Origin of the sequence: Mesorhizobium sp. M1A.F.Ca.IN.020.03.2.1, from assembly GCF_004023205.1 — a bacterium.
GTDB lineage: Bacteria > Pseudomonadota > Alphaproteobacteria > Rhizobiales > Rhizobiaceae > Mesorhizobium.
Genome location: NZ_RZSV01000001.1, coordinates 1 through 57671, shown reverse-complemented (window position 1 = coordinate 57671; position 57671 = coordinate 1). Strand labels below are relative to the sequence as shown.

Here is a 57671-nt window from a genome sequence, read left to right as displayed (position 1 = left end):
GATGATGAGCTCGTGGACGCCCGCGGCGCGGGCGGCTGCGACAATGGCCTGCGGGTCCGGCCCGGGATCGAAGCGCGCGATATTGTCGGCAACCGTTCCCGCGAACAGTTCGACGTCTTGCGGAAGGTAGCCTATGTAGCGGCCCAGCCGCTCCGACGACCACTGGTCGAGAGCGGCGCCGTCCAGCTTGATACGGCCCGCCAGCGGTCGCCATGCGCCGACCAGCCCGCGAACCAGACTCGATTTGCCGGAACCGCTTGGTCCTATGATGCCTAGCACCGAGCCGGCATCCAGGCTGAATTCCACACCTTGCACGATGATGCGTTGCGCGCCCGGCGCACCGATCGCGATGCGCTCCACAGTCAACTTCGACCCGGGCACCGGAAGCGCCATCGGTTGAGCGTCCTGCGGCAACCGGGCGAGCAATTTGCTCAGCCTGCTCCAGCTCTGTCGCGCCCCGACGAAGTTGCGCCAATGGGCGATGGCAAGATCGACGGGCGCCAGCGCACGGCCTACAAGGATGGAGCCGGCGATGATGATCCCGGAGGTCGCCTCGCCCTCGATCACAAGCCAGGCGCCCACACCCAGCATCGCCGACTGAAGCATCAGTCGCAACGCACGAGCGAAACTGCCGAAACCGCCAACGATGTCGCTGACACGCTGTTGCAGCGCAAGATGCTCGCGGCTCGCTTCGCGCCAGTGGTCGTGCAGGCGCCTGCCCATGCCCATCGCCTGAAGCACCTCCGCGTTGCGCCGGCTGGCCTCGGCCAAGCTGTTGCGCCTCACGCTGCTTAGAACCGCGGCGCCCATCGGTCTGCGTGTGAGGATCTCCGTGGCGACCGTCAGCGTCACCAGCACCAACGCGCCGCAAGCGGCGGTTGTCCCGAGGGTCGGATGAAGGCTCCAGATGATCGCCAGATAGAAGGGCAGCCAGGGAAGATCGAACAGGGTGCCAGGCCCGGCACTCGACAGAAAAGTACGGATGTTGTCGAGATCGCGTTGCGGCTGCAATCCATCTCCCTGCTGGCCGATGTACAGGGGCAATTTCGAAACGGCGGTGAATACGCGTCCCCCAACCGCTTCGTCCAACTCAGCACCGATCCGGTTCATGATGCGGGCGCGCACGAGGTCGATGACCGCCTGCCCGGCAAACAGAACGCCGGCCAGTATTGCCATGGCGATCAGAGTGGGGACGCTGCGGCTCGGCAGCACCCTGTCGTAGACCTCCAACATGAACATTGCGCCGGTCAGCATGAGGATGTTGCTCACGCCGCTGAAAACTGCAACGCCCGCGAAGGCTGCCTTGCAGGAGCGCAACGCACTGGCCAGTTCGGAGCCGGGCGCCGGTTCCTTGGTCGAGGACGGGGCGCCGGCGTTCGCGAATGCGCCGGGCAAGTCGCTTCTTCGTCTCCGCCTTGCGCTGCGGACGGCTGCCATGAGGAGACCAAGGGCCACGACCGCCACGAAAACCTGGAGGGCGCCCGGACCGGCCAGCAGGGCCTGCAGGTCGTAAAAATAGCGCCAGCCAGCCACGAGGTCCGTCCAGGGTCGCGTCTGCGAAACCCTGGCGAGATCAACAAAGCGTGGCAGAAACTCCGCACCCGCAAGCGCGGCGGCGAGGAGGAGCAGGATTGCAGCGGGAAGTCGGACGATGAGGCGGCGGCGCGGGGCCTTGCTCGACTTCTTGCGGCGCGCAGTTGTGCGGGGGCGCTTTGGCGGCCGCTGCTTCGTCTTGGCATGGAAATTCGCCCGGCGGGGACGCGCTCCAAAGGCCGTCAATGCTGTGCCAAAGATCACGTCAAAATTCCGAAGATATCTGCTGCTCTATTGGCCGACCATGCTGCGCTGGACGGCCGGATTTTGCACTTTGGGAGAGATACCAGAGTCCGGAGCGTAGAACCCCTTGTTGGCCACGACGGAAACCTCGATGACGTCGCCGGCTCTCACTTCCGTGTTTTGATCGGCGACGATGTCGTGGGCGATCTTCTGGTCGCGCCTGAAGATGGAAATCCTCACCGAGCCCTGCAGGTCGTCGAAGGTTCTCTGTTCGCCGTAAGTGAAGATAAAGAGAAGCTTGTCGGCCACGTATCTGATTTGACTTTGGATTTTTCCGAGCTCAACTTGCGCGTCCTGGGTCTGGCCGATCAATTCCATTTCGTGACTTTGGTGCTTCTTTCGCAGCTCGCTTTCAGCGTTCAGCATCGCCTGCTGCGCCTGTTCCTGCTGCAATTCCGTCTGCGCCAGTTCAGCCCGATAGCTGGTATGTGCTCGTTCCGCCGTCAACACATTCGAGTTCGTTATCAAACCCTTTTCCCGCAGAGACCGGGCAGACTGCAGTTCTTGCAGTTGGATGTTCGCGGTCTTTTCACGTTCTTCTCTGGCCGCGGCTAGCATGGCCGCTTCCTTCTTCGCCCGATCCAGCGAGGCCTCCAGGTAGGAAACGTCATCCCGATACGCGGCAAGGCGGGCGTCCAGCTGCTGCTGTTCGGACGCGATGATGCCGTCAATCAATTGCCCGCCAAACTCGACGGGCGAATCGGGAGGAGCGACGAAGGACTTTTCCAGTCGACTTTCCGCCTGAAGCCGGGCAAGACGGACCTTCAGTCGATATTCTTCAAGCGCCAGGTTTGAGCGCGCGCTTCGCAGATCAGCTATTTCCAGGGCCGGCTCCGTGTTGCCCACAGCGCTGGCGCGAAACCCGCCTGCTATGGCGAGTGCATGGCGAACCGTTATTCCGGGTTGAAACGGATAGGATCCAGGGTGGGCCACCGTTCCGGAGATAAAAAATGGCCGGTATTGTCCGATCTCCACTTTCACGAACGGCTGGAGGATCAGCTTCTGCTGCTGAAATGCTTGCTGGATGGCTTGCGAGAGGGCAACGGTGGTCAGGCCGCGCGCTTTGATATCACCCAACATTGGCAGTGAGATCGAGCCCCGATCATCGACCACGACCTCCAGCGGATAGGATTGTTCGCCGATCACGGACACACGCAGGATGTCACCGGTGTCGAAGGTGTATCCATCCGCGCGGGAGGCACTTGCGGTGAGCAGTACAATGGCAACGGCAAGCCCACCGATCATTGCGAGCATGCTGCCGACCGCGGGTTCGAAGTTGGAAATTAGCCGTCGGCACCAGTCCTTCATGCGCAGAGGCTTGGAAGGAAATTGCTGGTCAACACGCATACGCATCGTCGGTACTCCGGTTGTCTAGCCTGCTGCCATCGAGACCCGCCGACATTCGCCGGCGGGCGCGTGACAGGAGGTTCTTCCTATGGTTCGAGAAGTAAGCCTGCATTGCGAACTCCATCGGAGCAGCAAAGGCTGATCAAAATCCGTGCAGCCCGAAGGTTTGCCCGGCGAGGCGGTCGCGAATTCTTGCCTCGTTTGGCCTCGCGGCCGAAGGGGCGGGCTCCAGCACGGATTGATAAATCTGCTCGACGCTTTCGCACATGGCGTCCAGCCCCCAGGACGACAGGTCGGTGCGTTTCGCGCCGTCGGCCAGTTGAGTGCGGTGCTGCTGGTTCTCCAGAAGACCGGCGACAGCCGCCGCCGCGGCGCCCACATCCTCGGCCGGGGTCACAATTCCGTTCACGCCATGGCGGACAACCTCTTCCACGCCGGGCAAATGCGAGACCACGCTGGCTCGACCGCCGGCCAAATACTGCATCATGACGCGAGGCAATCCCTCTCGCATCGAGGTCAGTACGCACACGTCCGCCAGGCTGATCAGTCGTTCGGGCTCGCTATGGTAGCCGATCATGCGAATGTTGTTTGCGAACCGGGATCGTTCAATCGCCGATTCAACGTCCGAACGCGCCGGTCCGTCACCGGCGAGGAGCAGTCGCACGTTTGGAACTCGGTCAACGACTTTGCCGAATGCCTCAATGAACTCGACGTGGCGTTTTCTCGGTTCCAGCGCGGCCAACATCAGAACCACCGGCGGCTTTGGCTCCCCGGCAGCCGTCCCCAGGAGCAGATGCGGATCTTGCGGCCATCGCGCGTTCGCGAAGCGTGCCAGATCGAAGCCGGAATGGACGACATGGTGCTGATCGGGGCTGCCCAGATGATTGGCGATGCAGATGTCGCGCATAGCCTGACTGACATCGATGAAAGCGCGCGTGAACTTCGCGGCCAGGCGTTCGGCGGCCAGGAACACCAGCCTCTGCCCGCGGCCGACATGCACGAAAGGCAAGATGTGGACGCCATGTATGATGCCGGGGATATTGGCTTCCTTGGCGGCGAGGCGGCCGACAATGCCGGCTTTGCTTTGATGGGTGTGCACGATGTCGGGCCGCCAATCACGCATAAGGCGGGTGAGTTGCCTGAAGGCGGAAACGTCGCGGGACGGCGAGATCGGATTGATGAGTTTTTCCAGCGTCACCAGTCGAAGGGCTCCGGCAAGGGATGCCCGTAACCTCGGGTCGTATTCCGCGCCATGAACCAACAGCACTTCATGGCCGTGCCGCGCCTGAGCGAGACAGCAAGCCAACGTGTTCTCCTCGGAGCCGGCTCGAAGCAGTCTGGTGATCACATGGACGATCTTCATTTGCTTGTTCCTCAGGGACATGAAATCCGAAGCGGCGGGAGATCGAGGGGATCGAGCGGGAGTATCGCCGGGCGCCTTCCGCGGCTTTCGGGGCACGGGCCGGGCTCGCCTGTGGTTCGGTGCGATCGCGTAAAAGCTGCACGTCGGGGATGATGCGGGACGGTTGGACCGCCCGATTTGCCTCTCAGAGAGACCGCCAGATATGCCTGAACAACTCTTGGCCGACGGCCTCTATGCCGGCGCTAGCGTCAACGGTCCGGATATCCTTGTCCTTCGCCCGCAGTTCCGCCATCAGCGATAGCCGCGCGTCGAACGCTTCTTTCCTGATGTCCCCGGGCTTTCGCTGTTCGGAGACCGCAAAGTCTGAAACGAGGTGCAAAACGAGGTGTGGGCGGCGTTCCGCCATCTTCTCGTAGAGTCGCTGCTCAAGCCGGGCGAGAACTGACAGGCCTGGGACGGAGAACAGGCGAGCGGGAATGGTCGGCCCGTCCAGATATCCCCTGCCGAGCGCCTGCGGCCACCGGTCGCAAATGACGATCATGCCGCGCGTCGACCATCGATGTGCGCGTTTCACTACAGCGTATCGCTCAAACGCGATCAAAACCGCCCAAAACGCCAACGCGGCAGCGACAAATCCTCCCTTCGACCAAGCCCGGCCGGAGGAATCGTTGCCATCGTTCTGGGCCAGGGACTTGAGGCGCCGTCTATGGGGAGAGACGACGGCCTGCAGTGCCTTGCGAAGCCGCCATCCATTGCCATCGCCAGTTCCGACATAGACTTGGGCACATCCGAATTTCCACCCGAATATCTGCCTCAGCCAGGTAGCCTGAGTGCTCTTGCCCATGCCATCGGGACCTATCAAGGCCACCACGAATCCACCAGCTGCGGGCCGTCTCTTCGGTGGAAAGCGCCCCGGCATCAAGCGGTGGAGGGATCTCAGGGCGAGATAGCAGGTCTTGCGCACCAGATGGACCGCCGCATCGGCGATAGCGGGGCGTCCCGTATAGCCACACATTTCGCGGATCGAACGCCGCAGCCTAGCCAGATCTCCGCGGTGGGCGGTCAAGCCGTCGGCGCTTTGCAGGAACCTGCAGCGCACCGTTCTTGCGCCGTCAAACGTGCAGTCGACGACCTGCAAGCCGTGCTCGTCCGACGTGGACGGCAGGCGCGCAAAGTGCTGCTTCCAACCCTCGTCGAGGGTGATCCATTGCCTCCATGGAAGCGCCGAGGCGCGGAAGGCGAAGCGGGCAATCGCTATTCGAAGCTCGTCTTCGGGAGAGACCACCGGAACCGATACTCCGTCGACGCAAATCGCCTCCCATCGCGTGATCGCCGCATAATCGAAAGCCGGATAGCGCTTGCGAAATTCCCGGCCGACGCGGGCACCGATATGCATGTCGAGATGGAGATAGCGGCCATGCGTGAAGTCAGGCAGGAACCAGTCTTCTCTGCCGGCACAGACATTATCGTAGCAGGAGAGGCTCACGCCGCGCCGGCCGTGCAATTGACAGACGATAGAGCAGAAGAGCGGGTAGTCATGCTTGTCCAAAAGGACATCCAGATCATCCCGGCCGGCAAATCCGTCGTGCACGGACGCGAGATCCTGAATAATTCCGTACCTCACGCCAGCTTCATTGAGTGCTCGAAACAGTTCGCTGGCAATCGGCAGTGCCGGCGCCGTTTCGATCGGCCTGAAAGGAGTGTCTCCGTCAGTTTGATACGGCGCTGCACCTGAGTGGCTGCCCAATGCGCCCGCGCCAACAGTCTTCGCCGACGCTGAAACATTCGCTCCCGGCGCCAACGTTTCCGCCACGATCTCCGCCTTGGCCTCCGTAGCCCAGCGTCGATACTGCTGCGGCTGCAGACGATCCCGAAGGTCTCCGGCCGCGGCCGGAGGGAAGGCTGCCGATTTGGACTTGCGTGGTGTTTGCAAGAGATTTCTCGTGATTGGTCGCGGGCGAGCGTCACCCGCTCGTCGTCGCCGGAAACGTCGTGGAACTGGCGTGCGGTAAGTCCAAGCCCCTCGGTGGGCTGGTGTTCCTGGGATGTCGAACGACCAATCGTCTCAGTGCCGGCCCGCAGGTTCTGACATCACCTTCGCAGGCTACCGCACCGAGGGTGAATTGGGTGCCAACTCATCACTCCCTGCCGAGTATTTCGGCATCTGTGTAACGAAAGCGGTGAGTAAAAACTCACCGGGTAGTTTCAAGACACTATCGACAACTTGTCCCGATCAATAGTGATAGGAGTAGACCGGTTCATGATGTCGAGAAGGATTCTGACCGCTCCGGCGCTTCCGACATGATCAAGAATCCCGAGCTGGTCCGAAAATGGCCCGTCTATGATCCTGATTTTCTGGCCCGGCCTCAACAGGATGTCCGGGTGCAAAATCCCGTCCTCATCGGTTGCCGATATCAAGGATTCAACCACCCCATAAGGCGCCGGTACCGGCATGCCCTTGCTCATGACGAGCTTTCGGACGCCCACGGTCGAGTTGATCGGGTACCAACTCTGCTGATGGACAGCCAGGGAGACGAACAGATAGCAGTCGAAATACGCGCTGGAGACGGTCCTGACCCTGCGGGCGTGCCGGACGGTTCGCCTGCGCTTGGGCAGATAGGTCCGGAAGTTCTGCGATAGCAGGTGCCGCTCGGCAAGGCTCTCGGAATGCTGGTGCGTCTGGACCACGCACCAGCGCGCAGCTTCGCCGCCGTGACTTTTGTCCGCCGAGTCAGGAAAACCGTTGTTGCAGGAGTTAGTGTGCAGCATGACGCAATACTGTGTCTTTCCCTAATTGAGGTAGTAACTGTCCGAGACACTGCTTTCGAGCGACGTGTAACGGCCGTATCTGGGCAGCTTTGGTTCGTCCACCATCGTCAGGGCAATGCCCGCAAGCTTGGACCGATCGCCAAGATGTCGAATTCCTTCGGCAACGGCTTCGCGCGAGGTTTCCCGCCACCTCACGACGAAGACGACCTTGTCGACATGCCTGGCCAGGATCGAGGCATCGGCCGCGGGTCCGACGGGTGGTGCGTCAATGATCACCGTGTCGAATTTTCCCCGAACTTCTTCAAGCAGCGAGCGCATTCGCGCCGAAGCAAGAAGGGCAGGCGGGTTGCGGGTTCTTGCTCCTGCGGGCAGCATGGATATGCCCGAGCGTTCGTCCAGATGGATCGCGTTTGCGGCCTTCACCGGCAAGGTCAGGAGATCGACCAATCCGACCTTGTCAGCCATGCCGAAGAAGGCCGTGGCGGCCGAGAGGCGCAAGTCCGCGTCGATGACCAGAACCCGTTCGCCGTCGGCAGCCGCCGAGCAAGCCAGGCTCAATGCCAGCGTTGTCTTGCCTTCGCCGGGCATCGCCGATGTCACGAGCACCAGGCGCGGCGAACGGTCCAGTTCCGGCGTGGCCTGGATACCGAGGCGAAGCCGCCGCACCGCTTCGCTGTACCTGGAGAGCGGTTTGCGCTCGAGATAGGCCACAGGCTGAGCATGGACGTCTTTCGACCAGCCTGACATCCTTGGCATCGACGCAAGAACCGGAACGGCCAATTCTTCCTCGATCTGCTTCTTTGCCATGAAGCCGGAAGCGAAGAGTTCACGCAGAACGGCGCCGGCGCCCCCGAAGAAGATGCCGAAAACCACACCCAAAGCCGCAAAAAGAGGCCTGTTTGGGAAGCTCGGAGCGCCAGGAACGCTGGCATCGGTGATTACACGCACGCCGCTGTTGAGGAGGGTGGATTTCTCCTCGGTGAGCTTGGCGCGCGACAGGAACGTCTCGAAGAGTTCCTTGTTCGCGGCCGCGATCCTCTCCAGATCGCGTAACTGGACGCCAACCTGACCTTCGATTTCGGAGCGGTTGGATACCGAGTCCAGGGCGCGAGCCAGAGAAGCCTCCCGAGCTTCGGCCGCGTCGACCTCGTTCTTCAGATTGCCGATCAGGCGCTGGACTTCGGCGGCGATCTGTCCCTCGATGTCGCGGCGCTCGGCCTGAGCGGACAAGACCTCGGGATGCCGCTCGCCATACTTCAATTTGAGGTCGGCTTCCCGCCGGGTCACTCCGGAGAGCTGAGCCCTGAGCGCGTTAATCACCACCGACTGCAGCACGTCCGGAATCGACTGGATGTCGCCTCCGGCAGCCTGTACCTTGCTAACTTGCTGATATTGCGAACGTTTCTCGGACAACTCGGCGCGAGCATTGATTAGGGCGACGTTCAACTCGGACAGTTGCTGGTCAGTCAAGCTGCCCGCCTGCGTCGCTACTAGATTGTGATCGATCCGAAACTTCTGGACAGCTTGCTCCGAGCGGCTGAGCTCCGCTCGCAGATAGGCGGCCCGATCGCTGAGCCACGAGGAGGCCTTCTGGACCCCTTCGTAACGGGACCTTATTCGATCTGCCACATAGGCCTGGGCAATCGCGTTCGCGAGCGATGCCGCTTTTTCCGGATCGTAAGCGCCTACATCAAGCTCAATGACGTTGCCAAGCCCGACGCGCGAAACTCCCAGCGCGTTCTGGAGCCATATCAATGCTCCCGGTCCTATCTTGGGGTCTTCCGCCAGCTTTTGGCTGTCGACGACCTGCTGAAGAAGTGACGCAGACCTCAAGACAGCGATCTGACTTTCAATGAATGTTGGATTGTCAGAAAAATCGGAATTGGAGTAATCCTGTGGAGTCATATAGTCGATCGGAGCGTCGAGCAATATCTGAGAGACGCCGGTGTATGTTGTCGGAAGAGTATATGCGGCAGCCATAAACAGTGTGAAAGTGATGACGGCAATTCCGCACACCAGCTTCCACCGACGAAGAAAGAAATCGAAGACTTCCCTGACGTCGAGGGGCAGGAATTCCCGAATCATCCTCGGATTATCAGTTGGACTGGCCATTTCCCGAATCCTCACGATCGACAGCACAACTCCCAGCCCTTCAGCGTCGGCTGAATGGCGTTCATTTCAAAATGGGTCGGGCAGCTAGCCGTTATGCGCTCTCAAACGCATGAATCGTAAGGGTTGGTGTCCCGCCGACATGTCCAAATCGCTCTTCTGCGCCCACTCACCGATCGCGTCACCGGTAAGGCAGAAACATATCAGCTTCGCGGACATCGCCGCCATTACCATTATTGAGTAGTAACTCGGCTAAAGGTCGATCTGGTCTACCCCGTATGCCTCTCCGAGCTTTAAGAAGTCGCCGAGACACCTTCCTCTCGCCCTTCAGGGAGGTCCACTACAACGCTACGATCGTCAAGGATGCTCCTGACGATGAGAGAAGCGGCCGGCCTCGGCAGTTCTGAGGTTGACATGGACACTTATAGCGAAGTCGTTCCGAGTTTTGCAGGTTGGGTGCTCGACGGTCCCGGGGTCATTCTTCTGCTGGCGGCAACCCTGCCGCTGATGCTTCTTCTTAAGGGCCGGCAGCTGGGCTACGGGACCCTTGCCGTCATTATCGGCACTGTCATGTTGCTTTTGTTGGGTATCGAGAATTGGGCGGGAGCGGTCGCCGCTCTTCTCGCCTATTGCGTCCTCGTTTCATTGGCCTTGCTTTCCACCTGGAGGCGTATGAAGCAAATCGAGGACCGCCTCGCATTGGTCGCGTCGGCAATAGACGGCCTGGAAGTCGCCGAGGAGCGGCGACAGACCTACAGCGTCAGGCGTTCGCGCCGGAAGCCGGAAGCCGGAGCAATGGTGCAAACCGTCGCGGTCGGCGCGACGGACAATCCAGAGAACGAGACGCGATATATCCCAGGGCCGCCTTGGCAAGAGCTGCAAGCGCCCGGTCCGCGACCCGAATCCGCGGCTCCGGCGTCAACGCAATCGGCAGGGCGCGATTTTGCCTCATCGACGGGTGGGAGCCCCTGACAAAAGGTTCGAAGACAAGGATCGGGTGTTCCGGCGGCAGGTTCTCGGGCAGCTGTCCGGACCGACAGCGCGGTTCAACTTTTCGCTGCATCCGCAGCGTCGCGCGTAATGACGAGACTCTGCCGGCCTCCCGCCGGGGGTTTGCGATGGTCCAGACGATACTGTCGGGCGCAGTATGCGGGATCGGTGCGGTGGGGCCTGCATTTCGACGGCATGCGGGCACGCCGCGGCATGCTGCTTGGCATCGGTGCGGCACGAGCTGTTGTTCCGAAGTCATCGTGCGCTGCAAGCCAAAGCTGTGCTGCCTGAGCGACTTTAATATACCAAGGGTGTAGGGTTGTACCAAAAGGTGGTAGACTGCGCTGCAATTCGGATGAGGTGACAGATGGAACTTTTTGCCTAGTCGATAGTTGCAGCTTCAGGTTGACCCGGGGGGGTGGATCATGGGCTTGGGCGATTCGGGGAAATGAACTTATCGAAGCAGGTTGGATTGGTGAAAGGACCCACGCTTGCTGACGCAAGCTGGGAAAGGGGAATCTCTGTACTGCCAGGAGCCGTGCGCCGCACCTATGCGGCCAACGCGACTATTGCAGGCGAATACCACACCAAATCCTCTATTCTGATTATGATCGCCGGCTGGGCGGCATTTGCGAAGACATTGCCAAATGGCTCACGTCTCATCGTCGATTTTGCGCTTCCTCGCGAAATTGCGGTGATCGAGTTCGCCGGAAAAGCGGGCGATACGGTGACGGCCCTCTCGGACGTTATCGCGATCGAGCTGGCCGGCCCCGTCCGTACATGTTCTGCGCGTTACCCGCAGTCCATCTGCGAAGCAATCCTGCGGGCTGAGGCGGATCGATATTCAAGGGTTGCGGAACACCTGGCAAGCGTCAGCAGAAGGGGTGCCGTTGAGCGTACGGCCCATTTCCTTCTCGAACTGGCCTGCCGCTCACATCGATCGGCAACGAGCTATCCGGCCCGCTTTGAATGCCCGCTGACCCAGGGCGAACTGGCCGATGCATTGGGACTTTCGGCTGTGCATGTGAGTCGCGTGTTGAAAACGTTGCGACAGACCGCCCTGGCCTCATTCCGTTACGGGGTCATCGAGTTGCACGATCTTCCGGGACTGATCAAAACAGCCGGATTTGATCGGTCCTACATTTCAAGCTGATGCAAGGCGCTCAGGCCTGGCACGGGCAGTTCAGAGCGCGGAAGTGCTGAACTGCCCAAACCGTTAGGGCCAAATCGTCTCCTTCCGGCAGCCTATTCTTCCAGCGCAAGCCCCAATTCGGCGCGCCGTCGCAGCCAAAGACTTGCGCGGTAGCGAGGATCCCGGGTGCGGTCATGGATCGTATCCAGGATGCGCAGAATGCGGGCAGGGCCGAGCTTGTTGCCCCACTCCAGAGGTCCGTGGGGATAGCCGAGCCCCAGCCGTACGGCGGCGTCCACATCCGCCGCCGATGCAATCTTTTGCTCGACGATCTCGCTGCCGATATTGACGATCATCGCGACCACGCGCTGGCAGACCGCGCCGCAACTATCGCTCACCAGGGTCGCCTTGCGGCCGGCGCTTTTGGCAAGCGCGAGGGCGGCGCTCCTAGCCGTATCGGATGTCGCCGCCGACGCGACGAGCGTGACGTGACGGTCCATGCCGAAATAGGGATCGAACCCGACGCATAGTGAAGATGAGAGGCCAAGACGCATCGCGGCGCCGGCGACATCGTGCCCCTCCAACCCTACGAGGATGAGGCCGTCCCGCCCTAGCGCCTGATCCTGGAGACCGCAAACAGTGGCGCCGGCCGACGCGACCAGTTTTTGCATTTCGCCGGTGTCATTGTCGGCCAGAACGGTGACGCGATCCGGAATCCCGGCGGTCTCCGCCGGCTGTGTCGATGCGGGCGGAACGGCTTGCCGGCTGCCGTCGTAGGCATAGAAGCCGCGTCCGGTCTTGCGCCCGAGCAGGCCCGCAGCCACACGCTGCGCCGCGATGACGGAAGGGCGGTAACGCGGATCCTGATAGAACTGGTTGTAGACACTCTCCATCACTGGGTGGGAGACATCGAGCCCGGTGAGGTCCATCAATTCGAAGGGGCCCATCCTGAAGCCGGCGGCGTCGCGCAGGATCGCATCGATCTCGGCGATCGAGGCCACGCCCTCCCGCAGCATGGCCAGGGCCTCGGTGCCGAAGGCGCGGCCGGCGTGATTGACGATAAAGCCGGGCGTGTCGCTGGCGACGACGGGCCGGTGGCCGAAGCGGGCCGCAAGCTCGACCAGCGTGTGCTCCACCTCAGGCGCCGTGTGAGCTCCTGAGACGACCTCGACCAGTTTCATCACGGGCACGGGATTGAAGAAATGGTAGCCGGCAATCCGCTCAGGTCGCTTGGCCGCGGAAGCGATCGCCGTGACGGACAGCGAAGAGGTGTTGGTCGCGATGATGGCGTCCGGCCTGACGATTGTCTCCAGCGCCTCGATGAGCTGACGTTTGGGCTCGAGACGTTCGACAATAGCTTCCACCACCAGATCGGCGCCTGCCAGTCGCCCAAGTGTTTCGGCAGGTTCGATATGGGCGAGCAGCTTCTCGACTACCTCCGAGCTGACTTTGCCGGCGGCTGCCCTGGCGCGCTGACGCGACGCGATTTGCTCGATGGCCGCCGCCGCCTTTCCGGGGGCATCATCGACCATCATCACATCGATGCCTGCCGCCGCCAGGACCTCCGCTATGCCGGAACCCATCACCCCGGCGCCTACGACACCGGCTTTCCCGATCCGACTGGTGGGCTCCCCTCCCGCGCCTGCCAAGTCAGCGCCCCTTGAACGAGGGTCCGCGCTTCTCAAGGAAGGCGGCAATGCCCTCCTGTTTGTCCGCGGTATCGAAAAGCAGCTGGAAGGCTTTGCGTTCCAGCCTCAAGGCGGTTTCCAACGGAGCGTCTTCGCCGTTGACGACCGCCTCCTTGATCTGCTCGACGGCCAGCGGCGGAAGACGGCCGATCCTCTCAGCGATTTGCAGCGCATGCTGCAAGGCCTGGCCCTCATCCGTCAGGGTGCTGACCAAGCCGGCACGCTCGGCATCCTCGGCCGAAAACATGTCGCCGGTGAGAAGGAGCATCAGCGTCTTGTATTTGCCGATTGCCCTGAGCAGGCGCTGGGTGCCGCCGGCGCCCGGCATCAAGCCGAGCTTGACTTCAGGCTGACCAAAAGTGGCTGTCCGTGCGGCGATGATGATGTCGGCGTGCATGGCAAGCTCGCACCCGCCGCCCAGCGCGAAGCCTTCGACCGCGGCAATGACCGGCTTCGGGCACCTGGCGATCGCGTCCCAGTAGCGGTGGGTGCGCTGCAGAAGCATGTCGGCCGAGCCGAGCTTTTCGAACGCTTTTATGTCGGCTCCTGCAGCGAAGTTGCCGCCGCGCCCAGCAATGACGATCGAGCGGATTTCCGTGTCCTCGGAAAAGCTTGCCACGGCGGCGGCCAGCTTCTCCCGCACTTCGAGGTTGAGCGCGTTGCGCACTTGGGGACGATTGATTTCGACCAGCCCCACCTTCTCGACAGGGCGGCTCTCGACGACAACGAGGGAGTCTTTCGCGGAATTCATTTCGTGCTGCGGAATCTAACAGGGAAACTCAATTTCATACCCGAACTATGGTCAGCAGCCGCGAAGCCCGCAAGGACATTGTTTGCTGTGGCCGGTGCGATCGGGGCGGTCCGCAGGCCGGAGCCGGCTTCTCAGCGTCATGCTTTCGCTCGAGCTCCGATGTCCCTTAGCGATGCTCCAGCAAGATGCGCGTCACATGCTCGGCGATGGCCAGGCTCGAGGTCAGCCCGGGGCTTTCGATGCCAAATAGATTGACCAGGCCCGCGATGCCATGCGTCCCGGTATCCTGGATGACGAAATCGCTGTTGGCTTCGCCGGGACCCGAAAGCTTTGGCCTGATACCGCTATACGCCGGCTGCAGGCTGCCGTCGGCCAGTTCCGGCCAGTATTTGCGGATTTCAGCATAGAAGCGGGTGCCGCGTGCGGGGTCGACGCGGTAATCGAGCGCATCGGTCCATTCGACGTCAGGCCCAAAGCGCGCCGTGCCACCGAGGTCGAGCGTCAGATGGACGCCAAGCCCGCCGGGCTCCGGCACGGGATAGATGAGGTGCGAAAAGGGCGCTCGCGTCGCCACTGAAAAATAGTTGCCTTTGGCGTAGCGAAGCCCGGGCAGGAACCGGCGATCGAATCCTGTGATCGAGCCGGCAAGCGCGACAGCGCCGAGCCCCGCCGCGTTCACGAGCCGCGATGTGGCGATCTCGAAATCTTCGCCGCTTCCCGTGCTGGTTGTCTGGAGAACGATGCGGTCGGCTTCGATCCGGCCCGACACGATGCGGGTGTTGAGCGACAGCATCGCACCGCCGCCCTCGGCTTCGCCGAGCAGGGCGAGCATCAGTGCGTGGCTGTCGATGATGCCAGTCGAGGGCGAAAGCAGCGCAGCGGTGCGATGCAGCGCCGGCTCAAGCTTGTGAGCCTCGGCGGCGGAGAGGAAACGCAGGTCATCGACACCGCAGGCCGCGGCATTGGCTCGAATTTTGGCAAGCACCGGCTCCTGCGCATCATCGGTCGCGACGATCAGCTTGCCGCAACGCCGGTGCGGGATCGAGCGCTCGGCGCAGTAGCGATAGAGCATCTCGCGTCCGGCCACGCAGAGCCGCGCCTTGAGCGAGCCTTGCGGATAATAGATGCCGGCATGGATGACTTCCGAATTGCGCGAGCTCGTCTCGGTGCCGATGGCATCCGCCGCTTCGACGATCAGCGTGTCGAAACCTTGCGCGGCAAGGCCGCGCGCGATTGCGAGGCCGACCACGCCGGCACCGGCAATCACGCAGTCAACCCGTTCCATGCCCAGTCCATTCGGTTGCGCGAGCGGCGCCTCACAGCCCTTTCTCAAGGATCATTTGGCTGTTGTCCATTGCTGTCGGGCAATGATGTGCCCGCCGCCGCTTCCGAGACCGACCATGCGCCAGGTTCCCATGGCGCTATCGATCGTGACAGGGCGGCTCTTGCGGCTTGAACCCGCGATGATGCATCACAGCTCAGACACGAGGGCAAATTTCGGACTTCTCGACCAGCGAGATGGTCCTACACTCGCAGACAGGAGCCATCATGGACGCCAGACCGAATTCCCCTGAAGCCCGCGACATCCGCTACCACATGCACGCCTACACCAATGCCCGCAAGCATCAGGAAACGGGACCGCTGGTCATCGAAAAGGGCGACGGCGTCTATGTCGAGGACATTGCCGGCAACCGCTATATCGAGGCGATGGCCGGCCTGTGGAGCGTTGCCGTCGGCTTCTCGGAAAAGCGACTGGTCGAGGCGGCCACGCGGCAGATGTCGAAGCTGCCCTTCTACCACGATTTCGGCTCGAAGGCGCATTCGCCGCTGATCGATCTGGCCGAGAAGCTGGTGCAGATGGCACCGGTGCCGATGAGCAAGGCCTACTTCACCAATTCGGGCTCCGAGGCCAACGACACGGCGATCAAGATGATCTGGTACCGGTCGAACGCGCTCGGCCAGCCGACGCGCAAGAAGATCATCAGCCGCAAGCGCGGCTATCATGGCGTCACCATCGCGTCCGCAAGCCTGACCGGGCTGCCGAACAATCATCTGTCCTTCGACCTGCCGATCGCCAATATCCTGCACACCTCGACGCCGCACCACTGGCGCGATGCCGAGCCCGGCGAAAGCGAGGAGCAGTTTTCCAGCCGTCTGGCCGACGACCTGGAAAAGCTGATCCTCGCAGAGGGGCCGGAAACCATCGCCGCCTTTATCGGCGAGCCGATCATGGGCGCCGGCGGCGTGGTCGTTCCGCCCGCCGGCTATTGGGGAAAAATCCAGGCGGTGCTGTCGAAATACGACATTCTTTTAGTGGCCGACGAGGTCATCTGCGGCTTCGGCCGCACCGGCGAGATGTTCGGTTCGCAGACCTTCGGCATCAAGCCCGACATCATGGTGTTGTCCAAGCAGATCTCGTCGTCCTACCTGCCGATCTCGGCGCTGCTGATCAACGACAAGGTTTTCGAACCGATCGCCGACGAGAGCGATCGCATCGGCACCTTCGGCCACGGCTTCACCGGCGGCGGTCATCCTGTCGCCGCGGCCGTCGCGCTGGAAAACCTCAAGCTGATCGAGGAGCGCGACCTTGTCGGCAATGCGCGCACGGTCGGCGCGCATTTGCAGGCCAGGCTGCGCAAGCTCGGTTCCCATCCACTGGTGGGCGAGGTGCGTGGCGTCGGCCTGATCGCCGCCGTCGAGCTGGTCGCCGACAAGGCGAGCAAGGCGCCATGGGGCAAGCCTGCGGCTCTCGGTGCGCTGGTCAATGGGTTCATGCAGCACAACGGCGTGATCTCGCGCAACATGGGCGATGCGATCGCTTTCTGTCCGCCGCTGATCATTACCGAGGCTCAGGTCGACGCTTTGGTCGACGCCTTCGAACGGTCGCTCGAGGCCGCGCTGCCGCAGGTGCGGCCACGGGACTGACCCATCGATCACTATGGCAGCGCCCGTGTCGGCTCGGTCAGATCGGCATTTCCGAACTGACCTGCTTGCGAGGCATGGTTATTCGGGCTTGTCGTCCGGATGACCGAGTTCGCAGAACCAGCCACCGAGATATTTCACCGACGGCCTCCTTGGGTCGGGAATTGGCGTCTTCGCCTCGACGGCGGCCCGGAACGGCTCGGCGCTGTCCTGCGGGATAAATCCGAGATGATCGGCGCCGCTGTTGTCGACCATCTTCAGCTTGTTGTTGGATAGGCCGAACGAGATGGTGTGGCCGACGCGCGGCGCTGTCAGCGATGCCTCGACCAGGCGCACGCAGTCGGCGAAGGAAAGATACGACCACAGCATGCGCCGGTCGGCCGGCTCGGGGAACGACGAGAAGATGCGCAGGCACACCGTCTCGATGCCGAACTTGTCCCAATAAAGCCGGCTGAGGCTTTCGACGAAATTTTTCGACACGCCATAAAGACTGTCCGGGCGCACCGGCGCGTCGACGCCGATATGCGCCTCGATTTCGTGATAGCCGATGGCATGTACCGAGGAGGCGTAGACGACGCGCTTCACGCCGTGTTTCCGGGCGCCTTCATAGATGTGGTAGGAGCCGCGAATGCTGGAATCGAGGATGGTCTGCCACTCGCATTCGAGCGGCGCGCCGCCGAAATGCACGATCGCATCGCAGTCCTTGGTGGCCGCGATGGTCGCCTCCATGTCGGCAAGATCGAAGACGGCTTCTTCTTCATGAGGCGCAAGATCGCTGAACGGCCCGCGGCCCGCCAGGCGGATCTTGCTTGCCAGCGGCACCAGTCCCTTGCGCAATTGCGAGCCGAGCCGGCCAGCGGCGCCGGTGATCAATATACGTTCGTAGTGCGGCATCGTTTACTCCACTTGCGCGACGGCGGCATTGATCCGCGAGATCGCCTCGGCCAGCACCCCTTCGCCGGTCGCCGTCGAGATGCGGAAATAGGGTGACAGTCCATAGGCGACACCCGGCACCGACGCCACGCGTCCTTCGTTGAGAAGATAGTTGGCCACGGCCGCGTCATCCTCCAGGACGAGGCCCTTGGGCGTCTTGCGGCCGATCAGGCTGGCGCAGCCGATATAGGCGTAGAAGGCGCCCTCCGGCGGCGACAACGTCAGTCCGTTTATCTTCCTGATGCCGTCCACTACCAGGTTGCGGCGCGCCTCGAAGGCCTGCCGGAAGCGCGCGACTTCATCCTGCGGCCCGTTGAGGGCGGCGACGGTCGCGGCTTGTGCGATCGAGCACACCGAGGTGCAGGACTGGCTCTGGATCGTCGACATCGCCTTGATGAGTGGCGCGGGGCCGGCTGCGTAGCCGACGCGCCAGCCGGTCATGGCGTAGGACTTCGAGACGCCGTTGACGATCAGGGTGCGGTCCTTGAGCTCGGGGCAGGCCTTGCCGAAGGAGACGAATTCGCGTCCGTCGAAGAGGATGTGCTCGTAGATCTCGTCGGAAAGGACCAGCACCTGCGGGTGTTTTGCCAGGACCGCGCCCAGCGCCTTGAGATCGGACGCGGAATAGACCGCGCCAGACGGGTTGCCGGGCATGTTGAGGAAAAGCCACTTTGTCCTTGACGTGATTGCCTTTTCCAGCAGCGCCGGCGTCAGCCGGAAACGTGTGGTCTCCGGGCATTCGACGACGACGGGCGTGCCGCCGAGCAGCTTCACCATTTCGGGATAGGAGACGAAATAGGGCGCCGGCAGGATCGCCTCGTCGCCTGGCTCCAGCGTCGCCATCAGGGCGTTGAAGATGATCTGCTTGGCGCCGTTGGCGACGACGATGTCGTCGGCCGTGTAGTCCAGCCCGTTCTCACGGCGGAACTTGCCGGCCACGGCTTCGCGCACTTCGATGGTGCCAGCGGCAGCGGTGTAGAGCGTCTGTCCTGCTTTCGCCGCGAAATGGGCGGCATCGATGATGTGAAGCGGGGTCGGGAAATCGGGTTCGCCCAACCCGAGGTCGATCACGTCCACACCCTTGGCGCGCAGCGCCTTGGCGGCCTGCGAAGCCGCCATGGAAGCCGAAGGCTTCACCGCCGAGAGGCGCGAGGCAACGTAACTCATTGGTCGTTCTCCCAGATGTAACCCTTGGATCGGTCGTTGACCCGCGCGGCGGCACTGCGCTTGGCCGGATCGCCATAGCCGCCGCCGCCCGGCAGTTCGAGGATCAGCCGCCGCCCGGCGGGGACGTGCTGCCAGCCCTTGGGGCGCATCTTTGTGCCGTCGTCGAGCTTGACCACGCCGGCGACGCCGGGCTCGCCGCCATTGCGCCCGCGCGGGGGATGGTTCACTCGGTCGAACATGGCGGAGAAGTCGAACTCGTGGCCGTCGGTCGCGGCGATCTCGATGATCTGACCCAGGCCGCCGCGGAACTCGCCGTCGCCGCCGGAATTCGGCCGCAGCTCTTTGCGCCAGATCACGATCGGACCGGTATGCTCCGTCGCCTCGATCGGCATCGTATGGACACCGGACGGGAAGGCCGTCGCCGACAGCCCATCGAGCTCAGGCCGCGCGCCCATGCCGCCGGAGTTGAACATCAGCACTTCGGCGCGGCGGCCGGACGCGCCGGCGACGGGCCGCGCCGAAATGTGGATGTTCCACAGCGCGCCGGCGCCTTCGGCGAGGATCTTTCCGGGCAACGCCTTGGAGAACGCGCCAAGTACCAGATCGGGCACCATGTGGCCGAAGATGTGCCTCAACGCCACCGGGGCCGGCCGCACGGCATTCAGGATGTTGACCGGCGACGACACGGTGAAGAAGGCGAGCGAGGCGGCATTGTTCGGGATGTCGGGCGCCACCATGCATTTCAGCGCATAGCAGGCATAGGCCTTGCTGTAGATGATCGGGCAGTTGATGCCCCAGCGGCTCATCGGGTCGGTGCCGGTGAAGTCGACCTCGACATGGTCCTCGCGGACCGACACCGTGGCCGCGAGTTTCACCGGCTCGTCGTAGCCGTCGGTCACCAGCTCGTTCGACCAGCTTCCCTTGGGCAGCGCCTCGATGCGTTCCAGCATGGCGTCGCGGGTGCGCGAGAAGATGAAATTGCCTAACCCATCCAGCGAGGTCAGGCCGATCTCCTTCATCATGTCGACGAGGCGCCGGTGCCCGACCTCGTTGCAGGCAGCGAGCGAATAGAAATCGCCGACCACCTGGTTGGGCTCGCGGACATTGGCGCGCAGGATCCTGACCAGATCGAGATTGACCTTGCCCTTTTCCGCGAACTTCATGATCGGGATCTGGATGCCTTCCTCGTAGACCGACTTGCCGTCGGCGCCGAAGCCGCGCCCGCCGACATCGACGACATGTGCCGTGCAGGCGAAGAAGGCGACGAGCTCGCCGTTGAGGAAGGACGGGGACACCATGGTGATGTCGTGCAGGTGGCCGGTGCCCTGCCAGGGATCGTTGGTGACGTAGGTGTCGCCTTCGAACATCTGGTCGCGCGGGATTTCGTGCATGAAATGCAGCACCGCCTCGGCCATGGTGTTGACGTGGCCCGGCGTGCCGGTGACTGCCTGCGCAAGCATCTGGCCGCGCGGGTCGAACACGCCAGCCGACAGGTCGCCGGATTCGCGCACCGAAGTCGAGAAGGCGGTGCGCAGCAGGGTGAGCGCCTGCTCCTCGACCACCGAGATCAATCGGTTCCACATGACCTGCATGCGGATTTCGCCAATATCGCTCATGCCTGGCTGCCTTTGCGGATCAGTAGGATCGCGCCGTCGCTCTGGATGACGGCGTCGAAGCTGGTGGTGACGACGGTGGAAGTTTCGCGCTCGACGATGACCGCGGGGCCCGCGATCCGATCGCCGGGGCGGAGCGAGTCGCGCTCGACGATGCCGTAGCTGCGCGGTGCGCCGCTGACCGGATCGAACACCTCGCGGGTCGTTTTGAGTTCGCTCGTTGTCTTGCCAGTTGTGAGCTCGTGCCTGGCGACGGCGGGACGAACATCCGTCGCCTTGACCGACCAGGTGACGATCTCGATTTCCAGTCCGTCGAGCCCCTCGATGGCGCGGCCGAAGAAGCGCTGGTAATTCTCCTCGAACAACGCCTTGAGTTCTGCAACGGCATCGTCTCCGAACGGCTCGTCTGCCACCGGCACGGGGATTTCCCAGCCCTGGCCGGCATAGCGCATGAAGGCGGTGATTTCGCAGACGATCCTGCCGCTGGCGCCGCCGCGCACAAAACCCTCGGCGGAGGCCTTGAGATCGGCGAGCAGGGCATTCACTTCGGCAGGCTGGAACCGCGACAGGCGCGTCAGCTTCGAGGCCAGGGCCTCGTAGCCGAACGGCGCCTTCAGGAAGCCGATCGCCGAGCCGACGCCGGCGCCGCGCGGAACGATGCACTGGTCGATGCCGAGCTTTTCGCACAGTCTCGCCGCGTGAAGCGGGGCGGCGCCGCCGAAGGCGATCATCAGATTGTCGGATATGTTCTTGCCGTTCTCGACCGCATGGACGCGGGCAGCATTGGCCATGTTCTCGTCCACTACCTCGCAGATTCCGAAGGCCGTCGACATGGCATCGAGCGACAGCCGCTCGCCGACATCGCGCAGAATCGCCTGCTCGGACGCAGTGCTGTCCAGCTTGATCGCCCCGCCGGCGAAATTGTCGGGGTCGAGCTTGCCGAGCACGAGATCGGCATCCGTGATCGCCGGACGCTTGCCGCCGCGCCCGTAGCAGGCCGGCCCCGGCTCCGAGCCGGCACTCTCCGGCCCGGTCTGGATACGGCCCATGGCGTCGACCCAGGCGATGGAACCGCCGCCGGCGCCGATCTCGATCATCTCGATAACCGGGATGGAGATCGGCATGCCCGAGCCCTTCGAGAAGCGGTAGGTGCGCGCCACTTCGAAGGTTCTCGCCGTGCGCGGCGCATAGTCCTCGATCAGGCAGATTTTGGCGGTGGTTCCGCCCATGTCGTAGGAGACGACCTTCTCAAGACCAAAGCGCCTGGCGATGTCTGCGGCGAAGATCGCGCCGCCCGCCGGGCCGGATTCGACCAGCCGGACCGGAAATTCCGAAGCGGTCTCCACCGAGATCAGGCCGCCGCCGGAATGGATCATGAAAACGGGGCAATCGGCGCCCATGTCCTTCAGGCGCGTCTGCAGGCGGGCGAGATAGTCGGCCATCTGCGGCCGCACATAGGCGTTGGCGCAGACCGTGTTGAAGCGTTCGAACTCACGCATCTGCGGCGAGACTTCGGCGCTGATCGAGATCGGGATGCCGAGTTTTCTGGCGAGGATCTCGCGCGCCCGGCGCTCGTGGTCGGGGTTGGCATAGGAATGGATGAAGCCGATCGCCACCGAGCCGAAACCACCCGCCGCAATGCGGTCGGCGATGTCCTCCAGAGCGGCTTCGTCGAGCGGCTGCAGCTCTTGGCCTTCCGCGCCGATGCGGCCCTTGACGGTGAAGCGATCCTCGCGCGGAATCAGCGGCGTCGGCAGTTGCAGGTTCAGATCATACTGCTCGAAGCGGTTTTCCGTTCGCATCTCGATCACGTCGCGGAACCCTTCCGTCGTGACCAGCGCGGTCTTCGCGCCACGGCGCTCAATCAGCGCGTTGGTGGCGAGTGTCGTGCCGTGGATGATGATGCCGATCTCGGACGGCGAAATTCCGGCGTCGCGAATGACGATGGCGATGCCGTCGAGGATCGCCTGCTCGGGAGCCGCATAGTTGGTCAGCACCTTGGTCGAAAACATCGTCCCTCGGACATCAAGGGCGATGTCGGTGAAGGTGCCGCCGATGTCCGCGCCGAGACGGATGTCGTCAGTTCTGGAGGTCATGACTTGGCCTTCTGGGAAGCGAGCGCGGCGTCGCGCATCTGAGAGAGGGTCTGCCGGGGCGTTATCGCTTCGGGCGAGATGGCGATGTCGAGGACGGCGCCGGTCGTCGAGCTAAGCGCCCGCTCGAACGCCGCCGCGAAATCCCCCGTGGATTCGACCCGCTCGGCGTGAAAGCCATAGGCCTTCGCCAGCGCCACGAAGTCGGGATTCTCGAGCGAGGTTCCGGAGACGCGAGCCGGATAGTTGCGCTCCTGATGGGCACGGATGGTGCCGTAGATGTCATTGTTGACGATCAGCACGATCGGCTGCGCGCCGGCCTGCATGGCGGTTCCGAGTTCCTGGCAGTTCATCTGGAAATCGCCGTCACCGGCAAAGCAGACCACGGTGCGTTGCGGGTATGCGACCTTGGCCGCGATCGCGGCCGGCAGGCCATAGCCCATGGCGCCGGATTGCGGCGCAAGCAGGCGCGCTTGCGGTCCAAACTTGAAGAACTTGTTCGGCCACACGGTGAAATTGCCGGCGCCGTTGGCAAGGATGACGTCGGCCGGGAGATTCTCGCGCAGCCAGGTGCTGACCGCGACCATGTCGACCGGGCCGGGCTGCACGGGCGCAGCGAACGTGCCTTCATAGGCCTTGCGTGCCGTCGTGCGCCAGTCGGCCCAAGAACCCTTGATCGGGGTGAGCGCCTTGGCGAAGGCGTTCGGACCGGCATGGATACCGATCGTGGGCACATAGATCTTGCCGATCTCGCGATCGGAGCCGTGCACGTGGATCAGCTTCTGGCGCGGTACGGGAACTTCGAGCAGGGTGTAGCCGTCGGTCGTCATCTCGCCGAAGCGGACATTGACGGCGAGGATCACGTCCGCATCGCGGATCAGGTTTTTCACATGCGGCACCATCCCGACGCCGGCCTCGCCGACAAACACCGGCGAATGGTTGTCGAACTGGTCCTGATACCGGAAGGCTGTCACGACCGGGATATCGGAGGCCTCAGCGAAAGCCTGAAACGCCGCGCGTCCGTCAGCCGTCCAGTTGGTGCCGCCCATCAGCAGCACCGGATTTTCGGCGGCGGCAAGCATCTTCAATGCCGACGCAATTGCCTCCTGTGCCGGCGCCGCTTCGAAGACAGACGCCGGTCCGCCGAGCGGCGCGGCTCCGGTCATGGCCGTCAGCATGTCTTCCGGCAGCGCGACCACTACGGGGCCGGGCCGTCCGGTCAAAGCGGTGGTCCAGGCCCGCGCCACGATTTCGGGAAGACGATTGACGTCATCGATCTCGACCGCCCATTTTGCGACGGTTCCATACACCGCCCGGTAGTCTATTTCCTGGAAGGCTTCGCGGCCTTTCATGTCGGTGCCGACCTGGCCGACGAAGAGGATCATCGGCGAACTGTCCTGCATGGCGGTGTGCACGCCGATGCTGGCATTGGTCACGCCCGGGCCGCGCGTCACAAAGCTAATGCCCGGCGTGCCCGTCAGCTTGCCGTAGGCGGAAGCCATGAAAGCCGCACCGCCCTCATTGCGGCAGAGCACGTAGTCCAGCTTTCCACGCGTGTCGTGCAGCGCGTCGAGAACGGCGAGATAGCTTTCGCCGGGAACGCCGAAGCTCTTGGTCGCGCCAAGCGAGATCAGGCACTCGACAAGAAGGCGACCGCCATTGCGGACCATGCTTCGGCATCCTCTTACGCTGGTGGCAAGCAGACGGAGCCTGCCTTTCGAACTTATACCTGCACTCTGGCGGGCCGACGCGAAATCAAGAAATGCGATCCATTCGAAAGTTTTTCTTTATTCTGCAATTCGAACCAGGACACCGGGATTCATCGTGCCCTGCGGGTCGAACGCGCCCTTCAGCCGCGCCATGAGTTCCCGCTCCACAGAACTGCGATTCCGCTCGGCCATGGCGATCTTGGCGCGCCCAAGCCCATGTTCCGCCGCGAAGCTGCCCCCCATCTCGGTAGCGAGCGCAGCCAGCGCCTCGGCAAATTGTCCCGCCTTGCCGTCGAAATCGGCGCGGCCTTCCGGCGGCGACAGATTGTAGTGGATGTTGCCGTCGCCGAGATGCCCGAATGGGTTGATCCGCACGCCGGGCAGGATGTCGTCGCAAATCCCGGCGCCGGTCTCGATGAAGCGGGCGATGGCGCCCGGCGGCACCGAGATGTCGTGCTTCAACTGTTCGCCTTCCAGCCGCTGCCCCTCGGGTTGTTCCTCGCGCAGCCGCCAGAATTGCGCCCGCTGCGCGCCCGAATTGGCCAGCGCGCCATCCACGACCAGACCTTCCTCCATACCCCATTCCAGTGCCGAAGCGAGGATCTCGTCCAGCGGAACGCGCGCCGAACCTGACGCCAGTTCGACGAGCAGGTAGACGTCGCCTCGTGTTTCCAGCTGGTAGGCGAGATCAGGCAGATTTTTGAGCGCCAGCCTCAGGCCGACATCGGAGAAGAATTCGAGCCCGGCAAGGAACTCGCCGGCCTCGCCGCGCAGATAGGTGCCGAAGGAAACGGCCGCGGCGAAGTCGGACATTACCAGAAGCGCGCTCGCCTGTTGTTTTGGGGTGGGATAGAGCCTGAGGACAGCGCGCGTGACGATGCCGAGCGTGCCTTCGGCACCGCAGAACAGCTTGCGCAGCTGATAGCCGGCATTGTCCTTCTGCACCGCGCGAAGGCCGTCCCACATCGCGCCGTCCGGGGTCACGATTTCGAGGCCGAGCACGAGGTCCTGCATCATGCCATAGCGAAACGCCTGGCTGCCGCCGGCATTGGTGCCGATCAGGCCGCCGATCCTGGCGCTGCCTTCGGCGCCGAGATGCATCGGGAACATTAGGCCATGCGGCTCCAGCGCGTCGTGCAACGCGGCGAGCACAACACCCGCGTCAACCGCAATCGACCCGCTCTCCGGATCCGGTTCGCCTATTCCCGTCATGCGCGAAAGCGAGACGATGATCGCGTCCGCCCGATCGGCGACGGCGCCGCCGCACAGGCCGGTGTTTCCGCCTTGCGGAATCACGGCCACGCCGCCCACCCGGCATGCCTTGACCACTGCGGCAACTTCGGCCGTGTTCGCGGGTCTGGCAACGCCCAAAGGCGCGACGCCATAGCGGTTCAGCCAGTCGCGCTGATAAGGCTCGGCGTCGGTGCCCGAAAGCCAGCCTTTCGGTCCGAGAATCTCGCGCAAAGCGGTGACGGCGTCAGTCATTGCGATACCTGCGATGTGTGGCACGTCCGCGTATAGACAGCAGCTGGCTCTGGCTCAATGACCCAGCACCTGCGACAGGAATTGCCGGGTGCGCTCGTTTCGGCAAGAGGTGAAGAACTGCTCCGGCGGCGCCTCCTCGACGATCTCGCCGCGGTCCATGAAAATGACGCGGTCGGCGACGCGGCGCGCGAAGCCCATCTCGTGCGTGACACAGATCATCGTCATGCCTTCCGAAGCAAGGCTCACCATGACGTCCAGCACTTCGGCGATCATTTCCGGGTCGAGCGCCGACGTCGGCTCATCGAACAGCATGAGCTGCGGCTGCATGCAAAGGGCGCGCGCAATCGCCACACGCTGCTGCTGGCCGCCGGAGAGCTGTCCGGGAAACTTCATCGCCTGCTCGGGAATGCGGACCTTCTCCAAATAGTGCCGGGCGGTCGCCTCGGCCTCGGCGCGCGGTCGCTTGCGCACGATCATCGGTGCGATCATGCAGTTCTCCAGCACGGTCATGTGCGGGAACAGGTTGAAGTGCTGGAACACCATGCCGACTTCGCGCCTGATCCCGTCAATGTTGCCGACATCGTCGTTGAGGTCGGTGCCGAGCACGGTGATGCGCCCGCCATTGTGCTGCTCGAGCCGATTGATGCAGCGGATCATGGTCGACTTGCCGGAGCCCGAGGGGCCGCAGACGACGATCTTTTCTCCGCGCTTCACGGAAAGGTTTATGTTCCGCAGCGCGTGGAAAGAGCCGTAGTATTTGTCCAGGTTCTGGATATGAACCGCGGCGCCGGATGACTGCATCGAATTCACTTTGTGCGCCTCCCTACCGTTCGCCGACCGACATGCGGCGCTCGAGGAAAGCACCGTAGCGGGACAGGCTGAAAACGAAGACGAAATAGATCAACGCAATGAAGGCATAGACCTCGACATAGGCGAAGCGCCATTCGCCGGTGCCGTAGGCGGCATTGCCGGAGGCGAGGATCTCGAAGAAACCGACGATAACCACCAGCGAGGTTTCCTTGAACGAGATGACGAACTGGTTGATCGTCGCCGGCAGCGCGTTGCGCATGGCCTGCGGCAGGAGGATGCGGCCGATGCGCTGCCAGTAGCTCATGCCGAGCGCCATGGCGGCTTCCTCCTGGCCCTTCGGAACGCCCTGTATGCCGCCGCGCACGATCTCGGCCTGATAGGCCGAGAAGAACAGGGCCGAGCCGAGAATGACCCTATACAGCTTGTCGCCTGCCATCCACTGCGGCAGCGCGAAGGGCAGCACGACGGCAAAGGTGAAGAGAATAGAGATCAGCGGCAGCGAGCGCACTCCGTCGATGATCAGGCCGGTGGTCCTGGATATCCAGGGCAGCTCCGAGCGGCGCAAGAGAGCCAGGCAGATCGCCAGCGGGAAGCCGATCAGGCAGGTGGTGACGAAGATGAAAAGGGTGAGCGCCAGCCCGCCCCAGGCTTCCTCGCCGACATAGGGCAGGCCGAGCACGCCGCCTTTCATCAGCACATAGTAGAGCGCCGTTCCAGCGCCCCAGACGAGCGCGATGCGGCTGCCGGTCCAAAAGGCCGGAATGCAGCTCAGCACGGTAATGACCACGACGGCCACACAGGCCAAGGCCGAGCGCCATTGCTCCTCGAAGGGATAGAGGCCGAAAAGGATGATGCGCCACCTGGCGGCAATGACCGACCAGCAGGCTCCTGCCGCCGCCTGGCAGGCCTCGGGCCCGCCGCTGGTGGTGAACACCGCTGAGAACACCGCCCAGTTCAGCAGCTTCCAGAGAACGAAAGCCATGATCGTCAGGGATATCAGCGACAACAGCGCCTGCAGCGGCGTGGCGAAGAAACGGCGCCTCACGTCTTCGAGCTTGCCAGGGGCAGGGGGAGCGACAATTACCATCTCCATCACTCACCCCCTCAACTGATTGCCCTTGAGGGCAATGGTTTTGTTGATGCGGTTGAACACGGCGGCCAGGCTGAGATTGATCGCCAGGAACCCTGCCATCAGGATACCGATCGCTTCCAGCGTCTGGCCGGAGTGGTTGATGGTCAGCGCCACGATCATGAAGAAGTCGGTGAAGCCCACCGCAATGCCCATGGTCGTCGCCTTCATCAGCCAGACATACTGGTTCGCGAGGATCGGCAGCATGGCACGCAGCGCCAGCGGCAGCCGCACCAGCGTGAACACGCGCCAGGGGCTCAGCCCCAGCGAAAGTGCGGCCTCCATCTGGCCCTTCCCGACGGCCTTGAAGCCGCCACGCACGATTTCGGCGATATAGGAGCCGCCATAGATGGCGATGGCGATGGCCAAAGCGGAAAATTCGGGAGGGATGCGCAGGCCACCCTTGAGATTGAGACCTTGCAGGGCAGGGAAGTCGAGCAGCGGCAGGTCCGGCAGGCGGCCCAGCGCAAGGACAATGACTGCGCTGGCCAGTGCCGTCGCGGCCGCGGTCAGTTGAATGCCGAGCCGCTCGCCGGGCGGTTGGCTGAGGCGCGTGGTCCGGCCCAGCCAAACCGGCAGCGCGATCGCGGCGATTACAGCAAGGAAAGCTGCCGCAAACGCGACGCCGCCGACATTGGGGACCGGGACATAGAGGCCGCGGCTGGTCAGCAGCATGCCGAAGGCCTCGTGCGCGGCGCGTGGCGTCGGCAGATGCGTAATGACGGCGTACCAGAAGAAGACCTGGAGGATCAGCGGGATGTTGCGGAAAATGTCGACATAGGTGCGGCCAAGCAGCCGCGCCAGCTCGTTCGAGGAGGTCCGCGCCAGGCCGACAATGGTGCCGACGATCGTCGCCAGGATCAGCCCGGTGCATCCCAGGAATAGCGTGTTGATGACGCCGATGAGGAAGAACCACCAGTAGGGGTCGTTGGCGGTGGCGGGCAGCAGCGAGAAGTTGACATCCCAGCCCGTCGACTTGAACAGGAAGTCGAAGCCGGACGTGATGCCTTGCTGCGCCAGGTTCCGCCGGGCGATCATCACGCAGGCAAGGATCATCGCAGCAAGCGAGCCGACATAAAGAACCTGTAAAAGCGTATTGCGGACCCTCTGATTTCTTAGCAGGCTGACCATCATGGTCGTCCCCGAATTGTCGCCGGCTCCGCCTGGCGGTGCCAGGCGGAGCTCAGAGCGAGCTGCGTTGAGAGGTGGAGTCAGTCGATCACCAGCGGGAACAGGACGCCGCCATTGTTCCACAGGTTGGTCAGCTCGCGATCCATCTTGTAGGGCGACTCCTTGCCGAGATCGCGATCGAAGATCTCGCCGTAATTGCCGACCTTCTTGATCACGTTGTAGGCCCAGTCGTCAGGAAGTCCGAGACCCTTGCCCATGCCTGGCGCGGCACCCAGGAACTTGGCAACTGCCGGCGACGTGGGCTTGGCTTTGATCTCATCGACATTTTTGGACGTGATGCCTTCCTGCTCGGCGAAGAGCAGGGCGGAGAGCGTCCAGTTGGCGACGTCGACCCAGTTGTCGTCGCCTTGCCGCACGATCATGACCTCGGGTTCGACGGCGAGCACGTCGGGCAGGATCACGTGGTCGTCGACCTTGCCCTTGGCGACACGCGCGATTGCGAGAACTGGCCCCCACTGGGCATACATGTCGCAGCGCCCCGAGAAGTATGCTTGCTCGAGCTCTTCCGTCTTTTCGATGACGACAGGCTCCAGCTTGATCCCGACCTTCTGCGCATAGGCCGCGACCTGCTGCTCGATGGTCGTCCCCGCGGGGATGCAGATCGAGCCGCCATCGGCGTCCTTGAGCGACTTCAGATTGAGCTCCTTATGCGCCATCACCTTGGTCGTTCCGAGGTAATAGGACATCGAGAATTGCAGGCCGAGCTCGGTATCTCGGCTGAGCGTGCCGCCCGACGCCTTGATGATGATGTCGACGTCCCCCGACTGCAGCAACGGCCAGCGCTGCGCCCAGCTGATCGGGACGATCTTCAGCTTGGCCGGGTCGCCGAACACGGCGGTCGCCACCGCCTTGCAGAGGTCGATGTCCATGCCCTTCCAGTTGCCCTTGTCGTCTACCTCGGCGAAGCCGAGATAGGAGCCGTCATGGCCCGTGCAGTTGAGCAAGCCGCGCGCCTTCACCGTTTCCAGCGTCTTGCCGCCCGCCGCCTCGGCAGGCGCCGCAAAATGAACCAGGCCAAGGGCCATGGCTGCGGCCCCCCATTTCATCATTTTCATGTTTGTTGTCTCCACTGTTGAGGTTCACTTGTTCTTGTTGTTGGAGGCCCGAAACACGCGCTTCGGCCCTCGGTCGCGAAGCCGCTCCTAATCGGAGAGCGGTGTCGGTTTCGGCAGAGAAAGCTTGAGGTCGCTGCCCCAATCCTGCTGGACGAGCCAGCGATGCAGGGCGGCCACCGCCTTCACGCGCAGATGCCCGCGCGGCATGACGAGGTAGAAGCCGGGGACTTCTTCCGGCTTCATGTCCGAGAGGGCGTCACGGCCAAGTGGCGCGACCAGCGCGCCCGACCTGAAGTCCTCCTCGGCATCGATGATGGAAACCAGGCCGACACCGATGCCTTGGAGCGTCGCACGGCGCATGGTGGCGGCGTCATCGAACCCGATGCTGCGGTCGCCCTCAGCGAGTTCCACTCCGAGGTGCCGCAATATGTCGGGCCACAGCCGCTTCGACTTGACGGTGTCGAGCAGCGTGAACCGCGTCAGGTCCTGCGCCGACTTGATCTTCTCGCCGATCGCCGGGGTGCAGCATATGATCTTCGGGTCCGGCACCAGCAGCGTGGTCTCGTAGTCCGGCCAGTTGCCATAGCCCCACTGCACCGTCATATCGATGTCGTCACGCCCGAAATCGGGCAGGTCGACCATCGTCGTCAGGCGCAGATCAGCGCCCGGCAGGATCTCGCGGAACAATGAAAGCCTGGGCAGCAGATAGTGTGTTGCGAAGTAGGGGCTCGCATTAAGATTGATGCGGTCCCGGTAGTTCGATTTGGTGACGCGGCGAACGCCTTCGGAAAATTCGTCGAAGCCGGCTTTGACATAGTGCGAGAGCAAGATCGCCGACTCAGTCAGTTCGATCGAGCGCCCCTTGCGCTCGAACAGCGTCACCTGCAGCGTGTCTTCCAGGAGCTTGATCTGCTGACCGACGGCTTGCGGCGTCACCAGGAGCTCGTCGGCGGCCTGCCGGAAGCTCTTGTGCTGTGCGACGGCGTGGAAGACGCGAAGCGCATTGAGCGAAGGAAGGCGAAGCTTGCCGGTCATCGTGAGGTCCGCCTCCTTTCGTTCGAGACTCCGTTGATCATGCACTGCTGGATTTCAGACGCCGCCGGCTTATGAAAACCGATTCAGGCGTAGATGTAACCGCCTGAGACGATTACGTTTTCACCGGTCATATAGGTGTTCTTCGGGCCGCCGGTCATGAGCACCCACTCGGCGACCTCGGTCGGCTCGGCGCCGCGGCCGAGCGGGCTTGCCTTGGCCAATTCCTCGAGAAAACCGAGCGCCTTGGCCTTCTCGGTGGCCATGCCGGCGGGCGCGACGGAATTCACCAAAATCCCGTCCTTGGCGACGTGATGGGCAAAGGAGCGCGTGAGGCTGACGACGGCGGCCTTGGTCGCCGCATAATGGGCGTTCTGCGGATGCGCCTTGAAGGCGTCGACGGAAGTGAGGTTTACGATCCTTCCACGCACATGCGCTTTTGGCTCTTGCGACTGCATGTGGCGAACGGCCGCCACCATCATGTGGTACGTGCCCTTGATGTTGATGCCGTTGGAGGCGTCCCACTCGGCGTCGGTGATCTCGAGGAGCGGACGCCGAGGATAGATCGCGGCGCAATTGATCAGCGTGTCGACGCGCCCCAGCTTCGCGACAATGGCGTCGAAGGCGGCGTGACACTGCGGTCCGACCTGGATGTCGCAAGCTGCGGCAGCCGTGGGCACGCCCTTGGCTTTCGCCGCGTCGAGAGCGCTCTCAGCGGCTTCCTGGTTGATGTCGATGATGCCGGTCTTTGCCGCCCCGGCCTCCACAGCCATGCGGGCGAGAAGGGCGCCAAGGCCGGCGCCGCCGCCGACGATCAGAACGGAAAGATCCTTCATTGCAGTTTTCCTTACTTGGTGCCGCTGGGCGAGGTCGGCCAGGTCGGCATGATGTCGAAACGGGTAACGTCGGCCCATGCGGGGAGCGCCAGCACAGCGACGACCATCCTGCCCACGTCGTCCGGCTGCACTACTTTTCCGGCGTACATCGCCGCCCGGGCGTCGGCGTCGAGGATGCCTTTGTAGAGCTGCGTCTCGACCCGACCGGCGACGATCTCGGTGACGCGTATGCCGGACGGCGAGAGGTCGGCGCGCAAGGCAGCGGCAAAGCCGGAGATCGCCGCCTTGGTGGCCGAATAGACGGCGATGTTGGAATAGGCCGCGTGGCCGGCGGCGGAGCCGGTGAACAAGATGTGGCCGGACTGGCGCTCGCGCATCTGCGGCACGACGAGGCGGGTGAGCAGGATCGCCGCGCTGAGGTTCACCTCCAACGTGGTGTCGATGTCTGCGATCGTCATGTCGGCGAAATTGCCGAGCGGCGGCATGATGCCGGCGTTGTTGATCAGCACATCGATGGTGAGATCGGCCAGGACCGATTCCAAAGCCTCGCGGTCGGTAACGTCAACGGCGATCGGCAGGATGCCAGGACGCTCGGCCTGCAGTTCTTTCAGCGCCGCCTGGCTGCGACCGACCGCATAGACGTCGTAGCCGGCGTCGCTCAACGCGATGGCGATGGCTCGCCCAATGCCGCTCGTCGCACCTGTGATGAAGGCTGTCGTCACGTGGGCTTCCCCTATTGCCTGATCTTAGTCTGCGGCCTCGACCGGTGCCGCGAAACCAAGAAAAGCAGCAAAAAGGAAAGATAAACTTTCGAGAGCCTTTCCGGCAGCTCAAACGTTCCACGCTGCCTGCGCGGCCTCCAACGCTGCGAACCAAAGGAAAACAATCCCGTCGGCGCGCGGGAGAGGGTTTCCGGTCGCCGGTGGAACAAAAACACGGCTTTCGCAACGCGCGGCAAGTCGCATTCGGTGCTCACGCGAAGGATCGAACCCGTCCCGGCCTTAACCGGCCGTTGGCGCAGGCCTTTTCATTTTGGTGAAGAGCGAGGCTGCGGCGGCCTTTTGCTCCGCGTCGGTCGCCTCGACTCCGGAAGCCCGCGCGAGGGCGCGAACGCGCCCGAGGCTGTTGTGCAGATGCTTGCGCATGGCCTGGCGGGCCTTGCCGCCATCCTGTCTTTCGATGGCATGGACGATGGCTTTGTGCTCGCTGTGGATGCGCGCGTAATAGCTGTCCTTCAGGGCCGGCTCGACGACGTAGCCGAGTTGGAAGCGCGGCACGATCATCGGCCCGAGATAGGCCAGGAAGCCATGGATGAATTCGTTGCGCGCGGCCTTGGCGATCGCGAGGTGGAAATCGTAGTCGTAGTGGATCTGGACCGCTGCCGGGTCGGCCCGCTGCGCGTCGATGTCATCCATCATGGCACGGATGTCGCTCGCCTCCTTGTCGGTGCGGCGTTCGGCGCAGAGCCCGGCGGATTCGACTTCGACGCTCAACCTGAGTTCGAGCAAGGCGATGGTTTCCGGCAAGGTTCTCAGCGCCTCGTCCGGGATCGAGAAATTGCGCGGCACGGGCGTTTCGCTGACGAACATGCCGCGTCCCTGCTGCGGCACCACCATGCCCTCGGAGCGCAGCCGCGCCACGGCTTCGCGCACGACGGTGCGGCTGACATCGTATTCGGCGCAAAGCTCCGCCTCGGTCGGCAGTTGCGCGCCCGGCTGCAACTCACCGGAGCGGATTTTTTCGGCCAGGCTCTCCGCCACGACGGTGGAAAGCGGCTTGCGCTTCGTCATTCAGGCCTTCCGTTCAAGTCCAGACTAGGGCCGTTCAAGTTCAGATTCGGGATGATGCCCGAACCGGCGAGACCATTCAAACCGCCGCGGTGACGATCAGTTCGACCAGCATGCCGGGCTTGGCCATCCGCCCCTCGCCGGAAGAGCGTGCCGGCGCATGCTCTTTCGGCATCCAGGCGTCCCAGACCGCATTGACCTCGTCGAAATCCCGCACGTCGTCCAGCCACATCTGGACGTGGAGGATGCGGGTCTTGTCGGTGCCTGCCGTGGCGAGTAGCGCATCGATCTTGGCGAGCACCTCGCGCATCTGGTCGGCCGCCGGTTGGCCCGGCCTGGCAACCTGGCCGGTCAGGTAGAGCGTGCCGTTGTGGATGACGCCATGATGGATGCGGGTGTCGAAGTCGAAGCGCTGTATATCGCCCACTGGATTCTTCCTCGTCAGATTGCCGGTGTCTGCCGGATGGGATTGCCCTGCAGGTACTGCGCGTACGGCGCCTGGACGAGCCAGCCGGCATCGACGGGCAGCGTAACGCCGGTGATCGACGCGGCACGGTCGGAGCAGAGGAACAGCGCCGCCTCGGCGACATCGCGCGGCTCGACGAAGCGGCGCAGCGCGGTGGTGGCCTGAATCGCTTCCGGGTTGCGTTCGCCCTTGGCGATCCTGGCCTTCAGCCCGTCGGAGAGGGTATAGCCCGGCGCTACGGCGTTCACACGGACTCCATGCGGGCCGAGTTCGGCAGCCAGGATCTGGGTGAGCGCCAGCACTGCATGCTTTCCGGGCGTGTAGGCCGGAAGCGACAGCGGCGCGAAGGAGGCGAGCGAGCCGACATTGAGGATCGCGCCGCGCCCGGCGGCCGACATCAGCCGGCCGAACAGCTGGCAGCCAAGCAGCGTGCCGCGATAGTTGATCCGCCACATCTGCTCGTCTTCGGTGAGGTCCTGGTCGAGCACATGCTTGCCGCTCTGCAGGATGCCGGCGCAGTTGACCACGACATGAGGGGTGCCGAACGCATTGCTGACGTCTTGCGCCAGCGCCTCGACGGAAGCGGGATCGCCGACATCGGTCTGGACAAACACGGCGCGTGGGGCGCCGGCGCTCTCGCAGGCCTCGGCGGCTTCCTTGCCGCGGCTCGCGTCCCGGCCTGCGACGACCACCTGGTAGCCTTCCTCGGCGAAGCGCTCCGCGATAGCGCGGCCGATCCCGGACGTGCCGCCGATGACGACCGCGGTCGAAGCCTCAGCCATTGTGGCGCTCCTTTCGCTCGATGTCGAAGAATGCGGCCATGGCCTCGACCTGGAAATCCATCATCGGGCGTCCGGGCTGGATGCGGCAGCCGATCTCTTTCGCCGCCTTGAGCAGGGCCGTTTCGGCCGGCTCCATGATGATGTCGACCACGGTCATCTCCGGCGTCAGCTTGTTCACATCCATCGGCAGCGGATCGCCGGCCTTCAGCCCGGAGGGCGTCGCGTTGATCGCCATGTCCATTCCGGACGGATCGGGTTCGCCGACCTCGATGCGGCAATCGGGGAACGACCTGCTGACCAGCGAAGCGAGCTTTTGCGCGCGTCCCCTGTCGATGTCGGCGAGGCGAATCTCCGTCGCGCCTTCCTCGGCGAGGCAGTAGGTCAGCGATGCGCCCGCACCGCCTGCGCCGACCTGGAGGATGCGCCTGCCGGCGATCCGGTGTCCGCCGGCCTTCAAGCCGTCGATGAAGCCGACGCCGTCGAAATTGTCGGCATACCAGGTGCCGTCCCCCTGCCGGCGCACGGAATTCGCGCTCTGCACGCGCGCGGCGCGATCGTGGGCGGCGGCGCATTTGTGGTAGACCGGGACCTTATAGGGCACCGAGATGATGACGCCGCGGATGTTCTCCGCCGCCGTGATGCCGGCCCAGAAAGTATCGAAATCTTCCGGACGGCAGCTCAGCGGCACCATCAGACTGTCGAGCCCCTTCTGCTCGAAGATCTCGTTGAAGATGCCAGGGCTTTTCGCGTGGCCCACGGGATGGGCCAGCATGACGAAGACATCGGCCTTGCCGGTTCCGCGCATCGGTTATTCCTTTCCGTTTGACAGTTCATGATCGCTCAGGACCTCGAGAGCCCGGACGAGCGACGAGTGGTCTGCTTCCGCGCCGCCCGGGCGGGCCGCACAGGCATTCATCAGTTGCTGCGCCAGCGCCGTGCTCGGCAGGGCGGCTCCAAGCGCGCGGGCGCTTTCGAGCGCGCGGTTGAGATCCTTCTGGTGCAAGCGGATGCGGAAGCCCGGCGCGAAGGTGCGGGCGATCATGCGCTCGCCATGCACTTCGAGCACGCGGGACGAGGCGAAGCCGCCCATCAGCGCGCTTCGGACCTTCGCCGGATCGCAGCCCGCTTTGCTGGCAAAAACAAGCGCTTCGGCAACGGCTTCTATGTTGAGCGCGACGATGATCTGGTTGGCTATCTTGCAGGTCTGGCCGGCGCCGTTCTTCTCGCCGATCAGGGTGATATTCTTGCCGAGCTTTTCGAAGATGGGCAGCGCGCGCTCGAATTCGGCAGCCGGCCCGCCGACCATGATGGTGAGACTCGCCGCTTTTGCGCCGACCTCGCCGCCGGAGACGGGTGCGTCGAGGAAGCCGCCTCCCGCTTCCCTGAACTTCGCCGCGAATTGCGCGGTGGCGATCGGGCTGATCGAGCTCATGTCGATGACCAGCTTGCCGGCTGAAATCCCTTCGAGCACGCCACCCGGCCCGAGCAGGACGCGCTCCACGTTGGGCGTATCGGGCAGCATGGTGATGATGATTTCGCAAACCCGCGCCACTTCCGCCGGGGAAGTCAGCACCGACGCTTTCAGATCGGCAGGCAGAGGAGAGCGATTGAGCACCGTGACGATCTCGTGCCCGGCATCGGCAAGATGCCGCGCCATGGGCGCGCCCATGACGCCAAGTCCGATGAAACCGATTTTCATGCGCAACTCCCGTGCTCGCCAGAGCGTCTTGCAGCTCAATGGAGGCGTATGATATAGGACATCATACAAATTTCAATGCCTCTTCCACTGGAGACCGATCGCAAATGCAAGAGCGCGTCAATTCGCTGAAGGCGGCCGTTAAGGCCGGCCGGCCTCATATCGGCATCTGGTGCTCGCTGGCTTCAGCGCTGACCACAGAAGTGGTGGCTGGTTCCGGAGCGGGCTGGCTGCTGATCGACGGCGAGCACAGCCCCAACGATCTGCGCAGCATCATGGCGCAGCTTCAGGTCGCGGCGGCATTTCCGTGCGAGGCGGTGGTGCGCCTGCCGTCCGACGATCCCAACCTGATGAAGCAGGCCCTGGATGTCGGTGCCCGCAGCCTGATGATTCCGAATGTGCGCACGCCGGACCAGGCGCGCGCAATCGTCGCGGCGATGACCTATGCTCCGGGCGGCTTCCGCGGCTTCTCGGTCGGCCATCGCGCCAACGCCTTCGGCCGTATCGCCGGGTATCATGCGAAAGCGCGCGAGCAGCAGCTGTTGGCCGTGCAGATCGAGGACGCGGCCGGCGTCGCCAATGCGGCTGAGATCGCAGCGGTGGAAGGCGTGGACGTTCTGTTTGTCGGGCCCGGCGATCTTTCCACGAATATGGGTGCGATGGGCAATCCCGGCGCTGCGCATGTGCAGGAAGCGATCGCTTCCGTGCGCAAGGCCTCGGCCGCGGCAGGCAAGGCGAGCGGGATTTTGGCTCCCGTGAAGGCCGACGCCGACCGTTATCTCGCCGACGGCTTCACCATGGTTGCCGTCGGTTCCGACCTCGGCCTGCTGGCGCGGGGCTCGGACGCCCTGATTGCGTCCTTCAACCTCTAGACTCGGGAGACGGCCGTGGCGATCCCCCCTTACAAAGCACCCTCGCGCTACGCCTACGACATCGTCATCGTCGGCGGTGCCGTCATCGGCTCGTCGACGGCATATTGGCTGAGCCAAGCGCTGGGCAGTGGCGCCTCGATCCTCGTGGTCGAGCGCGACTCCAGCTACGAATTCTCCTCGACGGCGCTCTCCACCAGCGCCATCCGCCAGCAATACTCCAATCCGATCAATGTGAAGATCAGCCAGTTCGGCATCGAGATCATCCGCGGTTTCCAGGAGCGGATGGCGCCCTTCTACACGAACGAGCCGGCGCCCGATCTCGGCTTCAAGGAGCACGGATATCTCTATTGCTGCTCGCCGGAAGGCGTGGAGGCGGCCAAGGAGCGGGTCGAGCTGCAGCGCAGCCTCGGCGCCCACACCGTCTTCCTCGAGCCGGGTCCGCTGAAGGAACGCTTCCCCTGGCTGAATGTCGACGACCTCGGCGGCGGTTCGTGGGGTGCGCGCGAAGAGGGCTGGTTCGATTCCATGGGCATGTTGAACGGCTTCCGCCGCGCCGCCCGCGCCAGCGGGGTCGAGTACATCGAAAATGCCGTGACCGGACTGGATGTCGTCGATGGGCGGGTTGTCTCCGCTCGGCTGGCGACCGGCGAGACAGTCGCTTGCGGAACCCTGGTCAACGCCGCCGGCCCGCGAGCGCAGCAGGTCGCTGCCATGGCCGGCCTTTCCATCCCGGTAGCCCCGTACAAGCGCTACAGCTTCGTCTTCGCCAGCGCCAACCCGATCCCTGGGCGAATGCCCAACGTCATCGACCTTTCCGGCACTTTCGTGCGCCCGGAAGGCGAGCTCTTCCTTACCGGCAACACGCCGCAGGGCGACGGGCCGGCCGATTACGACGATTTCGAAATGCATTTCGAGGAGTTCGACGATTATATCTGGCCGGCGCTGTGGCACCGCATTCCGGCCTTCGACGCGCTCAAGGTCCAGACCAGTTGGACCGGCCACTACGAATACAACATGCTCGACCACAACGGCATCGTCGGCTTTCACCCGGAGGTGAAGAACTTCATGTTCGCCAACGGCTTCTCAGGGCACGGCCTGCAGCAGTCGCCGGCGGTCGGGCGCGCGGTGTCGGAGCTGATCGTTCACGGCGCCTTCCAGACGCTGGACCTGTCACCGTTCTGTTACGAGCGCATCCCGCGCAACGAACCGTTCCTGGAAGAAGCGGTGATCTGAGCTGTTCCGGAGAATTTCACTCGGCGGCCTGAACGTGCCGGGCGTCGATGATCGCCCTTATCTCCGAGCGGCACGACCCGCAGTTGGTTCCGGCGCGCAGCGTCGAGCCGATCGCCTCCAGACTGTCGCAGCCCGCAGCGACCGCCGAAGCGAGCTGGTTGACGCCGACGTGGAAGCATGAGCACACGACCCGCCCGATGGCGGGCATCGGCGCTGGTGAACGCCCGGAAAGAAGCGCATGGCGATCGCCTGCCGACAGCGGCTGGCGGGTGGCCAGCAGCGAGACCAGCCAGTCCCGCGTCGGCAACTGGTCTGGAGCGGCGATCAGCACGGCCTCAGCCATGGCGCCGCCTTCGTCGATCGCAGCGGCGCGATAAGCGAGCCCGCGGCGATCGGTGTATTCGAGCAGTTGATCCTGCCGTTGAACGCCGAGCAGCTTGCGCGCCAGAAGAATGCCCTGGTCCGGCGGCTCGGTCCCCGTCAGTTCGTAGACCCAGCCGCCTTCGACCGCGTAGCGGCTCCAGTGGACGAAACCGGTCGGCCTGAGGTCGCGCCGCGTGATGAGCACGCCGGCCCATCCAGTGTTTTCGCGCACGATTCTGACTGGGACATGCTTCAGTTCCGGCTGGCCGGAATGCGGGTCGGTGACAGGCGAGGACAGCAGGCCGGTGGCGGCCCTGGCCGCGAACTGGCTGCTCCAATGCATGGGCATGAAGGCATGGCCGCGCCGCTGCGCGTTGGTCACACGTACTCTCGCGCGCACGAAACCGAAGCGCGTCGACAGATGGGCAAGGTCACCATCCTTGAGCTGGTGCGCGGCCGCATCCGCCGGATTGAGGTCGACCGCCGGTTCCGGCGTGTTGGCCATCAGGCGCGGCACGGTGCCGGTACGCGTCATGGTGTGCCATTGGTCGCGCAACCGGCCCGTGTTCAGCGCAAGCGGATAGTCCGCATCGACTGTAAACGCCGTCGCCTCCTGCCGCACCGGCACGAAACGCGCACGGCCGTCCGGTGTCGGGAAACGACCGTCCGCAAACAATCTCGTCTGGTACTCGCGCGATTCTGGTGCCGGCCAGTGGCGCGGCGCGAAGCCGGCATAGCCCGCATCGCTGAGGTCCATCAGGCCGCCCAGATCGAACAAGCGCCCCCCATTGTTCTCGAAAGCCGAGAGCGCGGCATGCTCGCGGAAGATTTCGGCCGGCGTCTGGTAGGCAAAAGCATCGCCGAAGCCCATGCGCGCGGCGACCTCGCAGATGATGCGCCAATCGGCTTTCACTTCGCCCGGCGACGGCACGAACGGCCGCTGACGCGAGAGGCGCCGTTCCGAATTTGTGACCGTGCCGTCCTTCTCGCCCCAGGCAGCGGCGGGCAGCAGCACGTCGGCATAGCGCGTGGTGTCGGTGCGGGTCACATCCGAAACCGCGACGAAATCGCATTTGGACAGGGCGGCGCGCACGCGCGACGCGTCCGGCATGCTCACCGCGGGATTAGTGCCCATGATCCACAGCGCCTTGATGCGGCCGTCGGCAACCGCCTGGAACATGTCCACGGCCTTCAGCCCGCCGCGTCGCGCGATTCCGGGCGCCTTCCAGAAGCGGGAGACCCGCTCGACAGCGGCCTGATCCGCGAAGTCCATGTGCGCGGCAAGTTGGTTGGCGAGGCCCCCCACCTCGCGGCCGCCCATGGCGTTCGGCTGGCCCGTGACCGAGAACGGCCCCATGCCTGGCTTGCCAATGCGGCCGGTGGCGAGGTGGCAGTTGAGGATGGCGTTGACCTTGTCGGTTCCATGTGCCGACTGGTTGACGCCCTGGCTGTAGACGGTGACCGTCCGTTCGGTGCCGGCGAAGATCTCATAAAGGGCCTGGACATCCGTGGCCACCAGCCCGCAGCCTTTTGCGACGCGCGCGATCGACGGCGCATCGGCACCGGCCAGCGCGGCAGCGGCTTCGAAGCCCGATGTGCTGGTGCGGATGAAATCCGCGTCGATCTTTCCGCTCTGGACGAGATGCGCCAGAAGGCCGTTGAACAAGAGCACGTCCGTGCCCGGATCAAGCGCCAGGTGCAGGTCGCATTCGTCGGCCGTGGCGGTGCGGCGCGGATCGATGACGACGATCCTGGTTCCGCGTTCGCGCTGCGCCGCGAGCATGCGCTGGTAGAGCACGGGGTGGCACCATGCGGTGTTGGAGCCGGTGAGCACGATCAGATCGGCGTGCTCGAAATCCTCATAGACACCGGGAACGATGTCCTCGCCGAAAGCGCGGCGGTGGCCGGCGACCGACGACGCCATGCACAGCCGCGAATTGGTATCGATATTGCCCGAGCCGATGAAGCCTTTCATCAGCTTGTTGGCGACGTAGTAATCTTCGGTAAGCAACTGGCCGGAGACATAGAAGGCGACCGAGTCCGGCCCATGCTCGGCAATCGCGTCCGAGAATTTCGCGGCGACGAGGTCGAGCGCTTCGTCCCAACTCGTCTGCCTGCCTTGGATTTCGGGCTGAAGCAAGCGGCCATCGAGGCCGAGCGTCTCGGCAAGCGCGGCACCCTTAGAGCAAAGGCGGCCGAAATTGGCCGGGTGCTCGGGATCGCCGCGGACGGTTGCCTTGCCACCCGCGGCGATCTCGGCCACCACGCCGCACCCCACCCCACAATAGGGGCAGGTGGTCCTCACCTCGCGTGCTTCTTCCATGGCTCAGGCTGCTTTCGAGGCCAACGCTTCGAGCGCAATGAACAGCCGTTCGCCTTCGATCCTGACCGGGATCGTCCTAACCGAGCCTTCGTCGGCGCCGAGCGCCTTGCCGGTCTCCAGCGAGATCACCCAATTGTGCAGCGGGCAGGTCACCGCCGCGCCATGGACGATGCCCTGGCTGAGCGGCCCGCCTTTGTGCGGGCAATGGTCTTCGATGGCGAAGACCTGGTCATCCGCGGTGCGGAAAACGGCGATCTTGCCTTGCGGGGTGGCCACGCAACGCGCGCCGCGGCGAGGGACGTCGGAAACGGAGCCGATTGCGATCCAGTTCATTGGGGCACTCCCGTATTTGCTTGATAGGCGAGCGTCCAGGATGGCGCGAACTTCTCCATCACTCGGCCGCCTCGGCGAACCCGACCGAGGCCAGCGGCCGGAACTCGTGCTTGTCTTTGCCGGAGACGCGTTCGGACCACGGGTCGACCTGCGCGAATTTCTGCGAAAAGACGAAGCGCTCGAAGTAGGCGCGGCGCTTCTCCACGTCCTCCAGGACCTGCTTTTTGATCTCGGCGGCACCGACGCGCTTGGCCCATTTGTAGATGCGCTCGAGGTAGCGGGCCTGCTCGCGATACATCTGGACAAGCGCCACGATCACCTCCAGCGCTTCGTCCTCGGTCTTCACCAGACCGAGCACTTCGGTGCCCTTGATGTCGAGGCCGGCGGCGCCAGCGAAGTGGATCTCGTAGCCAGAATCGACGCAGACCACGCCGACATCCTTGCAGGTCGCTTCGGCGCAATTGCGCGGGCATCCCGAGACCGCCATCTTCACCTTGGCCGGGGTCCAGGAACCCCACATGAACTTCTCGATGCGGATGCCCAGCCCCGTCGAATCCTGGGTGCCGAAACGGCACCAGTCGGAGCCGACGCAGGTCTTCACCGTGCGCAGGCCCTTGGCGTAGGCATGACCTGAGACGAAGCCAGCCTTGCCGAGATCGGCCCATACCGCAGGCAGGTCCTCCTTGCGGATGCCAAGCATGTCGATGCGCTGGCCGCCGGTCACCTTCACGGTCGGGATGTCGAACTTATCGACCACGTCGGCGATGGCGCGCAATTCGCTCGCGCTCGTGACGCCACCCCACATGCGCGGCACGACCGAATAGGTGCCGTCCTTCTGGATGTTGGCGTGCACACGCTCGTTGATGAAGCGCGACTGATAGTCGTCGGCATATTGGTCCGGCCAATCGCAGACCAGATAGTAGTTGAGCGCGGGCCGGCACTTCGCGCAGCCGCAGGAGGTCTTCCATTCGAGCTCCTGCATGATGGCCGGTATCGTTTTCAACCCCTTCGCCTTGATCAGGCGCCGCACGTCGTCATGACCGAGGCTCGTGCAGCCGCACATGGGCTGCACGGCCGCCGGATTGTAGGCCTCGCCCAGCGTGAGTTTCAGGAGTTGTTCGACGAGACCCGTGCACGAGCCGCACGAGGCCGAGGCTTTGGTGTGGGCGCGCACGTCGTCGAGCCCGGTCAGCCCTTTGCCGGTGATCGCGCCGGTGATCTTTCCCTTGCAGACGCCGTTGCAGCCGCAGATTTCCGCATCATCCGCCAGTGCCGCAACGGCCGCCAAAGGGTCCGAGGAAGCGCCTCCCTGGAATGCCTGGCCGAAGATCAGCGTGTCGCGCATCTCCGAGATGTCGGTCGCCTTCTTCTTCAAATCATTGAACCAGGCGCCGTCGGCGGTCTCGCCGAACAGCACCGTGCCGATGATGCGGTTGTCCTGCAGCACGACCCGCTTGTAGATGCCGGCCGATGCGTCGCGCAGGATGATCTCCTCGCGGTCGTCGCCGTCGGCAAAGTCGCCGAGCGAATAAAGGTCGATGCCGGTGACCTTGAGCTTGGTCGGCGTGTCGGAATGGACGAAGCGCCTGTCCTCGCCGTTCGCCAGCCCGGCTGCCGCGACGCGGGCCATCTCGTAGAGGGGCGCGACCAACCCGTAGACATGGCCGCCGACCTCGGCGCATTCGCCGAGCGCCATGATCGCCGGATCGGATGTCTGCATGCGGTCGTCGACGACGATGCCGCGATTGACTTCCAGCCCTGCGTCCTTGGCCAGCGCGATATTCGGGCGGATGCCGACCGCCATCACGACCAGCGTCGCCGGAATGATCGTGCCGTCCATGAGTTCGACGCCCTCGACTTTGCCATTGCCGACAATGGCCTTGGTGTTGGCCTTGGTCATGACCTTGATGCCGCGCGCCTCGACGGCCTTCTGCAGCAGATAGCCGGCAGCCGGATCGAGCTGGCGCTCCATCAGTGTCGGCATGACGTGCAGGACGGTCACGTCCATGCCGCGCTCTTTAAGCCCGGCCGCCGCTTCAAGGCCGAGCAAGCCGCCGCCGATGACGATCGCCTTGGCGCGCGACTGCGCGGCAAGCAGCATGGCGTTGACGTCGTCGAGATCGCGGTAGCTGAGCACGCCCGGCAAGTCCTTGCCTGGCACCGGGATGATGAACGGCACCGAGCCGGTGGCGATGATCAGCCTGTCGTAGCCTTCGGTCACGCCGTGGTCCGAGGTGACGGTCCTCGCGTCGCGGTCGATGGCGACGATCCTGTGGCCCTTGTAGAGGGTGATGCCGTGCTTGATGTACCAGCCGTCGCCATGGATGACGATTTCCTCGAACTCCTTCTCGCCCGAAAGCACCGGCGACAGCATGATGCGGTCGTAATTCACGCGCGGCTCGGCGTTGAAGATGGTGACGGCGTAGCGGTCGGGTGCAGCTTCCAGCAGGTGCTCGAGCATCCTGCCGGGGGCCATGCCGTTGCCGATGATGACGAGTTTCTCGCTCATGTCCGGTCAGCTCCGATCTATTCGGCGGCGTAGGTGAGGGGCGCGGGCTTTACGGCGGCCGCGCGCTCCATCCGGCGGATGGTGGCGTGCATCCAGAGAAGGCACGAGACCACGATGACGAACAGCAGCATGAAGCAGCTCGACCAGACGCCGGTGAGGTCGTTCAGCGCGCCGAAGGCGATCGGCAGGATGAAGCCGCCGAGGCCGCCGATCATGCCCACCACCCCGCCGACCGCGCCGACGCTCTGCGGGTAGTAGACGGGGATGTGCTTGTAGACGGCGGCCTTGCCGAGGCTCATGAAGAAGCCGAGCACGCAGGCGACGGCGATGAAGGCGAGCGGGCCGATCTCGACATGGAACGGGATCGGCCCGCTGATACCGCGCACGACGTAATCTGCCGAGGGGAGAGACAGAACGAGGGTCGCGACGGCAGATACGGCGAAGGTCCAATAGAGCACGGTACGGGCGCCGATGCGGTCGGAAAGCACGCCGCCATAAGCGCGGAAAATGCTTGCGGGGATCGAATAGGCGGCGCCGATCATGCCGGCGGTGGCGATGCCGAAGCCATAGACGCCGATCAGATAGCGCGGCAGCCAGAGCGAGAGCGCCACGAACGCACCGAAGGAGAAGAAGTAGTAGAAGGCGAAGCGCCAGACCTGCAGGTTCTTCAGCGGCGCGAATTCCTGCCAGAAGCTTCTCGCCGGTACTGCCTTACCGGCACGGCGCTCGCGGATGACCGGATCGTCGCTGGTCATGAACCAGAACACGCCGGCCATGACAACCAGCGCTGCGGCCCAGATCAGCGCGACCGACTGCCAGCCCCAGGCAATCAGTACGAGCGGCGCCAGGAACTTGGTGACCGCGGCGCCGACATTGCCAACGCCGAAGATGCCGAGAGCCGTGCCTTGTTTGCGCGCGGGGAAGAAGCGCGAAACATAGGCGACGCCGACCGCGAAGGATCCACCGGCAAGCCCGACGCCGAGCGCCGCGACCAGCATCTGCTCATAGGTATGTGCAAAGGCGAGCAGGAAGGTCGCGACCGCCGCCGCGAGCATGGTCATGGTGTAGACCAGCCTGCCGCCGTAGCGGTCGGTCCAGACGCCGAGCACCATGCGCACGAGCGAGCCGGTGAGGATCGGCGTGCCGACCAGCAGTCCGAACTCGGTCTCGTTCAGCCCGAGCTCCTGCTTTATGCGCACGCCGATGATGGAGAAGATCGTCCACACCGCGAAGCAGACGGTGAAGGCGATGGTGGAGATGAGGAGCGCCTGCCGGGAGCTACTGTCCTGGCTGGGCGCGGCTTGGAGGTTTGCGGTCATGGTCGGCTCCGTTTGCGGCGTGGAGGCACCGCGTGTTGTGTTGATCAGAGGCGCGGCATCGGTCAGCGCGGCGAGGCTGTGATCTCCGCGGTCACTTGCGGACCCTTGGCCTCTCTGTCGTGATTGGTGGGAAACAGCAGAACCGCGGCGGCGAACAGCACCGCCGTCAGGATGCTGCTCGCCAGGAAATCGCGGCGGGTGAAGTCCTTCAGGGAAGCGCCAGTTCCGATCCGTTTCGTCATCGTCGTCTCCGTTCGGCGCCGCCTGGGATCGGCGCCTTCGATTGCGTTTCGGTCCAAAACAAAAAAGCTGCCGGCCAGGCCTGTCGCGTCCGTACATCCGGGACACGCGTCGACCTGAGCGGCAGCTTTGCCTGTGGCGCCCGCCATTGGACGCCTGTTCTATTGCCCGCGAGGGGCGCGATTATCTTAAAGCACGAAGCGTGCCAGTTTTGCGTGGAAGACGGATTTCCAGGAGAATCAAAGCGGTAGGCGCTTCAGGCGCCGGCCCGGCGAGCCGAGACACGGTCAAACGTTGATCAACGGAGCGGGCAGGGCGCACAAATTTTGTGCAATGCACAAGAATGGCGCGCAAATGATCAGTCGCGATTCTGGGCCGCGATGTAGGCATCGATCCGATCGGGATCGAAGATCTGGCCGTCGAAGAACCCGTCCGGGCCGAGCACAAGGCTCGCCCCGGCCGAGCCGACCGGCGTCGCGGTCTTCAGCGCGCCTTCCACTTTGGCGTTGGCGCCGGGCAGGGCCACGCCGAGCGGCTTCAGCGCCGAGCGGTACAGATCGGGCCGGTAGCAGTCGCGGGCGATCGCTAGGTTTTGCGGTGTATGCGGCAATTGTCCCCAGCGCACCATCTGCGTGTAGAACCAGAGCGCATGGCTCTTCCAGGGAAAGTTCGCCGCCTTGTCGAAGGGCAGGAAGAAAGCCTCAACGCTGCGCTCCGGGCCGCCGCCGAGCTGAAGTCGCCCGGTGAGTGCCGGCATCTGGATCGCCTCCGGCTGCCCGAGGAACGCAGGCTTGGCCATCAGCGCGGCCAGCGCGCCGCGGTTCACCGGATCCTGGCACCAGCGCGCGGAGTGATGCAGCGCTCTCAGCAACGCCGCCAGCGCGTCGGGGTTTTCCTCGGCCCAGCTTCTGCGCGCGCCGATCACCTTTTCCGGGCTGTTGCGCCACAGCAGCGCCTTGACGGTGACGATGCGGCCGGTGCCGGCGGCGACGGCGGCACTGTTCCAGGGCTCTCCGACGCAATAGCCGTCGATGCGGCCGGCGGAGAGCGCATCGGCCATGAAGGGCGGCGGCACGATGACGATCTCGACATCGCGGTCGGGATCGATGCTGCAGGCGGCGAGCCAGTAGCGCAGCTCGTAATTATGCCCGGAATGCGGATGGACGACGGCGAAACGCAAAGGCTCGCGGCCGGCGGCCGCCCGCTCGCGGATCAGAGCGCCAAGCGCCGTCCCGGCGCGCGCCGGATCGAGATCGGGCGCGGCCCCGTGCGCCGCCATGCCTTGCCACACCGCATTGGAGACGGTGACGCAGTTGCCGCCAAGCCCGAGCGAGAAGGGCACTATGGTCTCCGAGGCAAGCGGCGTGAGGCCGAGGCTGCAGGCGAGCGGCATCGGCCCCAGCATATGTGCCACATCGAAATGGCCGATGGCGATGCGGTCTCGGATGTTGGCCCACGAGGTCTCGCGATGCAGCTTGAGCTCGATGCCTTCGCGGGCGGCAAAGCCCATCTCGCCGGCCGCTACAAGGACGGCGCTGTCGAAGAGCGGCATGAAGCCGGCGGTGATCTCGTGCGCGGCAGTCTTGCTCATTCGCCCTCCAGCGGGCCCAGCAATCCCGCCGCCGTCACCAGGCTCTGGGCGATGTCGGCGATCTTGCGGTTCTGGTTCATGGCGGTCTTGCGAAGAAGCGCGTAAGCGGCCTCCTCGCTCAAGCCGCGCGACTTCATCAATATGCCTTTGGCGCGATCGACGACCTTGCGGTTCTCGAGCTCGCTGCGCGCCTCCTCCAGTTCGCGCGCCATGCGCGAGAAGGCGTTGAAGCGGCTGATCGTCATGTCAAGAATCGGCTTGATGCGCTCCTTCTTCAGCCCGTCGACCACATAGGCGGACACGCCCGCTTCGACCGCCGCCTCGATCGAGGCCCGGTCGGAGCGGTCGACGAACATAGCGATCGGCCGTTTCACTGCTCGCGAAAGCTGGAACATGTTCTCCAGCATGTCGCGGTTGGGGTTTTCGAGATCGATGACGATGACATCCGGCTCGATCTCGGCGATGCGCTTGGCAATGCCGGCCACGTCATGAACAACGGTGACATGGCGATGGCCGGCGTCCCGCAATCCGGCCTCAATGATCGAGGCGCGGATGCGGTTCTCGTCGATAACAAGGATGGTCAACGAACCAGCGGACATGCGCCCTATTGTGCAGCCCGGCCGGAATTGTGCAATGCGGTAGCGTGGTCCGCGGCGACTTTCCCACGCCCAAACGCCGCCGGCCAGTCGCCGATATTCGAAGCTTCTAATTTTCGAAGGCAGGTTTTTCGCTGGGCCAAAAAGGTCAAAAACGTATCAGTCGGCGCGGCGTGGCGAGGTGGCGCACATCCTTGGCCGCCGCTATCCTGACCCTAGATGAGCCGGAACAAACGGCCGCGGTTCGAAGGCTGGCACAGCCTGCGGGAGGAATCGATGGGACCCGATCTGGAAGTCATACAGATAAGGCCTGGCGAGTCGTTCGCGGTGAGGTGGCATGGCTATCCCTACCATACGGTGCGCTGGCATTTTCATCCGGAATACGAACTGCACCAGATCGTCGCGACCAAGGGCCGCTATTTCGTCGGCGACTTCATCGGCGAGTTCGAGGTCGGCAACCTCGTTCTCACCGGTCCGAACCTGCCGCACAACTGGATCAGCGAGGTTCCGGAAGGTCAGTCAGTTCCGCTGCGCTGCAGGCTGGTCCAGTTCAGCGAGGAATTCATCGGCGGCGCGATCGCCACTTTTCCCGAGCTTGGCGCGGTCTCGCCACTGCTCGAGCTCGCGCGGCGCGGCGTCCTGTTCAGCGCCAGTGTGAGCAGGGCGGTCATGCCGTTGCTGGCGGAGATCACTCATGCTTACGGCGTTCACCGGATCAGCCTGTTCATGTCGATCATGGAGGCGCTGAGCCGCGAAACTACGCCGCGCGTGCTCGCCAGCGAGAACTATCTGCCGGACCCGTCCGGATACATGTCTGCGGGCATGAACCAGGCGCTCGCCTATATCCGCGAGAACCTGACCCAGCAATTCAACGAAGGCGATCTGGCGGCAATCGCGGGACAGACGCCGAGCGCCTTCTCGCGCTCGTTTCGCAAGCATACCGGCATGTCGCTGCTGCAGTACATCAAGCGGCTGCGCATCAACCTCGCTTGCCAGATCCTGATGAGCGACGAAGAGGCGCAGATCTCGGACATCTGCTTCGAGGTCGGCTTCAACAATCTGTCGAACTTCAATCGCCAGTTCCTGGCCGAGAAGGGCATGCCGCCTTCGCAGTTCAGGAGATTGGTTGCGGATAATTTCGCGGCCGCGCGCGCCGCATAGAAAGGAGTTCGGGAGGAGAAACAAGCCTTAGACAAGAACCAGGACGAAGCGGTGGGTCGCGCAAGCGAACCAGCGATGGACGAGTATTTCCTCGTGTCATGCCAGCGGGAGGAAGCCGTGAGGCTGCTGCACGAGTTCACTGGACTTCCGATGGGGTGCGCGAGCAGCATCCGCGGCTCGATGTCGAAGTCCGTTTAGATCACACAATGGGAATTGGAGAAGACCTTATGTCCAGATACGTGTCCAGATTGACAGCAGCCGCGATGGCCGTCTCGAGCCTCGCTCTTGGGGCGACTTTTGCCAATGCGCAGGATATCGCCGGCTCCACGGTCGCGTTCCTGATGCCCGACCAGGGCTCGACGCGTTACGAAGAGCATGATCATCCGGGCTTCGTCGCTGAAATGAAGAAGCTTTGCGACAGCTGCAAGGTGCTCTATCTCAATGCCGACGCCGACGTCACCAAGCAACAGCAGCAGTTCAACTCCGTCATCACCCAGGGCGCGAAGGTTGTCGTGCTCGACCCGGTCGATTCCGCGGCGGCGGCCTCGCTGGTGCACAATGCGCAGGCTCAGGGCGTCAAGGTGATCGCCTATGACCGTCCGATCCCCACGGCCAAGGCCGATTTCTATGTATCGTTCGACAACAAGGCCATCGGCAAGGCGATCGCCGCCTCGCTGGTCGAGCATCTCAAGGCCAAGGGCGTGTCGAGCGACGGCGATGTCGGCGTGCTGCAGATCAACGGCTCGCCGACCGACGCCGCGGCGGGCCTGATCAAGGACGGCATCCATGAGGGTCTCAAGACCGGCAGCTACAAGACGCTCGCCGAGTTTGACACGCCGAACTGGGCGCCATCGAATGCCCAGCAATGGGCGGCGGGACAGATCTCGCGCTTCGGCAACAAGATCGTCGGCGTGGTCGCCGCCAACGACGGCACGGGCGGCGGCGCCATTGCCGCCTTCAAGGCAGCCGGCGTCGATCCGGTGCCGCCGGTGACGGGCAACGACGCGACGATCGCCGCCTTGCAGCTCATCATTGCCGGCGACCAGTACAACACTATCTCCAAGCCGAGCGAAATCGTCGCCGCGGCGGCGGCAAACGTTGCTGTGCAGCTTCTCAAGGGCGAGACTCCGAAAGCCGAGACAACGCTGTACGATACGCCCTCGCAACTCTTCGTGCCGGCGGTGGTGACGCAGGAGAATTTGAAGGCCGAAATCATCGACAAGAAGATCCAGACCGCAGCCCAGCTCTGCACCGACCGCTACGCCGAAGGCTGCAAGAAGCTCGGCATTCAATAAGGAGCGATGCGGCTGAAGCCGCATCGTCTCCCAAAGCGATGCGGCGCAGCCGCGTCGCCTGCGATATGCTCGGCTGGCCCGTCAGGGCTGAGAGCCGGGTGTGTCCGGCCGCTCCCTCCTGGCGGCCGGACAGATCGACCAAAACGCGGGAAGAGACACGCAATGGCAATACCCGACGCACCGCCCACGACGAGCCGTCCGCCGGTGCTTAGCCTGCGCGGCATCTCGAAGAATTTCGGCGCGGTGTCGGCTCTCACCGACGTCGATCTCGACATCAATGCCGGGGAAATCGTAGCCCTGGTTGGCGACAACGGCGCCGGCAAGTCGACGCTGGTGAAAATCCTGGCCGGCGCGCATATGCCGAGCTCGGGCTCGATCACTTTCGACGGCCAGCCGGTGACGCTTGCCAATCCCGCCGCGGCGCTGAAGCTCGGCATCGCCACCGTCTTCCAGGATCTCGCGCTCTGCGAAAACCTCGACGTCGTGGCCAACATCTTTCTCGGCCGCGAGCTTCATCCGCTTCGCCTCGACGAGGTCTCGATGGAGGTCCGCGCCTGGACACTGCTCAACGAGCTCTCGGCACGGATTCCCAGCGTGCGCGAGCCGGTGGCGTCGCTGTCGGGCGGGCAGCGGCAGACGGTGGCGATCGCCCGCTCGCTGCTGATGGAGCCGCGCGTGATCCTCCTCGACGAGCCCACCGCCGCACTCGGCGTCGCGCAGACCGCTGAAGTGCTGAATCTCATTGAGCGCGTGCGGGATCGCGGGCTGGGCGTCGTCATGATCAGCCACAACATGGAGGACGTGCGCGCCGTGGCCGACCGCATCGTGGTGCTGAGGCTCGGCCGCAACAACGGCATCTTCCTGCCCGGCGCCTCCAATCAGGAGCTGGTCACGGCGATCACCGGCGCCGACGACAATGCGGTCTCGCGGCGCGGCAGGCGCACGGCCGAGAAAGCGCAAGGAGAACAGCCATGACCACGGCGTCCGACCGCAATCCCGGCGCGCTGCTCGATCGCAGCGACGAACGGCTGAAGGATCGCAGCGGCGCCAAGGGTGTCATCAGGGGCTTCCTCGACCGCGTCCGCTCCGGCGATCTCGGCTCGCTGCCCGTGGTTGTCGGGCTGGTTTTGATCTGCACGATCTTCCAGACGCTCAACCCGGTATTCCTGTCGCCGAACAATCTGGTCAATCTTTTGTTCGACTGCTCGACGGTCGGCATCATCTCGCTCGGGATCGTCTGCGTGCTAATGGTGGGCGAGATCGACCTGTCCGTCGGGTCCGTCAGCGGCCTGGCCTCCGCGCTGCTCGGCGTGCTGTGGGTGCAGTGGGGCTGGCCGGTCGCGCTTGCCATGCTGGCGGCGATGGCGGTCGGGTTCGTGACCGGCTGCGTCTACGCGCTGCTGCTCAACAGGCTCGGCATGCCAAGCTTCGTCTCGACGCTTTCGGGCCTGCTCGCCTTCCTGGGATTGCAGCTCTACATCCTCGGCCCGACGGGCTCGATCAACCTGCCTTACGATTCGCCGCTGGTGAATTTCGGCCAGCTTCTGGTGATGCCACACTGGGTGTCGCACACTTTGGCCGTCGTGCCCGGCGTGCTTGCCCTGGCTCTCGGCTATCGCAAGGCGCAACGCCGCCAGGCCGCCGGCCTGTCATCGCGTTCGCTGGGCGGGCTGCTGCTCCAGGCGGTCGCGATCACGGTCGCGCTCGAACTGGTGGCTTACTACCTCAACCTGTCGCGCGGCGTGCCCTGGATGTTCGCGTTGTTCGTCGGCCTGGTCGTGGCGATGAACTATGCGCTGAAGCGCACCCAATGGGGCCGCTCGATGACCGCTGTCGGCGGCAACCGCGAAGCGGCGCGTCGCGCCGGCATCAATGTCCGGCTGATCTACGCCAGCGCCTTCGCGCTCTGCGCCACGCTGGCGGCGACGGGCGGCCTGCTCTCGGCAGCACGCCTGGCAACCGCCAGCCAGCAGGCCGGCACCGGCGACGTCAATCTCAACGCCATCGCGGCGGCCGTCATCGGCGGCACCAGCCTGTTCGGCGGCCGCGGCAGCGCCTATTCGGCGCTGCTTGGCATCATCGTCATCCAATCCATCGCAAGCGGCCTGACGCTGCTCGATCTGTCATCCTCGCTCCGGTACATGATCACCGGCTGCGTGCTGGCGATCGCGGTCATCGTCGATTCTCTCGCCCGCCGCTCGCGTGTCTCACACGGCCGCGCCTGACGGCCTATCGAAGAGGATCGCAATGTCTGAAAGTCTTTCCGGCAAGGTTGCCGCAATCACTGGCGCTGCCTCGGGCATCGGGTTGGAATGCGCCCGCACCATGCTCGCAGCCGGCGCGAAGGTCGTCCTTGTCGACCGGGCCGAGGACCGGCTTCAGAAACTTGTCGCGGAGCTCGGCGACAATGCTTATGCCGTCGTCACCGACCTGCTCGATCCGGCGAGCGTCAACCGCATGATGCCCGAGATCCTCGAAAAGGCGGGCCAGCTCGACATCTTCCATGCCAATGCCGGCGCCTATGTCGGCGGGGAGGTAGCGTCGGGCGATCCCGACCAGTGGGATAGGATGCTCAACCTCAACGTCAACGCCGTGTTCCGCACGGTGCACGCCGTGCTGCCGCATATGATCGAGCGGAAGAGCGGCGATATCATCGTCACCAGTTCGGTGGCCGGCTTCGTTCCCGTGGTCTGGGAGCCGATCTACACCGCCTCGAAATTCGCCGTGCAGGCATTCGTCCATACGGTCCGGCGCCAGGTGCTGAAGCACGGCATTCGCGTCGGTGCAGTCGCTCCCGGTCCGGTGGTGACGGCGCTGCTCAGCGACTGGCCAAAGGCCAAGATGGAAGAAGCGCTCGCCGCCGGCAGCCTGATGGAGGCGAAGGAAGTGGCGGACGCCGTGCTGTTCATGCTGACGCGACCGCGCAACATCACCATTCGCGACCTCGTCATCCTGCCGCAGAGCGTGGACATCTGAGCGGCTTGCCGACCGGCCTTCGCAGAACGGAACCGCCGCCATGATCCTCGACCGCTTCCGACTGGACGACAATGTCGCGCTGGTGACCGGCGGCACGCGCGGCATCGGCCTCGCCATCGCGAAGGCGCTCGGCGAAGCCGGCGCACGCGTCGTCGTTGCGGGCCGGACGATGAAGGATGATGCGCGGCAGGAACTCGCGGGCCTCGCCTTCGACTTTCACGCCGCCGAGATGCTGGACGAGAAAGCGCCGGACAGGCTGGTCGCCGACACGCTCGCCAAGGCCGGCCGCCTCGACATCCTGGTCAATAGCGCCGGCATCGCCATCCATGGCGACAGCGGCGACTATCCGGAGGACATCTGGCGGCAGACGATGGTGATCAATGTCGATGCCGTCTTTCGCTGCTGCAGGGCGGCGCTGGCGCCGATGCGGCGCCAGGGAGGCGGCGCGATCCTCAATGTCGGCTCGATTTCCGGCATCGTCTCCAACATTCCCCAGAACCAGGTCGCCTACAACAGTTCCAAGGCGGCGGTGCACATGATGACCAAGAGCCTCGCCAGCGAGGTGGCGGCCGATAACATCCGCGTCAACGCCGTCGCGCCCGGCTATATCGAAACGGACCTTTCGCGCGGCGGCATCGAGAATCCGGAATGGTTCCCGATCTGGCGCGGCATGACGCCGATGGGCCGCGTCGGCCAGCCGGAAGAAGTTGCGGCGGCCGCACTTTTCCTGTGCTCTCCCGCCTCGAGCTACGTGACCGGCGAGGTGCTGGTCATCGACGGCGGCTATACCACACGCTGAGATGGCGCTGAGCCAGGGCGCTGAGACAGGAGAATTGCCATGAAACTCAAGGACAAGGTCGCCGTCGTCACCGGCGGCGCGCAAGGGATCGGCGCAGCCATCGTGCGCGGTTTCGCCGCCGAAGGCGCCCATGTCGTCATCGCCGATATGGCACTAGACAAGGCGGAAGCACTTGCGCGCGAGCTCGAAGGCAAAGCTACCGCTCTGCAACTCGACGTGCGCGACCACGCCTCGATCGAGGCGATGGTCGCTTCGGTGACGAGGACGCATGGCGGGATCGACATCCTGGTCAACAATGCCGCCGTCTTCGACATGGGGCCGCTTCTCGAGATTTCGGAGAAAAGCTTCGACCTGCAATTCTCGGTCAATGTGAAAGGGCTGTTGTTCACGCTGCAGGCGGTGGCCAAGCGTATGGTCGCCCAGGGGCGCAAGGGGAAGATCATCAACATGGCCTCGCAGGCGGGTCGGCGCGGCGAGGCGCTGGTCGCCGTCTACTGCGCCACCAAGGCCGCCGTAATCAGCATCACGCAGTCGGCCGGCCTTGCGCTGATCAAGCACGGCATCAACGTCAACGGCATCGCGCCGGGTGTGGTCGACACGCCGATGTGGGACCAGGTCGACGCGCTGTTCGCGCGCTACGAGAACCTGCCGATCGGCGAGAAGAAGCGGCAGGTCGGGCTGGCGGTGCCGGCCGGACGCATGGGCGATCCCGACGATTACCGGGGTGCGGCCGTCTTCCTGGCATCGAGCGAGGCCGACTACGTCGTGGCGCAGACGCTCAATGTGGACGGCGGCAACTGGATGAGTTGATTGGCCGAAGCTCGAGGCCCCGCCTGCGACAATCGGGCAGGAACGATCTGGCGGCTGACGCATTTTGGTTCCCATCAACCGTTTGAGGGAACCATGCGCATCGCTCATGTCGCGCCGCTCTACGAATCCGTGCCGCCGAAACTATATGGCGGCACCGAGCGGATCGTGTCCTATCTCACCGAAGCGCTGGTGGAAGTCGGGCACGAAGTGACCCTGTTCGCCAGCGGCGACAGTGAGACCTCGGCGCGGCTGGTGCCCGGTCGCGACCAGGCGATCCGTCTTGATCCGCGGCCGAAAAAGTCCGAGATTGCGGCGCATATGGCGATGCTTTGCCAGGTGCGCGAGCGGGCGGACGAGTTCGACGTCATCCACTTCCATCTCAGCCATTTCGTGCATTTTCCATTCTTCGAACACATGGCGGGGCGAACGGTGACGACCCCGCATGGCCGGCTCGACTATGTCGACCTGGCGCCGGCCTACAAGCGCTTCCCGCGCTTTCCGATGATCTCCATCTCGCACAGCCAGAAGCGCGGATTGCCCGACGCCAACTGGCTGGCGACGATCCATCACGGCATTCCGGTCGATGCGTATCAGCCCACCTACAATCCCTCGGCCGAGGAACCCTATTTGGCTTTCCTGGGCCGGCTGTCTCGCGACAAGCGCCCGGATCGAGCGATCGAGATCGCGCGAAGTTCCGGTTTGAAGCTTAAGCTGGCGGCCAAGATCGGCGATGACGATCGCGCCTATTTTCACGACGAGATCGAGGCGCTCGTCGACGGCGACCGGGTCGACTATGTCGGCGAGATCGCGGAACACGAGAAGGCCGAGTTTCTCGGCAATGCCGCGGGCCTGCTGTTTCCCATAGACTGGCCGGAGCCGTTCGGCCTGGCGCCGATCGAGGCGATGGCTTGCGGCACGCCGGTAATCGCCTGGAACTGCGGCGCCCTGCCGGAGCTCATCGACCAGGGCGTGACCGGCTTTGTCGTGGACTCTGTCGATGATGCGGTCGCTGCGATGCCGGTCCTGCTCGGACTGGACCGACGGCAGGTGAGAGTGGTCTTCGAAAAGCGGTTTTCAGCCACCAGGATGGCGCGCGACTATCTTGCCGCCTATATGCGCCTGATCGGCATCCAGGAGGCGAGAGCCTCCTGATCGGCATTCTCTTGGGGCGGGGCAAGCGAAGAGGTCACGAATGACGCAGCTCGACGAGCGCAAGCTCGATCCCGCCGTAGCCCTTGCCTCGCTCGACGAAACTGCGCCGCGGGAGCCGCACCGGCTGTTCGCGCTCAAACAGGGCGATTGTTTCGCGGTCACCGACGCCTATGGTGACATCAGGGGCGCCGGCGACGGTTTCTTTCGCGACGACACGCGCGTTCTTTCCGAGTTCCGCCTGACGATCGGCGGCAGGCCGATGTCGCTGCTCGGCGCCTCGCTCAGCCAGGACAATGTTCTCTTCACCAGCAACCTCACCAACTTGCCGATACAGAGCGCCGCCGGCCGCGACATTCCGCAAGGCGCGATCCATATCGAGCGCGTCAGGCTGATCTGGCAGGACAGGCTATTCGATCGCATCACGCTTTCCAACTACAGCCGCGAGCATTCGACCATCGCCATCTCCTTGCATTTCGCCGCCGACTTTCGCGACATGTTCGAGGTGCGCGGCTCGACACGGCCGAAACGTGGAACGGTCCATCTGGCGAAGACCGACAAGGCGTCCGTTATGCTCGGCTATGACGGTCTCGACGGCCTGCCGCGCCAGTCGGCAATCTCCTTCTCGCAAGCTCCCGACCAACTGAGCGACAATCGAGCCGACTTCCTGATCGCGGTGACCAAGCGCAGCAGCAAGGTGCTTTATGTCGAGGTGGGCCCGGAAGTTGCCGAAACGCCGAATCGCGACCGGTTCCGGGCCGCTGCCGCACGCGCGCGTTTTGCCATGCGCGCCAAGCGTCGGCATGGCGCCACGGTCCACAGCTCCGGTCGCGTCTTCAACGATTGGGTCGAACGCGCCCGCGCGGATGTCGCGTTGCTTACCACCGAGCTTCCTACCGGGCCTTATCCTTATGCCGGCATCCCGTGGTTCTCCACGGCCTTCGGCCGCGACGGCGTGATCTCCGGCTTGCAGATGCTGTGGCTCAATCCGGGTCTCGCGCGCGGCGTGCTGGCGTTCCTTGCCGAACATCAGGCGACGGAGACGTCGCCCTTCATCGATTCCCAGCCAGGCAAGATCATGCACGAGACGCGCAAGGGCGAAATGGCGGCGCTGCGCGAACTTCCCTTCGGCCGCTATTATGGCGGCGTCGACACGACCCCGCTCTACATTCATCTCGCCTGCGCCTATGCCGACCGCACCGGCGACATGGCCTTCATCGACACGCTCTGGCCATCGCTCAAGGCGGCGGCCGAGTGGACGGAAGAGGCAAGCCGGGCAACGGGTTTCGTCACCTACCAACGCGCAGCGGAGTCCGGCCTCGCCAACCAGGGCTGGAAAGACAGCGTCGACTCGGTCTTCCATGCCGACGGCCGCATGCCCAAGGGACCGATCGCGCTGGTCGAAGTGCAA

At 63.9% G+C, this 57671-nt stretch carries 48 protein-coding genes (1 of these 48 running past the window's edge); 14 read left to right on the top strand and 34 right to left on the bottom strand.

From position 1 onward, the window contains the following. The 6 genes from EOA79_RS00240 to EOA79_RS00215 form a co-directional block, all read right to left on the bottom strand. Window positions 1-1437, bottom strand: partial view of a type I secretion system permease/ATPase gene (locus tag EOA79_RS00240; protein WP_095825039.1) — the 5' portion only. Its footprint begins 387 nt before the window's first position; 1437 of the gene's 1824 nt are visible here — the first part of the coding sequence; it begins with the start codon at window positions 1435-1437; the stop codon falls past the left edge of the window. 387 nt (window positions 1438-1824) lie between these two features. Next, window positions 1825-3189, bottom strand: coding sequence for a polysaccharide biosynthesis/export family protein (locus tag EOA79_RS00235; protein WP_245299543.1), 1365 nt, complete (start codon window positions 3187-3189; stop codon window positions 1825-1827). 136 nt (window positions 3190-3325) lie between these two features. Next, window positions 3326-4546, bottom strand: coding sequence for a glycosyltransferase (locus EOA79_RS00230; RefSeq protein ID WP_095825010.1), 1221 nt, complete (start codon window positions 4544-4546; stop codon window positions 3326-3328). A 184-nt stretch (window positions 4547-4730) separates the two neighbouring features. After that, window positions 4731-6479 (bottom strand): hypothetical protein, encoded by a 1749-nt coding sequence (locus EOA79_RS00225; RefSeq protein WP_245322401.1) that lies wholly within the window; start codon window positions 6477-6479, stop codon window positions 4731-4733. 272 nt (window positions 6480-6751) lie between these two features. Next, window positions 6752-7315, bottom strand: a complete 564-nt coding sequence (locus EOA79_RS00220) for a transcription termination/antitermination NusG family protein (RefSeq protein WP_095825009.1) — start codon at window positions 7313-7315, stop codon at window positions 6752-6754. Between the two features lie 21 nt (window positions 7316-7336). Next, a complete protein-coding gene (locus tag EOA79_RS00215) occupies window positions 7337-9427 on the bottom strand; it encodes a polysaccharide biosynthesis tyrosine autokinase (protein WP_095802268.1) in 2091 nt (696 codons plus the stop codon). 411 nt (window positions 9428-9838) lie between these two features. Between EOA79_RS00215 and EOA79_RS00210 the strand changes: the two genes are divergently transcribed. Both EOA79_RS00210 and EOA79_RS00205 read left to right on the top strand, forming a co-directional pair. Continuing rightward, on the top strand, window positions 9839-10396 hold the full coding sequence (locus tag EOA79_RS00210; RefSeq protein ID WP_127245866.1) for a hypothetical protein: 558 nt from the start codon (window positions 9839-9841) through the stop codon (window positions 10394-10396). 556 nt (window positions 10397-10952) lie between these two features. After that, entirely contained in the window at window positions 10953-11567 is a 615-nt protein-coding gene (locus EOA79_RS00205) for a Crp/Fnr family transcriptional regulator (RefSeq protein WP_164748134.1), read from the top strand. Between the two features lie 92 nt (window positions 11568-11659). On the opposite strand, the gene EOA79_RS00200 is transcribed toward EOA79_RS00205, so the two are convergent. From EOA79_RS00200 to EOA79_RS00190, 3 genes are all read right to left on the bottom strand, one after another. Next, window positions 11660-13195 (bottom strand): 3-hydroxyacyl-CoA dehydrogenase, encoded by a 1536-nt coding sequence (locus EOA79_RS00200; protein WP_280950701.1) that lies wholly within the window; start codon window positions 13193-13195, stop codon window positions 11660-11662. Between the two features lies 1 nt (window position 13196). Next, complete coding sequence (locus tag EOA79_RS00195; RefSeq protein WP_095825005.1) at window positions 13197-13985, bottom strand: enoyl-CoA hydratase-related protein; 789 nt, start codon at window positions 13983-13985, stop codon at window positions 13197-13199. A gap of 166 nt (window positions 13986-14151) precedes the next feature. After that, on the bottom strand, window positions 14152-15270 hold the full coding sequence (locus EOA79_RS00190; protein WP_128292671.1) for an NAD(P)/FAD-dependent oxidoreductase: 1119 nt from the start codon (window positions 15268-15270) through the stop codon (window positions 14152-14154). A gap of 263 nt (window positions 15271-15533) precedes the next feature. Between EOA79_RS00190 and EOA79_RS00185 the strand changes: the two genes are divergently transcribed. Beyond that, window positions 15534-16910 carry an aspartate aminotransferase family protein gene (locus EOA79_RS00185; protein WP_095802338.1) on the top strand — a complete coding sequence of 459 codons (1377 nt, stop codon included), beginning with the start codon at window positions 15534-15536 and terminating at the stop codon, window positions 16908-16910. Between the two features lie 78 nt (window positions 16911-16988). Here EOA79_RS00185 and EOA79_RS00180 read toward each other — a convergent pair whose 3' ends face one another. The 18 genes from EOA79_RS00180 to EOA79_RS00095 all read right to left on the bottom strand — a co-directional run bounded on the left by EOA79_RS00180 (window position 16989) and on the right by EOA79_RS00095 (window position 36694). Then, a complete protein-coding gene (locus EOA79_RS00180; protein ID WP_095802273.1) occupies window positions 16989-17801 on the bottom strand; it encodes an NAD(P)-dependent oxidoreductase in 813 nt (270 codons plus the stop codon). A 3-nt stretch (window positions 17802-17804) separates the two neighbouring features. After that, the gene (locus tag EOA79_RS00175; RefSeq protein WP_095825003.1) at window positions 17805-19007 is read right to left on the bottom strand and encodes a pyridoxal phosphate-dependent aminotransferase; all 1203 of its coding nucleotides are present in this window, start codon (window positions 19005-19007) and stop codon (window positions 17805-17807) included. Beyond that, window positions 19004-20623, bottom strand: a complete 1620-nt coding sequence (locus tag EOA79_RS00170) for a hydantoinase B/oxoprolinase family protein (protein ID WP_095825002.1) — start codon at window positions 20621-20623, stop codon at window positions 19004-19006. Before EOA79_RS00170 ends, EOA79_RS00175 begins: the two co-directional genes overlap by 4 nt. Next, entirely contained in the window at window positions 20620-22716 is a 2097-nt protein-coding gene (locus EOA79_RS00165) for a hydantoinase/oxoprolinase family protein (RefSeq protein WP_095825001.1), read from the bottom strand. Before EOA79_RS00165 ends, EOA79_RS00170 begins: the two co-directional genes overlap by 4 nt. Then, window positions 22713-24383, bottom strand: a complete 1671-nt coding sequence (locus tag EOA79_RS00160; RefSeq protein ID WP_095825000.1) for a thiamine pyrophosphate-binding protein — start codon at window positions 24381-24383, stop codon at window positions 22713-22715. The genes EOA79_RS00165 and EOA79_RS00160 overlap by 4 nt, the downstream gene beginning before the upstream one ends. Before the next feature lie 117 nt (window positions 24384-24500). Further along, on the bottom strand, window positions 24501-25907 hold the full coding sequence (locus EOA79_RS00155) for an FAD-binding oxidoreductase (RefSeq protein WP_095824999.1): 1407 nt from the start codon (window positions 25905-25907) through the stop codon (window positions 24501-24503). A gap of 54 nt (window positions 25908-25961) precedes the next feature. Next, window positions 25962-26708, bottom strand: a complete 747-nt coding sequence (locus EOA79_RS00150; RefSeq protein ID WP_095824998.1) for an amino acid ABC transporter ATP-binding protein — start codon at window positions 26706-26708, stop codon at window positions 25962-25964. Between the two features lie 22 nt (window positions 26709-26730). Continuing rightward, the gene (locus tag EOA79_RS00145; RefSeq protein ID WP_095824997.1) at window positions 26731-27810 is read right to left on the bottom strand and encodes an amino acid ABC transporter permease; all 1080 of its coding nucleotides are present in this window, start codon (window positions 27808-27810) and stop codon (window positions 26731-26733) included. 3 nt (window positions 27811-27813) lie between these two features. Further along, window positions 27814-28980, bottom strand: coding sequence for an ABC transporter permease subunit (locus EOA79_RS00140; protein WP_245322400.1), 1167 nt, complete (start codon window positions 28978-28980; stop codon window positions 27814-27816). 77 nt (window positions 28981-29057) lie between these two features. Further along, window positions 29058-30092 (bottom strand): amino acid ABC transporter substrate-binding protein, encoded by a 1035-nt coding sequence (locus tag EOA79_RS00135; protein ID WP_095825036.1) that lies wholly within the window; start codon window positions 30090-30092, stop codon window positions 29058-29060. Window positions 30093-30179: 87 nt separating this feature from the next. Then, window positions 30180-31127 (bottom strand): LysR substrate-binding domain-containing protein, encoded by a 948-nt coding sequence (locus EOA79_RS00130; protein WP_067328785.1) that lies wholly within the window; start codon window positions 31125-31127, stop codon window positions 30180-30182. Window positions 31128-31210: 83 nt separating this feature from the next. Beyond that, the gene (locus EOA79_RS00125; protein WP_095824996.1) at window positions 31211-31960 is read right to left on the bottom strand and encodes an SDR family oxidoreductase; all 750 of its coding nucleotides are present in this window, start codon (window positions 31958-31960) and stop codon (window positions 31211-31213) included. Window positions 31961-31971: 11 nt separating this feature from the next. Then, window positions 31972-32682 (bottom strand): SDR family oxidoreductase, encoded by a 711-nt coding sequence (locus tag EOA79_RS00120; RefSeq protein WP_095824995.1) that lies wholly within the window; start codon window positions 32680-32682, stop codon window positions 31972-31974. 279 nt (window positions 32683-32961) lie between these two features. Further along, the gene (locus tag EOA79_RS00115) at window positions 32962-33750 is read right to left on the bottom strand and encodes a FadR/GntR family transcriptional regulator (RefSeq protein WP_164748135.1); all 789 of its coding nucleotides are present in this window, start codon (window positions 33748-33750) and stop codon (window positions 32962-32964) included. Window positions 33751-33826: 76 nt separating this feature from the next. Further along, entirely contained in the window at window positions 33827-34174 is a 348-nt protein-coding gene (locus tag EOA79_RS00110; RefSeq protein ID WP_095824994.1) for a RidA family protein, read from the bottom strand. A 14-nt stretch (window positions 34175-34188) separates the two neighbouring features. Next, a complete protein-coding gene (locus tag EOA79_RS00105; RefSeq protein WP_095779437.1) occupies window positions 34189-34995 on the bottom strand; it encodes an SDR family oxidoreductase in 807 nt (268 codons plus the stop codon). After that, on the bottom strand, window positions 34988-35800 hold the full coding sequence (locus EOA79_RS00100) for a shikimate dehydrogenase (RefSeq protein ID WP_095824993.1): 813 nt from the start codon (window positions 35798-35800) through the stop codon (window positions 34988-34990). Before EOA79_RS00100 ends, EOA79_RS00105 begins: the two co-directional genes overlap by 8 nt. A gap of 3 nt (window positions 35801-35803) precedes the next feature. Beyond that, the gene (locus EOA79_RS00095; RefSeq protein ID WP_095825035.1) at window positions 35804-36694 is read right to left on the bottom strand and encodes a 2-hydroxy-3-oxopropionate reductase; all 891 of its coding nucleotides are present in this window, start codon (window positions 36692-36694) and stop codon (window positions 35804-35806) included. A gap of 104 nt (window positions 36695-36798) precedes the next feature. Between EOA79_RS00095 and EOA79_RS00090 the strand changes: the two genes are divergently transcribed. Then, window positions 36799-37563, top strand: coding sequence for an aldolase/citrate lyase family protein (locus EOA79_RS00090; protein WP_095824992.1), 765 nt, complete (start codon window positions 36799-36801; stop codon window positions 37561-37563). A gap of 15 nt (window positions 37564-37578) precedes the next feature. Next, window positions 37579-38796: an FAD-dependent oxidoreductase gene (locus tag EOA79_RS00085; RefSeq protein WP_095824991.1), complete on the top strand. Its 1218-nt coding sequence runs from the start codon at window positions 37579-37581 to the stop codon at window positions 38794-38796. 16 nt (window positions 38797-38812) lie between these two features. On the opposite strand, the gene EOA79_RS00080 is transcribed toward EOA79_RS00085, so the two are convergent. The 7 genes from EOA79_RS00080 to EOA79_RS00050 all read right to left on the bottom strand — a co-directional run bounded on the left by EOA79_RS00080 (window position 38813) and on the right by EOA79_RS00050 (window position 48073). Beyond that, window positions 38813-41482 (bottom strand): nitrate reductase, encoded by a 2670-nt coding sequence (locus EOA79_RS00080; RefSeq protein WP_095824990.1) that lies wholly within the window; start codon window positions 41480-41482, stop codon window positions 38813-38815. Window positions 41483-41485: 3 nt separating this feature from the next. Next, window positions 41486-41815 carry a nitrite reductase small subunit NirD gene (nirD, locus tag EOA79_RS00075; RefSeq protein WP_095824989.1) on the bottom strand — a complete coding sequence of 110 codons (330 nt, stop codon included), beginning with the start codon at window positions 41813-41815 and terminating at the stop codon, window positions 41486-41488. Between the two features lie 58 nt (window positions 41816-41873). Beyond that, complete coding sequence (gene nirB, locus EOA79_RS00070; protein WP_095824988.1) at window positions 41874-44324, bottom strand: nitrite reductase large subunit NirB; 2451 nt, start codon at window positions 44322-44324, stop codon at window positions 41874-41876. Window positions 44325-44341: 17 nt separating this feature from the next. Further along, window positions 44342-45643, bottom strand: coding sequence for a nitrate/nitrite transporter (locus tag EOA79_RS00065; protein WP_095824987.1), 1302 nt, complete (start codon window positions 45641-45643; stop codon window positions 44342-44344). A gap of 62 nt (window positions 45644-45705) precedes the next feature. Then, the gene (locus EOA79_RS00060; protein WP_095825034.1) at window positions 45706-45885 is read right to left on the bottom strand and encodes a hypothetical protein; all 180 of its coding nucleotides are present in this window, start codon (window positions 45883-45885) and stop codon (window positions 45706-45708) included. A gap of 356 nt (window positions 45886-46241) precedes the next feature. After that, window positions 46242-47474: a CmpA/NrtA family ABC transporter substrate-binding protein gene (locus EOA79_RS00055; RefSeq protein WP_095824986.1), complete on the bottom strand. Its 1233-nt coding sequence runs from the start codon at window positions 47472-47474 to the stop codon at window positions 46242-46244. Beyond that, window positions 47471-48073 carry an ANTAR domain-containing response regulator gene (locus tag EOA79_RS00050; protein WP_066992153.1) on the bottom strand — a complete coding sequence of 201 codons (603 nt, stop codon included), beginning with the start codon at window positions 48071-48073 and terminating at the stop codon, window positions 47471-47473. The genes EOA79_RS00055 and EOA79_RS00050 overlap by 4 nt, the downstream gene beginning before the upstream one ends. Before the next feature lie 273 nt (window positions 48074-48346). Here EOA79_RS00050 and EOA79_RS00045 point away from each other — a divergent pair, with 273 nt between their 5' ends. The 9 genes from EOA79_RS00045 to EOA79_RS00005 all read left to right on the top strand — a co-directional run. Then, on the top strand, window positions 48347-49231 hold the full coding sequence (locus EOA79_RS00045) for an AraC family transcriptional regulator (RefSeq protein ID WP_066992353.1): 885 nt from the start codon (window positions 48347-48349) through the stop codon (window positions 49229-49231). A gap of 227 nt (window positions 49232-49458) precedes the next feature. Further along, window positions 49459-50526, top strand: coding sequence for a sugar ABC transporter substrate-binding protein (locus tag EOA79_RS00040; protein ID WP_066992156.1), 1068 nt, complete (start codon window positions 49459-49461; stop codon window positions 50524-50526). Window positions 50527-50688: 162 nt separating this feature from the next. Beyond that, window positions 50689-51501 carry an ATP-binding cassette domain-containing protein gene (locus EOA79_RS00035; RefSeq protein WP_066992159.1) on the top strand — a complete coding sequence of 271 codons (813 nt, stop codon included), beginning with the start codon at window positions 50689-50691 and terminating at the stop codon, window positions 51499-51501. Then, window positions 51498-52751 (top strand): ABC transporter permease, encoded by a 1254-nt coding sequence (locus EOA79_RS00030; protein ID WP_095802294.1) that lies wholly within the window; start codon window positions 51498-51500, stop codon window positions 52749-52751. Before EOA79_RS00035 ends, EOA79_RS00030 begins: the two co-directional genes overlap by 4 nt. A 22-nt stretch (window positions 52752-52773) precedes the next feature. Continuing rightward, window positions 52774-53502, top strand: a complete 729-nt coding sequence (locus EOA79_RS00025) for an SDR family oxidoreductase (protein ID WP_067328815.1) — start codon at window positions 52774-52776, stop codon at window positions 53500-53502. Window positions 53503-53542: 40 nt separating this feature from the next. Beyond that, complete coding sequence (locus EOA79_RS00020; RefSeq protein WP_095824985.1) at window positions 53543-54301, top strand: glucose 1-dehydrogenase; 759 nt, start codon at window positions 53543-53545, stop codon at window positions 54299-54301. 39 nt (window positions 54302-54340) lie between these two features. Further along, window positions 54341-55111: an L-iditol 2-dehydrogenase gene (locus EOA79_RS00015; RefSeq protein WP_095824984.1), complete on the top strand. Its 771-nt coding sequence runs from the start codon at window positions 54341-54343 to the stop codon at window positions 55109-55111. 93 nt (window positions 55112-55204) lie between these two features. After that, window positions 55205-56263, top strand: a complete 1059-nt coding sequence (locus EOA79_RS00010) for a glycosyltransferase family 4 protein (RefSeq protein WP_067328822.1) — start codon at window positions 55205-55207, stop codon at window positions 56261-56263. Between the two features lie 40 nt (window positions 56264-56303). Then, on the top strand, window positions 56304-57671 hold a 1368-nt coding region (locus EOA79_RS00005; protein WP_281060248.1), incomplete at its 3' end, for a glycogen debranching N-terminal domain-containing protein.

Coding starts and splice junctions, on each gene's coding strand:
- EOA79_RS00150 (WP_095824998.1), bottom strand. CDS start 26,708: ATGCAGTCATCCGGCGCCGCGGTTCATATCCAGAACCTGGACAAATAC.
- EOA79_RS00155 (WP_095824999.1), bottom strand. CDS start 25,907: ATGACTGACGCCGTCACCGCTTTGCGCGAGATTCTCGGACCGAAAGGC.
- EOA79_RS00015 (WP_095824984.1), top strand. CDS start 54,341: ATGAAACTCAAGGACAAGGTCGCCGTCGTCACCGGCGGCGCGCAAGGG.
- EOA79_RS00025 (WP_067328815.1), top strand. CDS start 52,774: ATGTCTGAAAGTCTTTCCGGCAAGGTTGCCGCAATCACTGGCGCTGCC.
- EOA79_RS00165 (WP_095825001.1), bottom strand. CDS start 22,716: ATGACCTCCAGAACTGACGACATCCGTCTCGGCGCGGACATCGGCGGC.
- nirD (WP_095824989.1), bottom strand. CDS start 41,815: ATGAACTGGATCGCAATCGGCTCCGTTTCCGACGTCCCTCGCCGCGGC.
- EOA79_RS00050 (WP_066992153.1), bottom strand. CDS start 48,073: ATGTCCGCTGGTTCGTTGACCATCCTTGTTATCGACGAGAACCGCATC.
- EOA79_RS00190 (WP_128292671.1), bottom strand. CDS start 15,270: ATGGAACGGGTTGACTGCGTGATTGCCGGTGCCGGCGTGGTCGGCCTC.
- EOA79_RS00185 (WP_095802338.1), top strand. CDS start 15,534: ATGGACGCCAGACCGAATTCCCCTGAAGCCCGCGACATCCGCTACCAC.
- EOA79_RS00020 (WP_095824985.1), top strand. CDS start 53,543: ATGATCCTCGACCGCTTCCGACTGGACGACAATGTCGCGCTGGTGACC.
- EOA79_RS00170 (WP_095825002.1), bottom strand. CDS start 20,623: ATGAGCGATATTGGCGAAATCCGCATGCAGGTCATGTGGAACCGATTG.
- EOA79_RS00195 (WP_095825005.1), bottom strand. CDS start 13,985: ATGAATTCCGCGAAAGACTCCCTCGTTGTCGTCGAGAGCCGCCCTGTC.
- EOA79_RS00010 (WP_067328822.1), top strand. CDS start 55,205: ATGCGCATCGCTCATGTCGCGCCGCTCTACGAATCCGTGCCGCCGAAA.
- EOA79_RS00080 (WP_095824990.1), bottom strand. CDS start 41,482: ATGGAAGAAGCACGCGAGGTGAGGACCACCTGCCCCTATTGTGGGGTG.
- EOA79_RS00175 (WP_095825003.1), bottom strand. CDS start 19,007: ATGAGTTACGTTGCCTCGCGCCTCTCGGCGGTGAAGCCTTCGGCTTCC.
- EOA79_RS00030 (WP_095802294.1), top strand. CDS start 51,498: ATGACCACGGCGTCCGACCGCAATCCCGGCGCGCTGCTCGATCGCAGC.
- EOA79_RS00140 (WP_245322400.1), bottom strand. CDS start 28,980: ATGATGGTCAGCCTGCTAAGAAATCAGAGGGTCCGCAATACGCTTTTA.
- EOA79_RS00095 (WP_095825035.1), bottom strand. CDS start 36,694: ATGAAAATCGGTTTCATCGGACTTGGCGTCATGGGCGCGCCCATGGCG.
- EOA79_RS00100 (WP_095824993.1), bottom strand. CDS start 35,800: ATGCGCGGAACCGGCAAGGCCGATGTCTTCGTCATGCTGGCCCATCCC.
- EOA79_RS00125 (WP_095824996.1), bottom strand. CDS start 31,960: ATGAAGGATCTTTCCGTTCTGATCGTCGGCGGCGGCGCCGGCCTTGGC.
- EOA79_RS00065 (WP_095824987.1), bottom strand. CDS start 45,643: ATGACCGCAAACCTCCAAGCCGCGCCCAGCCAGGACAGTAGCTCCCGG.
- EOA79_RS00145 (WP_095824997.1), bottom strand. CDS start 27,810: ATGGAGATGGTAATTGTCGCTCCCCCTGCCCCTGGCAAGCTCGAAGAC.
- EOA79_RS00230 (WP_095825010.1), bottom strand. CDS start 4,546: ATGAAGATCGTCCATGTGATCACCAGACTGCTTCGAGCCGGCTCCGAG.
- EOA79_RS00035 (WP_066992159.1), top strand. CDS start 50,689: ATGGCAATACCCGACGCACCGCCCACGACGAGCCGTCCGCCGGTGCTT.
- EOA79_RS00060 (WP_095825034.1), bottom strand. CDS start 45,885: ATGACGAAACGGATCGGAACTGGCGCTTCCCTGAAGGACTTCACCCGC.
- nirB (WP_095824988.1), bottom strand. CDS start 44,324: ATGAGCGAGAAACTCGTCATCATCGGCAACGGCATGGCCCCCGGCAGG.
- EOA79_RS00105 (WP_095779437.1), bottom strand. CDS start 34,995: ATGGCTGAGGCTTCGACCGCGGTCGTCATCGGCGGCACGTCCGGGATC.
- EOA79_RS00040 (WP_066992156.1), top strand. CDS start 49,459: ATGTCCAGATACGTGTCCAGATTGACAGCAGCCGCGATGGCCGTCTCG.
- EOA79_RS00220 (WP_095825009.1), bottom strand. CDS start 7,315: ATGCTGCACACTAACTCCTGCAACAACGGTTTTCCTGACTCGGCGGAC.
- EOA79_RS00055 (WP_095824986.1), bottom strand. CDS start 47,474: ATGAGCAAGACTGCCGCGCACGAGATCACCGCCGGCTTCATGCCGCTC.
- EOA79_RS00235 (WP_245299543.1), bottom strand. CDS start 3,189: ATGCGTATGCGTGTTGACCAGCAATTTCCTTCCAAGCCTCTGCGCATG.
- EOA79_RS00130 (WP_067328785.1), bottom strand. CDS start 31,127: ATGACCGGCAAGCTTCGCCTTCCTTCGCTCAATGCGCTTCGCGTCTTC.
- EOA79_RS00180 (WP_095802273.1), bottom strand. CDS start 17,801: ATGCCGCACTACGAACGTATATTGATCACCGGCGCCGCTGGCCGGCTC.
- EOA79_RS00135 (WP_095825036.1), bottom strand. CDS start 30,092: ATGAAAATGATGAAATGGGGGGCCGCAGCCATGGCCCTTGGCCTGGTT.
- EOA79_RS00160 (WP_095825000.1), bottom strand. CDS start 24,383: ATGGTCCGCAATGGCGGTCGCCTTCTTGTCGAGTGCCTGATCTCGCTT.
- EOA79_RS00210 (WP_127245866.1), top strand. CDS start 9,839: ATGGACACTTATAGCGAAGTCGTTCCGAGTTTTGCAGGTTGGGTGCTC.
- EOA79_RS00090 (WP_095824992.1), top strand. CDS start 36,799: ATGCAAGAGCGCGTCAATTCGCTGAAGGCGGCCGTTAAGGCCGGCCGG.
- EOA79_RS00045 (WP_066992353.1), top strand. CDS start 48,347: ATGGGACCCGATCTGGAAGTCATACAGATAAGGCCTGGCGAGTCGTTC.
- EOA79_RS00115 (WP_164748135.1), bottom strand. CDS start 33,750: ATGACGAAGCGCAAGCCGCTTTCCACCGTCGTGGCGGAGAGCCTGGCC.
- EOA79_RS00215 (WP_095802268.1), bottom strand. CDS start 9,427: ATGGCCAGTCCAACTGATAATCCGAGGATGATTCGGGAATTCCTGCCC.